General features: G+C 71.9%; 57 protein-coding genes and 1 tRNA gene (1 of these 58 running past the window's edge). 31 read left to right on the top strand and 27 right to left on the bottom strand.

The genetic code is table 11. The features are described 5' to 3' along the window. On the top strand, positions 1-1,340 hold the 3' portion of the coding sequence (locus OG774_RS06945) for a TrkH family potassium uptake protein (protein ID WP_328307940.1). It extends 19 nt beyond the left edge of the window; only the last 1,340 of its 1,359 coding nucleotides appear in the window; its start codon lies beyond the left edge, outside the window; it ends in the stop codon at positions 1,338-1,340. After that, the gene (locus OG774_RS06940; protein ID WP_328307937.1) at positions 1,333-1,995 is read left to right on the top strand and encodes a potassium channel family protein; all 663 of its coding nucleotides are present in this window, start codon (positions 1,333-1,335) and stop codon (positions 1,993-1,995) included. The genes OG774_RS06945 and OG774_RS06940 overlap by 8 nt, the downstream gene beginning before the upstream one ends. 46 nt (positions 1,996-2,041) lie before the next feature. Here the strand turns inward: OG774_RS06940 and OG774_RS06935 are convergent, their stop codons facing one another. After that, positions 2,042-3,310 (bottom strand): FAD-dependent monooxygenase, encoded by a 1,269-nt coding sequence (locus OG774_RS06935; RefSeq protein ID WP_328307935.1) that lies wholly within the window; start codon positions 3,308-3,310, stop codon positions 2,042-2,044. Positions 3,311-3,430: 120 nt separating this feature from the next. Further along, entirely contained in the window at positions 3,431-5,389 is a 1,959-nt protein-coding gene (locus OG774_RS06930) for a galactose oxidase-like domain-containing protein (RefSeq protein WP_328307933.1), read from the bottom strand. A 270-nt stretch (positions 5,390-5,659) separates the two neighbouring features. Here OG774_RS06930 and OG774_RS06925 point away from each other — a divergent pair, with 270 nt between their 5' ends. From OG774_RS06925 to OG774_RS06915, 3 genes are read left to right on the top strand one after another with little or no spacing between them, the layout of a single operon-like run. Further along, positions 5,660-6,169, top strand: coding sequence for a nitroreductase family deazaflavin-dependent oxidoreductase (locus OG774_RS06925; RefSeq protein WP_328307930.1), 510 nt, complete (start codon positions 5,660-5,662; stop codon positions 6,167-6,169). A 34-nt stretch (positions 6,170-6,203) separates the two neighbouring features. Then, the gene (locus tag OG774_RS06920; RefSeq protein WP_328307928.1) at positions 6,204-7,991 is read left to right on the top strand and encodes a BCCT family transporter; all 1,788 of its coding nucleotides are present in this window, start codon (positions 6,204-6,206) and stop codon (positions 7,989-7,991) included. A gap of 31 nt (positions 7,992-8,022) precedes the next feature. After that, positions 8,023-8,196: a hypothetical protein gene (locus tag OG774_RS06915; protein WP_328307926.1), complete on the top strand. Its 174-nt coding sequence runs from the start codon at positions 8,023-8,025 to the stop codon at positions 8,194-8,196. Between the two features lie 126 nt (positions 8,197-8,322). Here OG774_RS06915 and OG774_RS06910 read toward each other — a convergent pair whose 3' ends face one another. Next, positions 8,323-8,796: a MarR family winged helix-turn-helix transcriptional regulator gene (locus OG774_RS06910; RefSeq protein WP_328307924.1), complete on the bottom strand. Its 474-nt coding sequence runs from the start codon at positions 8,794-8,796 to the stop codon at positions 8,323-8,325. 66 nt (positions 8,797-8,862) lie between these two features. Here OG774_RS06910 and OG774_RS06905 point away from each other — a divergent pair, with 66 nt between their 5' ends. After that, complete coding sequence (locus OG774_RS06905) at positions 8,863-9,630, top strand: tryptophan-rich sensory protein (protein WP_328307921.1); 768 nt, start codon at positions 8,863-8,865, stop codon at positions 9,628-9,630. 660 nt (positions 9,631-10,290) lie between these two features. Here OG774_RS06905 and OG774_RS06900 read toward each other — a convergent pair. From OG774_RS06900 to OG774_RS06860, 9 genes are all read right to left on the bottom strand, one after another. After that, on the bottom strand, positions 10,291-11,163 hold the full coding sequence (locus tag OG774_RS06900; protein ID WP_328307919.1) for a YhjD/YihY/BrkB family envelope integrity protein: 873 nt from the start codon (positions 11,161-11,163) through the stop codon (positions 10,291-10,293). Between the two features lie 29 nt (positions 11,164-11,192). After that, on the bottom strand, positions 11,193-13,280 hold the full coding sequence (locus OG774_RS06895) for a transglycosylase domain-containing protein (protein ID WP_328307917.1): 2,088 nt from the start codon (positions 13,278-13,280) through the stop codon (positions 11,193-11,195). Between the two features lie 158 nt (positions 13,281-13,438). Then, the gene (locus tag OG774_RS06890) at positions 13,439-13,651 is read right to left on the bottom strand and encodes a hypothetical protein (protein WP_328307915.1); all 213 of its coding nucleotides are present in this window, start codon (positions 13,649-13,651) and stop codon (positions 13,439-13,441) included. After that, complete coding sequence (locus OG774_RS06885; RefSeq protein ID WP_328307913.1) at positions 13,648-15,021, bottom strand: sensor histidine kinase; 1,374 nt, start codon at positions 15,019-15,021, stop codon at positions 13,648-13,650. The genes OG774_RS06890 and OG774_RS06885 overlap by 4 nt, the downstream gene beginning before the upstream one ends. After that, positions 15,018-15,713, bottom strand: coding sequence for a response regulator transcription factor (locus OG774_RS06880; RefSeq protein ID WP_328307911.1), 696 nt, complete (start codon positions 15,711-15,713; stop codon positions 15,018-15,020). The genes OG774_RS06885 and OG774_RS06880 overlap by 4 nt, the downstream gene beginning before the upstream one ends. 99 nt (positions 15,714-15,812) lie before the next feature. Then, entirely contained in the window at positions 15,813-17,405 is a 1,593-nt protein-coding gene (locus OG774_RS06875) for an alanine/glycine:cation symporter family protein (RefSeq protein WP_328307909.1), read from the bottom strand. Positions 17,406-17,510: 105 nt separating this feature from the next. Continuing rightward, a complete protein-coding gene (locus OG774_RS06870) occupies positions 17,511-17,846 on the bottom strand; it encodes a hypothetical protein (protein ID WP_328307907.1) in 336 nt (111 codons plus the stop codon). A gap of 121 nt (positions 17,847-17,967) precedes the next feature. Next, positions 17,968-18,372, bottom strand: coding sequence for a hypothetical protein (locus tag OG774_RS06865; protein WP_328307905.1), 405 nt, complete (start codon positions 18,370-18,372; stop codon positions 17,968-17,970). Beyond that, positions 18,365-18,877: a hypothetical protein gene (locus OG774_RS06860; RefSeq protein WP_328307903.1), complete on the bottom strand. Its 513-nt coding sequence runs from the start codon at positions 18,875-18,877 to the stop codon at positions 18,365-18,367. The genes OG774_RS06865 and OG774_RS06860 overlap by 8 nt, the downstream gene beginning before the upstream one ends. Before the next feature lie 1,016 nt (positions 18,878-19,893). On the opposite strand from OG774_RS06860, the gene OG774_RS06855 reads away from it, so the two are divergent. Further along, positions 19,894-21,009 carry a nitric oxide synthase oxygenase gene (locus OG774_RS06855; protein WP_328307902.1) on the top strand — a complete coding sequence of 372 codons (1,116 nt, stop codon included), beginning with the start codon at positions 19,894-19,896 and terminating at the stop codon, positions 21,007-21,009. A 55-nt stretch (positions 21,010-21,064) separates the two neighbouring features. Here OG774_RS06855 and OG774_RS06850 read toward each other — a convergent pair whose 3' ends face one another. From OG774_RS06850 to OG774_RS06835, 4 genes are all read right to left on the bottom strand, one after another. Beyond that, the gene (locus tag OG774_RS06850) at positions 21,065-22,006 is read right to left on the bottom strand and encodes a hypothetical protein (protein ID WP_328307900.1); all 942 of its coding nucleotides are present in this window, start codon (positions 22,004-22,006) and stop codon (positions 21,065-21,067) included. Further along, on the bottom strand, positions 22,003-22,578 hold the full coding sequence (locus OG774_RS06845; RefSeq protein ID WP_328307898.1) for an RNA polymerase sigma factor: 576 nt from the start codon (positions 22,576-22,578) through the stop codon (positions 22,003-22,005). Before OG774_RS06845 ends, OG774_RS06850 begins: the two co-directional genes overlap by 4 nt. A 496-nt stretch (positions 22,579-23,074) precedes the next feature. Then, entirely contained in the window at positions 23,075-23,329 is a 255-nt protein-coding gene (locus OG774_RS06840; protein ID WP_328307896.1) for a hypothetical protein, read from the bottom strand. Further along, positions 23,326-23,826, bottom strand: coding sequence for a hypothetical protein (locus OG774_RS06835; RefSeq protein WP_328307893.1), 501 nt, complete (start codon positions 23,824-23,826; stop codon positions 23,326-23,328). The genes OG774_RS06840 and OG774_RS06835 overlap by 4 nt, the downstream gene beginning before the upstream one ends. 166 nt (positions 23,827-23,992) lie before the next feature. Here OG774_RS06835 and OG774_RS06830 point away from each other — a divergent pair, with 166 nt between their 5' ends. After that, a complete protein-coding gene (locus OG774_RS06830; RefSeq protein WP_328307891.1) occupies positions 23,993-24,235 on the top strand; it encodes a hypothetical protein in 243 nt (80 codons plus the stop codon). 269 nt (positions 24,236-24,504) lie between these two features. After that, positions 24,505-26,403 carry a S9 family peptidase gene (locus OG774_RS06825; RefSeq protein WP_328307889.1) on the top strand — a complete coding sequence of 633 codons (1,899 nt, stop codon included), beginning with the start codon at positions 24,505-24,507 and terminating at the stop codon, positions 26,401-26,403. Between the two features lie 1,117 nt (positions 26,404-27,520). Here OG774_RS06825 and OG774_RS06820 read toward each other — a convergent pair. Continuing rightward, positions 27,521-28,261, bottom strand: a complete 741-nt coding sequence (locus OG774_RS06820) for a GAF and ANTAR domain-containing protein (RefSeq protein WP_328307887.1) — start codon at positions 28,259-28,261, stop codon at positions 27,521-27,523. Positions 28,262-28,814: 553 nt separating this feature from the next. Then, the gene (locus tag OG774_RS06815; protein WP_328307885.1) at positions 28,815-29,564 is read right to left on the bottom strand and encodes a GntR family transcriptional regulator; all 750 of its coding nucleotides are present in this window, start codon (positions 29,562-29,564) and stop codon (positions 28,815-28,817) included. A 149-nt stretch (positions 29,565-29,713) separates the two neighbouring features. On the opposite strand from OG774_RS06815, the gene iolC reads away from it, so the two are divergent. The 11 genes from iolC (at position 29,714) to OG774_RS06760 (ending at position 41,894) form a co-directional block, all read left to right on the top strand. Further along, a complete protein-coding gene (gene iolC, locus OG774_RS06810; protein WP_328307883.1) occupies positions 29,714-30,679 on the top strand; it encodes a 5-dehydro-2-deoxygluconokinase in 966 nt (321 codons plus the stop codon). After that, positions 30,676-31,569: a Cgl0159 family (beta/alpha)8-fold protein gene (locus tag OG774_RS06805; protein WP_328307881.1), complete on the top strand. Its 894-nt coding sequence runs from the start codon at positions 30,676-30,678 to the stop codon at positions 31,567-31,569. Before iolC ends, OG774_RS06805 begins: the two co-directional genes overlap by 4 nt. Continuing rightward, the gene (iolB, locus tag OG774_RS06800) at positions 31,566-32,459 is read left to right on the top strand and encodes a 5-deoxy-glucuronate isomerase (protein WP_328307879.1); all 894 of its coding nucleotides are present in this window, start codon (positions 31,566-31,568) and stop codon (positions 32,457-32,459) included. Before OG774_RS06805 ends, iolB begins: the two co-directional genes overlap by 4 nt. Further along, positions 32,456-34,360 (top strand): 3D-(3,5/4)-trihydroxycyclohexane-1,2-dione acylhydrolase (decyclizing), encoded by a 1,905-nt coding sequence (gene iolD / locus OG774_RS06795; RefSeq protein ID WP_328307877.1) that lies wholly within the window; start codon positions 32,456-32,458, stop codon positions 34,358-34,360. The genes iolB and iolD overlap by 4 nt, the downstream gene beginning before the upstream one ends. Then, positions 34,357-35,289: a sugar phosphate isomerase/epimerase family protein gene (locus tag OG774_RS06790; protein WP_328307875.1), complete on the top strand. Its 933-nt coding sequence runs from the start codon at positions 34,357-34,359 to the stop codon at positions 35,287-35,289. The genes iolD and OG774_RS06790 overlap by 4 nt, the downstream gene beginning before the upstream one ends. A 9-nt stretch (positions 35,290-35,298) precedes the next feature. Further along, positions 35,299-36,318, top strand: coding sequence for a Gfo/Idh/MocA family protein (locus OG774_RS06785; RefSeq protein WP_328307873.1), 1,020 nt, complete (start codon positions 35,299-35,301; stop codon positions 36,316-36,318). Continuing rightward, complete coding sequence (locus tag OG774_RS06780; RefSeq protein WP_328307871.1) at positions 36,315-37,217, top strand: sugar phosphate isomerase/epimerase family protein; 903 nt, start codon at positions 36,315-36,317, stop codon at positions 37,215-37,217. Before OG774_RS06785 ends, OG774_RS06780 begins: the two co-directional genes overlap by 4 nt. Continuing rightward, on the top strand, positions 37,217-38,722 hold the full coding sequence (locus tag OG774_RS06775) for a CoA-acylating methylmalonate-semialdehyde dehydrogenase (RefSeq protein WP_328307869.1): 1,506 nt from the start codon (positions 37,217-37,219) through the stop codon (positions 38,720-38,722). The genes OG774_RS06780 and OG774_RS06775 overlap by 1 nt, the downstream gene beginning before the upstream one ends. A 299-nt stretch (positions 38,723-39,021) precedes the next feature. Beyond that, positions 39,022-40,446 carry a sugar porter family MFS transporter gene (locus OG774_RS06770; RefSeq protein ID WP_328310834.1) on the top strand — a complete coding sequence of 475 codons (1,425 nt, stop codon included), beginning with the start codon at positions 39,022-39,024 and terminating at the stop codon, positions 40,444-40,446. Positions 40,447-40,479: 33 nt separating this feature from the next. Continuing rightward, positions 40,480-40,839 (top strand): universal stress protein, encoded by a 360-nt coding sequence (locus OG774_RS06765; protein ID WP_328307866.1) that lies wholly within the window; start codon positions 40,480-40,482, stop codon positions 40,837-40,839. Between the two features lie 68 nt (positions 40,840-40,907). Beyond that, on the top strand, positions 40,908-41,894 hold the full coding sequence (locus tag OG774_RS06760; RefSeq protein WP_328307864.1) for a sugar phosphate isomerase/epimerase family protein: 987 nt from the start codon (positions 40,908-40,910) through the stop codon (positions 41,892-41,894). Positions 41,895-42,015: 121 nt separating this feature from the next. Here OG774_RS06760 and OG774_RS06755 read toward each other — a convergent pair whose 3' ends face one another. After that, positions 42,016-42,237, bottom strand: a complete 222-nt coding sequence (locus OG774_RS06755; RefSeq protein ID WP_328307862.1) for a hypothetical protein — start codon at positions 42,235-42,237, stop codon at positions 42,016-42,018. Positions 42,238-42,583: 346 nt separating this feature from the next. Between OG774_RS06755 and OG774_RS06750 the strand changes: the two genes are divergently transcribed. Genes OG774_RS06750 through OG774_RS06730 form a run of 5 tightly spaced genes read left to right on the top strand, consistent with a single transcriptional unit; the run spans position 42,584 to position 46,011 of the window. Then, positions 42,584-43,474 carry a family 43 glycosylhydrolase gene (locus OG774_RS06750; RefSeq protein WP_328307860.1) on the top strand — a complete coding sequence of 297 codons (891 nt, stop codon included), beginning with the start codon at positions 42,584-42,586 and terminating at the stop codon, positions 43,472-43,474. Between the two features lie 28 nt (positions 43,475-43,502). Next, positions 43,503-44,348 carry an alkaline phosphatase PhoX gene (locus OG774_RS06745; RefSeq protein ID WP_328307858.1) on the top strand — a complete coding sequence of 282 codons (846 nt, stop codon included), beginning with the start codon at positions 43,503-43,505 and terminating at the stop codon, positions 44,346-44,348. After that, positions 44,231-44,806 (top strand): alkaline phosphatase PhoX, encoded by a 576-nt coding sequence (locus tag OG774_RS06740; RefSeq protein ID WP_328310832.1) that lies wholly within the window; start codon positions 44,231-44,233, stop codon positions 44,804-44,806. The genes OG774_RS06745 and OG774_RS06740 overlap by 118 nt, the downstream gene beginning before the upstream one ends. Positions 44,807-44,839: 33 nt before the next feature. Continuing rightward, positions 44,840-45,130, top strand: a complete 291-nt coding sequence (locus OG774_RS06735) for a transposase (protein WP_328304505.1) — start codon at positions 44,840-44,842, stop codon at positions 45,128-45,130. Positions 45,131-45,138: 8 nt separating this feature from the next. After that, positions 45,139-46,011, top strand: a complete 873-nt coding sequence (locus OG774_RS06730) for an IS3 family transposase (protein ID WP_328310830.1) — start codon at positions 45,139-45,141, stop codon at positions 46,009-46,011. A 191-nt stretch (positions 46,012-46,202) separates the two neighbouring features. Here OG774_RS06730 and OG774_RS06725 read toward each other — a convergent pair whose 3' ends face one another. Then, positions 46,203-46,568 carry a hypothetical protein gene (locus OG774_RS06725; RefSeq protein ID WP_328307856.1) on the bottom strand — a complete coding sequence of 122 codons (366 nt, stop codon included), beginning with the start codon at positions 46,566-46,568 and terminating at the stop codon, positions 46,203-46,205. Positions 46,569-46,901: 333 nt separating this feature from the next. Continuing rightward, positions 46,902-47,381: a hypothetical protein gene (locus OG774_RS06720; RefSeq protein WP_328307854.1), complete on the bottom strand. Its 480-nt coding sequence runs from the start codon at positions 47,379-47,381 to the stop codon at positions 46,902-46,904. A gap of 354 nt (positions 47,382-47,735) precedes the next feature. Here OG774_RS06720 and OG774_RS06715 point away from each other — a divergent pair, with 354 nt between their 5' ends. From OG774_RS06715 to OG774_RS06705, 3 genes are all read left to right on the top strand, one after another. Continuing rightward, positions 47,736-48,002: a hypothetical protein gene (locus OG774_RS06715; protein ID WP_328307852.1), complete on the top strand. Its 267-nt coding sequence runs from the start codon at positions 47,736-47,738 to the stop codon at positions 48,000-48,002. Between the two features lie 71 nt (positions 48,003-48,073). Next, on the top strand, positions 48,074-48,316 hold the full coding sequence (locus OG774_RS06710) for a hypothetical protein (RefSeq protein ID WP_328307850.1): 243 nt from the start codon (positions 48,074-48,076) through the stop codon (positions 48,314-48,316). 331 nt (positions 48,317-48,647) lie between these two features. Beyond that, entirely contained in the window at positions 48,648-49,094 is a 447-nt protein-coding gene (locus OG774_RS06705; protein ID WP_328310828.1) for a PaaI family thioesterase, read from the top strand. Here the strand turns inward: OG774_RS06705 and OG774_RS06700 are convergent. The 3 genes from OG774_RS06700 to OG774_RS06690 all read right to left on the bottom strand — a co-directional run bounded on the left by OG774_RS06700 (position 49,072) and on the right by OG774_RS06690 (position 53,026). Then, positions 49,072-49,938: a hypothetical protein gene (locus tag OG774_RS06700; protein ID WP_328307848.1), complete on the bottom strand. Its 867-nt coding sequence runs from the start codon at positions 49,936-49,938 to the stop codon at positions 49,072-49,074. The two genes, OG774_RS06705 and OG774_RS06700, sit on opposite strands and share 23 nt — an antisense overlap. Positions 49,939-49,943: 5 nt before the next feature. Beyond that, the gene (locus OG774_RS06695; protein WP_328307846.1) at positions 49,944-51,056 is read right to left on the bottom strand and encodes a glycosyltransferase; all 1,113 of its coding nucleotides are present in this window, start codon (positions 51,054-51,056) and stop codon (positions 49,944-49,946) included. Positions 51,057-52,219: 1,163 nt separating this feature from the next. Continuing rightward, positions 52,220-53,026, bottom strand: coding sequence for an adenosine deaminase family protein (locus OG774_RS06690; RefSeq protein WP_328307844.1), 807 nt, complete (start codon positions 53,024-53,026; stop codon positions 52,220-52,222). A 514-nt stretch (positions 53,027-53,540) separates the two neighbouring features. Here OG774_RS06690 and OG774_RS06685 point away from each other — a divergent pair. After that, a complete protein-coding gene (locus OG774_RS06685; RefSeq protein WP_328307842.1) occupies positions 53,541-53,762 on the top strand; it encodes a hypothetical protein in 222 nt (73 codons plus the stop codon). 73 nt (positions 53,763-53,835) lie between these two features. Then, positions 53,836-54,393, top strand: a complete 558-nt coding sequence (locus OG774_RS06680) for a GrpB family protein (RefSeq protein WP_328307840.1) — start codon at positions 53,836-53,838, stop codon at positions 54,391-54,393. Positions 54,394-54,607: 214 nt separating this feature from the next. Here OG774_RS06680 and OG774_RS06675 read toward each other — a convergent pair whose 3' ends face one another. From OG774_RS06675 to OG774_RS06665, 3 genes are all read right to left on the bottom strand, one after another. After that, positions 54,608-54,985: a hypothetical protein gene (locus tag OG774_RS06675; protein ID WP_328307838.1), complete on the bottom strand. Its 378-nt coding sequence runs from the start codon at positions 54,983-54,985 to the stop codon at positions 54,608-54,610. A 275-nt stretch (positions 54,986-55,260) separates the two neighbouring features. Then, positions 55,261-55,497, bottom strand: coding sequence for a hypothetical protein (locus OG774_RS06670; protein WP_328307836.1), 237 nt, complete (start codon positions 55,495-55,497; stop codon positions 55,261-55,263). A 22-nt stretch (positions 55,498-55,519) separates the two neighbouring features. Next, a tRNA-Leu gene (locus OG774_RS06665) sits at positions 55,520-55,593 on the bottom strand. A 200-nt stretch (positions 55,594-55,793) separates the two neighbouring features. On the opposite strand from OG774_RS06665, the gene OG774_RS06660 reads away from it, so the two are divergent. Beyond that, positions 55,794-56,438, top strand: coding sequence for an ANTAR domain-containing response regulator (locus tag OG774_RS06660; RefSeq protein ID WP_328307834.1), 645 nt, complete (start codon positions 55,794-55,796; stop codon positions 56,436-56,438). The last annotated feature ends 145 nt before the right edge of the window (positions 56,439-56,583 follow it).

The raw sequence follows: 56,583 nt of genomic DNA, 5'->3' as shown, positions 1-56,583 counted from the left end.
GCCCCGGAGGTCATCGCCCGCGTGCGGGCAATCCGGGCCAGGTCATCGCCGGAGCGTTCGCCGCGGGCATCGCGATCGGCACCGGGCTGCTTCTCCTCCCGGCGTCGTCGGCCGACGGGCGTAGTGCGAGCGTCCTCGACAGCGTGTTCACCGCGACGTCGGCGGTGTGCGTGACCGGGCTGGTCACGGTGGACACCGGCACGGCGTGGTCGACGCCGGGCCACGTGGTGATCCTCGCCCTGATGCAGGTCGGCGGGCTGGGGATCATGACCGTGGCGTCGCTGCTGGTGGTGCTGGTGTCCCGGCGTCTGGGCCTGCGGGCCCGGTTGGTGGCGCAGGCCCAGTCCGGCAACCTCGACCTCACCGACGTCCGTCGGGTCCTGCGCAACGTCGTGCTCTTCAGCCTCGCCGGGGAGGCCGTGACGGCGGTGGCGTTGGCCCTGCGGCTCGCGACGGCCTACGGCGTGGCGCCGGCGACGGCGATGTGGGAGAGCGTGTTCCACGCGGTGTCGGCGTTCAACAACGCGGGGTTCGTGCTGTGGTCCGACGGGATGATCGGGTTCGCCGGCGATCCGTGGATGCTGCTCCCGGTGGCCCTCGCCGTCATCGTCGGGGGCCTCGGCTTCCCGGTGATCTTCGAGCTGGTCCGCGCGTGGCGGCCCCGGTCGTGGTCGGTGACGACCCGCATCACCATCGTCACCTCAGCGGTGCTGCTGATCGTCGGGACGGTGCTGCTGATCGTGCTCGAGTACGGCAACCCGGCGACGCTGGGCCCGATGGGCGTGGCCGGGAAGGTGCTGGTCGGGTTCTTCTCCGCGGTCATGCCGCGCAGCGGCGGGTTCAACGCCGTCGACATCGGGGCGATGACCCCCGAGAGCTGGCTGGCCACCGACGTCCTCATGTTCATCGGCGGCGGCAGCGGCAGCACCGCCGGGGGCATCAAGGTCACGACGTTCGGGCTGCTGGCGGCCGTCCTGTGGGCGGAGATGAGCGGGGAACGCGACGTGGACGTCGGCCGTCGCCGGATCCCGATCGCCAACCAGCGCCAGGCACTGGCCGTCGCCCTGCTCGGTATCGGACTCGCGATGGTCTCCACGTTCGTCGTGCTCGGGGTGAGCGACGAGGATCTCGACCGCGTGCTCTTCGAGGTCCTCTCCGCGCTGGGTACGGTCGGGCTCTCGACGGGGATCACCGCGGAGCTCCCGGCGGCCGGACAGGTGGTGCTCGTCGTGCTGATGTTCGTGGGCCGGCTGGGGCCGCTCGCGCTGGCGTCGGCGCTGGCCCTGCGCGAGCGTCCCCGGCACTACGAGCGGCCCGAGGAGAGGACGATCATTGGCTGACACGCACCACGAGCCGGTGGTGGTCATCGGGCTGGGCCGCTTCGGCAGCGCGATCGCGCTGGAGCTCGAGCGACAGGGCACCGAGGTGCTCGCGATCGACAGCATCAACCGCACGGTGCAGAACCTCTCCTCCCAGCTCACCCACGCGGTGACCGCCGACTGCACCGACCTGGAGGCGTTGCAGCAGCTGGGCGTCGGCGACTTCCACCGGGCCGTGGTCGCCATCGGGGACCACCTGGAGGACAGCATCCTGGTGACCTCGCTGCTGGTCGACCTCGGGATCGCCGACATCTGGGCCAAGGCCACGAGCACCCACCACGGACGGATCCTCGAACGGATCGGGGCGCACCACGTCGTGTTCCCCGAGCAGGACATGGGCCAGCGGGTGGCCCACCTGGTCTCGGGCAACGTGCTCGACTACATGAAGATCGATGCCGACTTCGCCCTCGCCAAGCTCCGTCCGCCCCGGGAGATCCTCGACGTCCCACTGAGCGAGACCGAGATCCGCAGCAAGCACGGCGTCACCGTCGTCGCGGTCAAGAAGGACGAGGGCTCCTTCACCTACGCGACGAACGAGACCGTCGTCTCGCGCGACGACGTCATCCTCGCCGTCGGCCACAAGGACGACATCGAGCACCTCGTCGAGGGTCCCTAGCGGCTCGGCACGCCGTCCACGAGACGACGCTGCGGGACGGCCTTCTTCAGGGTGCCAACGCGGGGTAGTGGCGGAGTTCGATCGACTCGTGGAGTCCGAGACCACCGCTGCCGAGGGCGACGAGCCGGCGGCCCAGGGCCGTCGGCAGGTGGGTGAGGAGTGAGGTCCCGGCGGTGAGCATCCACGCGCCGGCTCGCGTACCCGGGACGAGGCGCCGGGCCATCGTCGTCGCGAACTCGCGGCTGCGGTGGACGTAGTCGCGCATCGCCGCTTCGTAGGCGGGGTACGCGATCGCGGGATCGCCTCCGGCTGCGGCGAGCTCGCCCGCGAGGGTGTAGGCGCCGACCACGGCGAGGCTGGTGCTACCTCCGACGGCGGGGCCGGGGCAGTAGCCGGCGTCACCGACGAGGGCGACCCGACCCCGGGTCCAGTGGTCCATGGCGAGCTGGGTGATCGCGTCGAAATAGAAGGCCGGTGCCCGATCGACCTCGTCGAGCAGGCGGGGCACCTCGCCGTCGAGGTCGCCGAAGGCCTCCCGCAGCAGCTGCTTCTGGCGCGGGACGTCGCGGTGGTCGTAGGCGAGCTCGGCGTCGGGCCGGAACAGGAAGAACGCGCGGGCATCGGTCATGTGGCGCGCGCTGTACAGCCCGACCATGCGGTTCACGCCGAGCAGGGTGGTCATGTGGCCGTCGAGGTGCTGGTGGTCCGGGATGGACGCGACCGCGATGTAGCCGCCCAACCAGTGCGAGTACTCGGTCTCGGAGCCGAACACGAGCCCCCGCACCCCGGAATGCAGCCCGTCGGCGCCGATCACGACGTCGAACCGACGCTCCGGTGCCCGCTCGAACGTGGCGACACCGTCGTCGGAGAGCCCGGTGATCCGGTCGTCGAACACGTACTCGACGTCCGCCCGGGTGGCGTCGTAGAGGATCGCGCCGAGGTCGTCGCGCATGATCTCGACATGGCGATCGGAGAGCGCGCCCATCAGCCGCGTCATGTCGATCGTGACCTCGCGGCGCGCGTGCTCGCGCCGGACGGTCATGCGTTCGGTGCCGGTGGCGTGGTCCTGGACCGCCTCGAGCACGCCCATCCGCTCGATGACGTCCATGGCGGGGGTGAACAGGTCGACCGCGTGCCCGCCGGTCCGGCGCCGCGGCGGTGACTGCTCCACGACGGTGACGTGGTGGCCCGCGCGGTGCAGCCAGTAGGCGGTCACCGGCCCCGCCACGCTCGCCCCGGAGATCAGGACGTCCGATGGGGCACGCCGCCCGGCGGCGGGTCCGAGGGACGTGGGTCCGGTCGCGTCGGTGCCCATCGGGCCACCTCCCGGTCGCAGTCAGCACGCTGTCGCCGCCGACCAGGCTTCCCGGCACACCACGGCTCATTGTGCTCCGGTCCGGCGGGGAAGTCAGCGCCCAGAAGTCAGGGGGTCGCGTCATTCCGATCGGTCGGCGTCGTCCCCTCCGACCCGGAGGATGCGCCCGGTGGAGGGGACTCCGCGGTCGTCGACGAGGAAGAGCATGTAGAAGCCTTCCGGGACCGTCTGGATCGACGCCGGGACGTCCACCTCGATGCCGCGTCCGGCCCGACGCAGGTCGAGCGCGATCGAGCGTTGGTCGACGCTGGTCACGTGGGTCGAGCTCGCGAGCCGGACCAGTCGGGCGCGGTCGATGCGCTCGGGTTCGGGGGTGGTGACGGCGAGGGTGTCGCCGCGTTCGGCGGAGTCCGGCGCCTCGCCGATCTCGGGCCGTGGCCCCTGGAAGAGGTAGGGCGGTGAGTAGATCTCGAGGCGTTGCTCGAAGGTGCCCGGCACGGTGTTGTTCTCGTCGTCGAACAGCGGGTCCGAGCCGGCCGTGAGCACGCGGCCGTCGGGGAGCAGGAGCCCCTCGGTGTGGTAGTTCCGGCCCACTTCCGGATCCGCGGCGACGGAGAGGGTCCCGCCGTCGGGGCCCGGGCGGTAGAGGCGTGCGAGCAGGTGGTCCGAGGCGCCCTTGCCGCGGTAGTCCCCGGAGCCGTTGCTGATGAGCATCGAGTCGTCGGGCAGCGTGACGAGGTTCGGGTAGCGGGTGGGCGCGGCCAGCTCCGGGCCCGGCGTGAAACGCGGCGCCGGGTCGTCGAGGTCGACGAGGTCGATGCGGGCGGTGGAGCGGGGGCTCTCGCCGACGCCGCCTCCGCCCACCACCGCCATCCGCTGCTCCTGCACGGGCCCGACCCACGCGGCCCCGGAGGTCTCGAGCAGGTCCGGGTCGCGCAGGCCCGGGACGGGGGCGAAGGCGTTGTCGTCGAGGTCCCACAGCCCGGGCACGCGGCCCTCGCCGGCCGGGCCGTAGCCGGCGGTGGTGCCGGTGTAGAACATCTGGTCGGGCGCCCCGGTGGTGAACAGCCCGGGGTAGGTCGGGAAGTAGTGCGTGAGGTCCTTGCGCTCGGTCCAGGTGTTCGTGGCCGGGTCGAAGATCTCGGTCTGGCCGTTGAGGACCTCACCGACGCCGTTGAGACCGGAGGTGGCCATGACGCGGCCGTCGACCATCGGGGTCAGGGTCGGGTACCAGCGGGCGAACTCCATGTCGCCGACCCGCGTCCAGGTCTCGGTGACCGGATCGAACGTGAACGCCTTGTCCGTGCCCTGGTAGTCCTGCTTGTCCAGGGTCATCGGCGCGCCGAGGCCGTAGAGGTTGCGGCCCTGCTCGGGAGGCAGCCCCGCGATGGCGTACTGGTCGCGGTTCGGGTTGATCGCTCCGGGTCCCGGCGCCACGGCCTCCACGAAGGCGGTGACCTCGCTCGCGGTGACGGTCGCGCCCGCGTCGGTGGTCGTCTTGGTGGCCGGCGGGACGAGGACGTCGCGGGCGCTGCGGTAGCGCTGCCCGTCGGGGGAGACGAACTCGGTGCCGGCGGGCACCGGGCGGGCGACGTCCGGGTTCTCGTTCTTGACCCGCATCGCGCCGGCGGCGTGGGTGACCGCGCCGGAGAGCTTCTCGTAGCGGGCGGTGCCGCCGGCGACGAGCAGCCGACCGTCGGGGAGCAGGGTCTGACCGCCGCAGAACATGTCGTCGGGGACCGGGATCATGCGCGTCGAGCCGTCGCGGGGGTCGTAGAGCAGGCTCTTGAGGGCCTTGGTGGCGAACAGGTCCTCCTTGTTGCCCGAGCCCGCGATCAGCAGCACCTTCCCGCTCGGGAGCAGGGCGGCGTGGATGGCGTTGACGCGATCCGCGGGAGGAACGTCGACGACGTCCCACCGTCCGTGCCGCTGCATGTACGGCTGGCTGTTGACCAACCGGTCGTGGCGCCACTGCGCGACGTAGGAGAAGGCGGGCGGCAGGTTCACCCCGAGCAGCACCGCCGCGGCGAGCACACCCAGCAGCACCGACGGGACGCGACGACGCGCGGAGCGCGGCACGCCTAGGACCTCCCCACGACCTCGCCGGGGCGGTCGGTGTCGCGGTGGTCGTTCATCCTCGAGCTCTCCTCGTGACGGGTGACAACGGAGGGGACGGTGCGCCGACCGCCCCCTCGCCGGCCGCGCACCGTCCCCTCGTGTTCAACGAATCCGACCCCTGTGCCGTGAGTGCTCACCGCCTTGCGATCGCCTGACGACACCCCGCCGCGGATGGCGAGGCGGGCGATCCGGGGGTGCACTCGTTCCCGGACAACGAGCGAGGAGGAGCGCATGCCGACTGCCGGCCCGGCACAGCGAGGGCTGTCCCGCGCCCTCGTCCGGGCGCCGATCCTCGCCTACCGCTGCGGCCTCGGGGCGCTGCTCGGACGTCGCTTGGTGTTGCTGACCCATGTCGGGCGCACGACCGGACGTCCGCGTCACGTGGTGCTCGAGGTCGTCGGACGCGGCGAGGCCCCGGGCTCCTACCTGGTCGCGTCGGGCTACGGCGCGAGGGCCCAGTGGTTCCGCAACGTCCTCGCCCATCCCGAGGTGAGTTACCAGATCGGCCGGCGCCGCCGTGACGGGTGGGCCTACCCGCTGCCGTCCGCGGAGTCCGGCCGCCGCCTCGCCGACTACGCCCGGCACCACCCCCGGACGGCGACCGCGCTGATGGCGATGGTGGGCCACGACATCGACGGCTCGCCCGCCGCCTACGAGCGCCTCGGTGCCGACGCCGAGCACGGCGTGCCCCTCGTCCTGCTCAGCCCCCCACCGGCGCCGCCCGGCGCCGGCGACCCGTGACCGGCTTCCCGCGGCCGGAGGAGGGATCCCCTCGTTGATCCGCTATCTCCGCGAGCACACCAGCCCGCCGGTGTTCGTCTCCTCGGCGCTGATCGCGCTCGCCCTCGTGCTCTGGGGAGTCCTGTCGGCGGCCTCGCTGTCGACGGCGGCGAGTGCCGTCAACTCGTTCATCGTCACGAACTTCGGCTGGCTCTACATCTTCAGCGCCAGCGCCTTCCTGATCTTCGTCATCGTGCTGATGACCTCGCGCTACGGCCGTATCCGGCTCGGTCCGGCGGACTCGAAGCCCGAGTACGGCACCATGTCGTGGTTCGCGATGCTGTTCACCGCGGGCATGGGGATCGGGCTCGTCTACTACGCGGTGAGCGAGCCGGTCAGCTACTTCCAGGAGCCTCCTGTCGGCGTCGGGGGGACCCCCGAGGCCGCCCAGAACGCGATGTTCCTGCCGTTCTTCCACTGGGGTCTGCACCCGTGGGCGATCTACATCGCGCTGGGCCTGGCGCTGGGCTACTTCGCGTTCCGCAAGGGCCTCCCTCTGCGCCCCGCGTCCGCGCTGTACCCGCTGCTGGGGGACCGGATCAACCGGTGGCCGGGTTTCCTCGTCGACGTGCTCGCGGTGTTCGGGACCCTGTTCGGCCTGGCGACGTCGCTGGGGCTGGGGGCCCAGCAGGTCGGCGCCGGGCTGGAGACCCTGTTCGGCATCTCGAACACCACGCCCCTGCAGATCACGTTGATCCTGGGCATCACCGCGATCGCGGTGGTCTCGGTGATGCTCGGGATCGACAAGGGCATCCGGAACCTGTCGCTGATCAACCTGTGGCTCGCGTTCGCGCTGATGGTGTTCGTGTTCGCCTTCGGGCCCACCCGCGACCTGCTCAACACGACGGTCAGCAACGTCGGCAACTACCTGCAGAACCTCCCGGCCCAGAGCTTCCAGACCTACCCCGGCAACCCGGCCGCCCAGGAGTGGCAGGCCAGTTGGACGCTGTTCTACTGGGGCTGGTGGATCTCCTGGTCGCCGTTCGTCGGCATGTTCCTGGCCCGGATCTCCTACGGGCGCACGATCCGCTCGTTCATCGCCGGAGCGCTGTTCGCCCCGGTCGGAGCCTCGATGGTGTGGCTGACCATCTTCGGGGAGAGCGCGCTGAACCTGCTGGAGCAGGACCCGGCCAACCCCCTGGCCGAAGCGTCGACCGACACCGGCATGTTCGTGCTGCTCCAACAGCTCCCGGTCGGGGCCATCGCCTCGGTGCTCGCGTCGGCGGTCGCGATCATCGTCGTGGTGCTCTTCTTCGCGACGTCGTCGGACTCCGGGTCGCTCGTGGTCGACATCCTCACCAACGGCGGCGACCCGAACCCACGCTGGCAGCAGCGCCTGTTCTGGGCGGTGATGGAGGGCGTCATCGCCGCGGTCCTCCTCGCTGCGGGCGCCGCGAGCGGGGCGGACGCCCTCAGCGCCCTGCAGACCGCCTCGATCCTGGCCGGCCTGCCGTTCTGCCTCGTACTCATCGCCATGTGCGTCGGCTTCGTCAAGGCGCTGTCGACCGAGCGGTTCGTCGTCCGGATGCGCACCGAGGCCTCCCCGATGCCGGGCCTGCGGTCGGCGGCGCGGCCCGCAGGTTCGGTGCTGACCGCGGCGGGCGACGGCAACGGCAAGCACGCCCAGGACGACCGCTCGGATCTCGAGGAGCCGGCCGAGGGCTCGGGACTCGACGAGGACGAGGAGCTCGACCCCTCTCTCGGCGAGACCACCGTCGCCGAGGTCTCCCAGGTACCGGTGTCGGCCGGGAGCCGGTCGACCACGGTGAACGACACCGAGTAGCCCGCACGACACGACCACTCGAGGAGGAGTGATGAGTCAGGAGAACGAACGGGCGGCCCAGCGCGCCCACCGCAACGTCGGGCTGCCCGACGAGGAGTACGACGACACGGGCCGCCCGGCTGCCGCCCGTGCGCGTGACGCGGACCCGTCCCCGTCGACCGGGCCCGGCGAGCCGGAGCGGCGGGACGAGCCGGAGGACGGCTGAGCCTCGAGCGGCTGCGCCGACTCCGCCGACCCCGGGCAGCGGGTGTGCGGTGTCGGCGCGGCCGAGCTCGGTGGTGACGGGCGTTCGAGCAGGGTGGGCCGCTCGGTCAACGCATCACGCCGGTGGTCACCCGGACCGTCTGCGGTGACGTGCTGCCAGCGCCCGGATGAACGTCGTGATCGCCTCTTGCTCCGAGGCGCTGTGGGCCCGAGCGAGTTCCTCGACCTCCGAAGCCCGCTTGTCCAGCTCGTGGAGCACCCGCCGGTGCGACGCCTCGGAGACGGCAAGGACGCGCCGTCGACGGTCCCGTCCGTGAGGGTGACGGACCACGTGGCCGGCGTCCACCAGGCGGTCCACCAGCGCCGTCGCCGAGCCCGAGGACATCCCCAGCACACGGCCCAGTTCTGCGGGACCGAGCTCGTGCGGACGCAGCAGAACGTGCTTGACGGCCAGGTAGTCCCCGGGCGTGACCCCGAGGACTGCGCTCATGGCGACGTCGGCTTCCGCGATCGCCACAGCGAGGTCGTGCACGGCCCAGGCGAGCTGATCCGCCCGCGGGCCCGCGGACGTGGTCGGACGGTCCGTCGGTTGCGGGGGCACGACGCGCATCCTACGGTCGCTCGATATCAGAGCCGCTCTGTATCCGAGCGATAGTGGGGTGTGACGGTGCGGGAGAGGAATCGAGCAGGGCTGCTCCGGGCCGCGACGGCGCTGGCGCTGGCGACGGCGCAGCCGTTGTCGACCCGGGCGGCGCGGTGGACCGGCCGGGGGAGGACGGAGGTCGAACAGGCAACGGCCACCGAGGGACCGGTCACTCCGGCCGGGTGGGCCTTCGTGATCTGGGCGCCGCTGTTCGCCGGAAGCCTCGCCTACGCCGCGACGGACCTCCGCCGGGAACGCGCGGGCGAGGAGACCTCGGGTGCCGCCGGGTGGTGGGCGAACGCCGCGTTGGCCGGGAACGTCGCCTGGAGTCTGAACGCGCAGTTCCGGCGCCTCGACGAGGTCAGCGTCGCTCTGATCCTCGGTTCGGCGTCGGCGGCGACCACCTCGGTGGCCCTCGCCGAACGGGACCCGAGGGCAGGAGCGGGGCGCGCCACGGCCCGCTACATCGGCCCGCTGGCCGGGTGGCTGTGCGTCGCTGCTTTCGCGAACATCGAGACCACCCGCAACCTCCGTCGCGGGCGTCCCGAGGATCGACAGGCCACCCGGAGCGCGGTCGCGCTCGTTGCGGCAGCCGCGACGGTCGGGGGCGCCGCCGCGGCGGTGGTCCGCGGTCACCGCGGGTTCGCGCTCGCCGCGTGCTGGGGCCTGACCGGTATCGCGGTGAAGGCGCTCCGACACGGACAGGCCCCGGTCGCGACCGCGGCCGGTGTGGGCGGTGTCGCCCTCGCGACCAGCAGTGCCGTCGCGCGATCGGTTGCCGCACGACGGTGAGGGAGGGGGTGCGTCGTCATCTCTCCGCCGTGCCGACACCCGGACACTGCTCACGAGCATCGGCGGCTCGGCGAGGAGCCGTGGCGCCGTCGGACCGGCCGCACCGGTCGGTCCGAGGCCGTGTCGACGTCAGGCGCCGGTGGCCCTCCCCGACGGGCGGAGCGTCGGGGGCTGGGCACGACCACCCGTCGTCGGGCACGTCGCCGAGGAGATCGCGCAGATTGCCGAGCAGCAGGCTCATCGCCGGGCGTCCTCGTCGTCGGGGAATCCGTTCCGACCGACATCACCACGGACGAGGTGAACCTCGCCGCAGAGATCCCTTGCGGCGGGCTGACGGTCGACCGATGTCGGTCCCGCACCGCGTCGCAAGCGGACAGAAAGATTGTCGGCGACGGCCTCCCGGGCACTCGATGCGCGACCGGTTGAGGACTCGGCCGGGGTGCGGGCATCGAGCACGGACGCGGTGCGGCCCGGAGGCACACCGAGCGGTCCACGGCCCGCCGCCGACATCGCGAGTGCCCTTCTGGCGATCATCGCCCTGTTCGTCGGCGGACTGGCCGGGAGCTCCACGTGGCAGAGGCCCCTCGCCGCGGGACGTCGTCGCTCCTGCCGCCCGACGAGGCGGCGGGGAGCGACGTGTCCCCGGGCCGGGACGAGGGCTCAGGTCGGGGCGCGCCGCGAGGCGGCCGCCCCGTCGCCCGGTTCGCGCAGCTCGCGGACGATCTCGGCGGCGATGTAGAGCGACAGCGTGAGCAGGTAGAGCCAGACGAGCAGGATCAGCCCGCCGCCCAGGGCGCCGAGGCCCGAGGTGAGCCGGCCGACGACCGAGACGTAGAGCGGGAAGAGGGCGCTGGCGGCGAGCCAGCCGCCGACGGCGACGAGCGCGCCGATCGCCGTGACCCGCCAGGTCCGCCGCCCCGGACCCATTCCGGTCCGCAGCACCAGCACCGCCCACCCCAACAGGGCGGCGATGACGGCCGGCCAGCGCAGGAGACGCCACAGAAGGTGCCCGGCGGGGACGTCGAGCACCAGCAGCGGGTCCTGCACCGCGGCCGCCGTCACGGTGGCTCCGCCGAGCAGGAGCAGGACGGCCAGCGCGGCCGCGGCGCGCCAGGACCGGGGCGGACGCCCGGCGATCGTGGCCAGCGCGTACAGCACCGAGCGGAGGGCCCGGACCAGCAGGATCAGCGCCGCGAGGGAGCCGACGGTGAGCAGTCCGGTGGTGCTCGTCGCGAGCAGGGTGGCGGCGGCGTCGGCGGCGGCGCTCCCGCGGGTCGTGAGCACCACCCGCAGCAGACGGGTCATCCCGTCCGCCGCGGCCGCGTCGGCTCCCGCTCCGAGCGCCGGCCCGCCCGCGCGCAGGATCGCGACGACAGTCAGCAGGGCGGGGAAGACCGCCAGCGCGGTGAAGAACGCCGACTCGCCCGCGAGCGCCGGGACCCGATGGGCCGAGGCCGAGGCCAGGAGGCTCCGCAGCCGTGTGCGCGGCGGGCGTGTGCGCGGCGGGCGTCCGCGCCGGAGGAAGGCCCTCACATCCGTGTCTCCCCCTCGAGGTCGGTGCCCTAATCCTCCGCGCCGTCGGACGCGTCGACGCCGCCGGCCCCGGCGTCGGTCCCGCCGCGGTGCAGCGGGGACATGAGGTCGAACCACGTCCCGGCCGGGACGGATCCCCCGGTGAGGTCCCCGTCGGAGCACGTCCGGACCGGGTCGACGCACACGGGCGCGGGGGCCCCGGTCGAGAAGGTCATGACCGCCCCGGCGTAGCGGTCGGTGGCCCCGACGTAGGCCGCCGACGTCGATCGCTGCGTGGTCCCCGTCTTGCCGATCATCGGGCGGTCCCAGTCCGCGTCGTCGGCGGCGCCGGATGCGGTCCCGTCGACGCTGCCTTCCGACAACGCGGTCTGCAGGTCGCCGGCCACCTCGCCGGACACCGCGCGCTCGCACGGAGGGAGGGGCGGGGTGACGTCACGGCCGTTGCGGTCGGTCACGCGGGTGACCACCGAGGTGGGGCACCACACGCCGCCGGCGGTGATGGTGGCGGCGACGTTCGCGAGGTCCAGCGGGCTGGTGGGATCAGGCCCGAGGGTGAACGACGCCTGCTCGGCCTCGCGCACGCGGTCGGCCAGCGGTCGCCCGTCGGGACCGGGTGCGGCGAGTGTCGTGCGCATCCCGAGACGGCGTGCCACGTCGACGATCGGGTCGACCGAGCCGAGGCGGTCGGTGAGTGCGACGAAGGGGGTGTTGGGTGATTCGGCGAGCGCTCGGCGCAGCGTGAGCTCGTCGTCGTGCGAGCCCTGGTTCTCGACGCTGTAGTCGTCGCCGGCGTCGTCGAAGACGCGGGAGGTGTAGCGCCCGGGGACGTCGAGCTCGGTGCCGGGCTCCACCAGGCCCCGTTCCAGGGCGGCGGCCACCGTGAAGATCTTGTAGATCGATCCGGCGCCGCGCAGGGGAGCGGTGGTCAGCGGCACCGCCGTCTCGCCGGCGTCGCCGTCGTTGCCGTACGCGCGGTTCGCGGCCAGCGCGAGCACCGGCCGGCGGTCGGTCTCCGGCGCCACGACCGCCGCGACGTCGGCCACCTCCCGGTCGTCGACCGCGTCGTCCGTGGCCTCGCGCGCTTCCGCGGCGACACGGGGATCGAGCGTCGTGCGCACCGTGAAACCGCCGGTGGCGAGCCTGGAGGGGTCGAGTCCGGCGGCGGCGAGGCGCTCGACGACCTCTCGGCAGAAGAAGCCCGTGCCCGGTCGGGCTCCGACGCACCCCTCGGCCGGCAGCGAGGGGTCAGGTCGCACCCCGAGCGGGGCGGCGCGTGCCGCGGCGGCCCGGGCGGGCGTGAGTGCACCGACCTCGGTCATCGCGGTGAGGACCTGGTCGCGGCGGTCGCGGGCCGCCTCGGGGTGGTCGAGAGGGTCGTAGCCGCCGGGGGAGCGCACCATCCCGGCCAACAAGGCCGCCTGGGGCACGGTGAGCGTCGCGGCGCTCGTCCCGAACCAGGTGCGCGCCGCGGCCTCGACGCCGTAGGCGCCACGCCCGAAGTAGACGAGGTCGAGGTAGCGGGTGAGGATCTCGTCCTTCGTGAGCCGGTCGGAGATCCGGTGGGCGAGACGGACCTCGGTGAGCTTGCGTCCGACGGTGTCCGCTGTGGCGGCCCGACGTTCCTCCGGGGTGTCGGCCAGGGCGTAGAGGCGCTGGTTCTTGACGTACTGCATCGTGATGGTGGACGCGCCCTGGCCCTCGAGCGGCGCTCCCGACACGGCGTTGGTCACGACCGCGCGGGCCACCCCCCGTGGGTCGACGCCGTCGTGGGCGAAGAAGCGCCGGTCCTCGATCGCGACGATCGCCGCTCGCATCGTGTCGGCGATGCGCTCGGCACCGACCGGCAGGCGGAACCGGCGGTACAGCAGGGCGATCGGGGCCCCGGCCGCGTCCGTCACGACCGTGGCCGCGTCGGCACCGTCGTCGACGACACCGGTGGACGTGGCGTCCACGCCGGACGACGCCCGCGCGAGGAGCGTTCCGGCGCCGATGGCGACCGGTGCCATCAGCACGGCGACCAGCAGGCCCGCCAGGGCCACGGCCGCGGCGCCCCGGAGGAGCAGGACGGGCCGGTCGACGGCGGGACGGTCGTGCTCCTCGCCGCCGTGTCTCGCCATCCCTCCACGTGATCACGTCCTGCTCCCCGAGGTGACCCTGACCTGCTGACGATCGCCTGACGATGCCTGACACCGTGGTCCGTCCCCGCGGGCAGAGGCCGACTTCGAGAGGGCTCCCTCGTGGTGAGCCCTCGGTACGGGCTCCTGCCTGAGCCGGCTCAGGGTGGCGGCGCGACGGTGCTCGTCGGCTGCGGAGTCGGGCCGGGCGTCGTCGGCGGGGGGTCGACGCGGGGTTCCTGGGTGACCGAGGGCGGCAGCACCACCGGGGTCGTGGCGGGCAGGGGTTCCGGCGCGTTCTGGGGCTCGACCCCGCAACCGACGGCCGTAGCCGCGCAGAGCGCCACCAGGAGGGCGACGGTGCGGCGCCTCATGAGGGCACCTCGCGCAGGGCGACCACGAAGCGCGCCCCGCCACCGGGGCGGTCCTCGACCCAGACTCGGCCACCGTGACCCCGGACGTGCTGGGCGACCAGCGCGAGCCCGAGGCCGGTGCCGCCGGTGTCCGAGCCGTCGCGGCCGGTACGGGGTCCGCGGGTGAAGCGCTCGAAGACGCGGTCCCGCTGCTCGACGGCGACCCCCGGCCCGGCGTCGTCCACCTCGATCACGGCGTGTCCGTCGCGCCGCCGGACACCGAGGCGCACCAGACCGCCGCCGTGGTGGCGCGCGTTCTCGCACAGGTTCGCCACGACCCGGTCGAGGCGGCGCCGGTCGGCGGACACCAGCGGCGCGGGCCGCTCGACCTCGAGGACTCCGCCCTCGACCAGGGTGGCGGGCACGTTCTCGACGACCACCGACAGGTCCACCGGCTCCACGTCGTGGCCGTCGGGGGCCTGGATCCCGCGGGAGATCTCCAGCAGGTCCTCGACCATGCGGTGGAAGCGCCGGACGTCGGCGGTCAGGAGGTCCACGGCGCGTCGCGCGGTGTCGGGCATGTCGTCGCGGCGGCGGCGCAGGACCTCGCCCGCGTTGATCATCGTGGTCAGGGGGGTGCGGAGCTCGTGGCTGACGTCGCCCGCGAACCGCGCGTCCCGGTGCACCCGCTCGGCGAGGGCGTCGGCGGTGGCGTTGAAGCGTGTCGCGATCGGAGCGAGGTCGGCCTCGTGCCGGTCGGGGAGCCGAGCCGTGAGATCGCCCTCGGCCATCCGGCCCGCCGCGTCGGTGAGCTCGGTGAGCGGCAGCAGGGCCCGCCGGGCGGTCCACCACCCCAGCAGGACACCGAGCAGTCCCGCCAGGATCGTCCCCGCGACGAGGACGGCGGAGACGAACCGCAGTGTCTGGTCGAGCTCGGTGAGCGGCGCGAGCCGGACGAGCAGGTCACCGGCGGGGGTGACCGGAAGGGCGATCGCCAGCACCGGCGCACCGTCCACGACCAGACGCTGACGCGCCGGGGCCCCCGCGAGCAGGGCGACGGGCACGTCGTCCACCTCGACCTGACGCCCGGCGGTGGTCCACGCTCCGCCGGTCCGCAGGAGCACGCTGGTCCCGGTCTCCCCGGTCAGTCCGACGAGCAGGGTGGGCAGGTCGTCCGAGCCCCGCCGGAGGCTGTCGGCGACGAGCCGGGCGTCGACGACGGCCTGGCTCGTCGCCCCGCGCTCGCGCTGCTCGAGCATGTAGCTCGACGCCAGCTGCCACGTGGCGATCGACAACAGTCCGGCGATCGCGGTGGTGACGAGTCCGAAGGCCAGGGCGACGCGCCAGCGCAGTGACACCGAGCGCCAACGCCGGGCCAGCCGGTCGCTCACGGCCCGGCGCGATACCCGGAGCCGCGCACGGTGAGCACCACCTCCGGGTCGTCGGGATCGGGCTCGATCTTGCGCCGCAACCGCCGTACGTGGACGTCGAGCAGACGGGTGTCACCGAAGTAGTCGTAGCCCCACACCCGCTGCAGCAGCTGCTCCCGGGTCACCACGTTCCCGCCTGCCGAGGCCAGCTCCATCAGGAGCCGGAACTCCGTCCGTGTCAGGTGCAGCGGGGTCTCGCCGCGCGCCACCACCTCGCGACCGGGATCGATGATGAGGTCCCCGAGGTGCAACCGGCCCGCCTTGTCCTCCTCGGGTGGCCCACCCGACGTGGGACGGCGCCGTCGCAGCAGAGCGCGGATGCGCGCGGCGAGCTCTCCGGCGACCAGCGGTTTGGTGACGTAGTCGTCGGCGCCCGCCTCGAGGCCGGCGATGACGTCGGCGGTGTCGGAGCGCGCGGTGGCGATGATGATCGGCAGGTCACCGCGCGAGCGCAGCGTCGAGCACACCTCGATCCCGTCGATGCCGGGCAGCATGAGGTCGAGGAGCACGATGTCGAGGTCGGGGTCGACCAGCTCGAGCGCCTCCTCCCCGGTGGCGGTCTCGACGACGTCGTAGCCCTCGTCGGCCAGGGCGAGCCCGAGGGCCTGGCGGACGCGCTCGTCGTCCTCGACCAGCAGGACGCGAGTTGCCATCACAGGTCCTCCCCGGGCAGACGGTGCGACGACGCTACCCGCCTGCTCGGGGTCGGACGTCCTGCTGGAGTGCCGGAGCGCGACGTCGTCAGACGATCGTCAGGTCCGCGTCGTCGCCCGACGCTCCGCGGGCGCCATCTCGACCACGTCGCCGTTGCGGCGAGCAGCGCGGAAGGCCTCGACCTCCTCCTTGACGACGGGGGCGAGGAGGTACAGGCCGGTGATGTTGAACAGCGCGAGCAGGAACAGGACGGCGTCGGCGAAGTCCAGGACCGCACCGAGGGTGAGGACCGACCCGACGACGACGAACAGGCAGAAGACCACCTGGTAGACCCGCTCGGAGACGGCGGTGCGGCCGAAGAGGTAGGTCCAGGCCTTCTGCCCGTAGTACCCCCACGTGATCATGGTGGAGATCGCGAACAGGGCGACCGCCAGGGTGAGGACGTACGGGAACCACGGCAGCACGGTCTCGAAGGCCGACGACGTCACCGTGACCCCGGCCGGATCCTCTCCGGCGAGGGCGGCAGCCTGGGCGTCACGCCAGTACGGGGTGTCGGCGACGACGATCGTGAGCGCGGTCATCGTGCAGATCACCACGGTGTCGACGAAGGGCTCGAGCATGGCGACGTAGCCCTCGGTGGCGGGGTGGCGGGTCTTGACCGCGGAGTGGGCGATCGGCGCGGAGCCCAGCCCGGCCTCGTTGGAGAAGGCGGCGCGCTGGAAGCCGACGACGAGCGCACCGATGACACCACCGGCGACGCCGGCGCCGGTGAACGCGCCCGCGAAGATCGCGCCGATGGCGGCCGGCACCAGCGGGAGGTTCACCAGGAGCACGGTGAGGCAGGCGAGGACGTAGATGATCGCCATCGCCGGTACCAGGCGGCTGGTCACGCGCCCCACCGAGCGGGCCCCGCCGAAGATCACCACGCCGACGACGAGGGCGAGCAGGATCCCGAAGATCAGGGCTGCACCGTCGCCGCCGAGCAGGCCGCTCTCGCCGCCGGTGACCTCGGTGAGCTGGGCGAACGTCTGGTTGGCCTGGAACATGTTGCCGCCGGCCACCCCGAAGAACAGGATGAAGATCGCGGCGAGGACCGCGAGGACCTTGCCGAGGTTGCGGCCGAACACCGAGGGGAACCGCTCCGCGATCCCGCGGCGCAGGTAGTGCATCGGGCCGCCCGAGACGGTGCCGTCCTCGTGGTACTCCCGGTAGCGCACCCCGAGCGTGCACTCGACGAACTTGGTGCACATCCCCAGCAAGCCGGCGCAGATCATCCAGAACGTCGCCCCCGCGCCGCCGATGGTCACCGCCACACCGACGCCCGCGATGTTCCCGAGACCGACGGTGCCCGACACCGCCGAGGTCAGGGCCTGGAAGTGCGGGATCTCGCCCGGCTCGTCGTCGCCGGTGTAGCGGCCCCGGGTGATCCCGATGGCGAGGCGGAAGTTGCGGAACTGGGGCGCCCGGAAATACACGGTGAAGATCAGCGCCGCCAGGATGAGCCACCCGACGATCCAGGGGAACGAGACGCCGAACAGCGGGATCTCGGCGAAGACGAGCGCGGACAGGCCGTCGGAGAGCGGCGTGAACACCGCATCGATGGCGTCCTCGACCGCGGCGAGGGTGCCGCCGGAGGCGCCGCCCGAGGCGAGGAGGTCGACCGCGCCGACCGCGGATGCTGTGACGGACATGGGGCCCAGCTCAGGCGAGGCACCTCACGGAACCAAGCCCCGTCGGGCTTTCGTCAGGCGAACGTCAGCGGCGGGGATCGAGTGCTGCCCCGAACGGCGGTGCGGTCAGTCCGAGCGCGTCGCCCGGTCGAGCGCGCGCATGGCCAGGGCCGTGTGGAAGGCGAACTCGTCGGATCGCAGGGTCGCGCGGTGCGCCTCGGCAGCGCGGTGGGAGGCGTCGAAGCGCGGGGCCGGGTCGTCCGCCAGGGCGACGAGCTCGCCGGCCAGCAGACCGGTCAGGACCCGGACGTCCTCGATCATCGCCCGGCGGCGAACCGCCAACGACGCCCCGGAGGCGGGCGTCACGTCGCCTCCCAGGTGGTCACGGGCCAGGAGGGCCCCCATGGCGGCTTCGCTCGCCGAGACCCCGGTCTCCGGGCAGACGATGGCCGAGAAGTCCATCCGAGCGCCCCTCCGTCCGAGATCGTCCGGTCGTCGTGACCATGGAATCCCGCGCCCTCGCGAGGTGGAAGGACGCGCAGCTTGCGATGTCCTGTCGAGGTTCCGGAGCCGGCGCGGGGTGCTAGACGCCGAGGACGGTCACGCGATCCGAGCGCCAGCGGTCCGACCCCGGCGGCAGCTCCCGCAACCCGTGGCACACGTACTCGCCACTGCGCTCGTCCCCGCCGAGCTCTCGGACCTCCAGCGCGCCGCGGATCACCCACGATCGATCCGGACGGAGCACGACGGACGAGTTCCCGTCGTCGAACGTCACGGTGTCCAGGTCCCCGATCCGATCGATCACGAGTGCCTGGCATTCGTTCCGGGCGGTCGAGCTGCGCGGGACGGGGTCGTCGTCGTAGAGCGGGGTCACGCGGAAGGCCCCACTGAGCACGAACCCGAGCACCACGAGCAGTCCGAGAACGGCGGCACCGAGCATGGCGTCGAACACGCGGGACCGGGGCCGCTTCGTGACAGGCTCAGCCACCGAGAGCCCGCTCCAGGTCGAGCAGGTCGGCGAACGCGTCCATCTGACCCGCTTCTCCGGAGTGCTCCGGGCAGGCGGTCCGAACGGTCGCCGCGGCCTCCCGCAGCATCCGCTGCCCGGCCTCCGAGGTGCCGGCCGCGCCGTAGGTCGTGCGGGTGGCGCTCAGCGCGTCCTGCCCGTCGTCGAGAGCCTGACAGACGGCCGGGGACGACGAGAACCCGCCGGCCACCAGCCCGGCGACCACGCCTGCGACGACCATGACGGCGAGGATCACCCACAGCCGGAGCCGCCACCGCGCCGGCGCCGGTCCCTCCGTCGGGAACGCCACCGACCCGGGGCGGTAGCCCGGCGGCACGCTGCCCGCTCCGGTGCGCGGGGTGGGCGGGCCGAACAGCGGGGAGTTGGGCGGGGCGTGACCCGGCCGGGATCGTCCGTGCCGCGACGGGGTCCGAGGTGTCAGGGAGTCATCGCGCCGCTGGGTCGTCAGCGGGATGTCCCTCGGCACCGGTGGGACCCCCGGCGACAGGTGGGACGACGTCCGACGGTTCCCGTCCTCGGTCCCGTCCTCGTCGTGGCGCTCGGGCCGGGGCGGTGGGTGTTCGTCGTGACGAGGGAAGGCCACCGACCCGGGACGGTAACCGGGCGGAGGACGGTGCGGATCGAACCGGGGAGCAGGATCGTTCACGGATGTCCTTCCGGGCTCAGGACTCACGAACGGAGTCAGCCCTGTCGGGGCTCGAGGAAGGTTCGCTCACCACGGACGGATCGTTAAGTCCTCAACCTTGCGTTCACCTGACGCTCGGGTCGGGTCCGAGATCGTCCGGAACGGTGGGTGGCGTGCGCCACACTCTCCTCGCGCCACCTACGAGTGGACCGACTCGGTCTTCCGTGGGGCGCTGACGGGCAGAAGGATCTTCATGCCTGGGGTACGTACGAGCCCCGCGCCGAATCGCACGGTGGCGGAAGTCGCATTGTCCAGAACTCCGCGCAGGCGGTCCTCGGCCGACCTGACCGGCGATCGAACCACCGAGTTGATGTTCAGAGCATCGAGAGACGCTCCGCTGAAATGACGGAACGGATTCGGTCGAAGGGAGAAAGCGCCCGGATGCGGGTGCCTGCGGGTCCATTTGCTCCCGCCGCCGAGCATTGAGCGCAACGTCCGAAGGGCATGTGCTCCCGGTTGGTGAGGAAACGCTCCGTTCCGTGGCCGGACGAATCTGCTCGACCACAGGAAGCCACCGAATCCGCGTCGTAGGAGTGACCATTTGGAGGTCCCCCGCACGGGATCGGCCACGCACGATGAAGCCCGCTGGCGCGAGGGGCGCGAGCGTCGGTTGAGGCCGTTGAGACGCATGGGGTGGTATGAGCGCAGAGGCTGTCTACGCTGATCCTGAAGACCTCGATTCCGGGCCCCTTCGGACGCTGGCGGTTGTCGGTTCCTCACTCGTACCGGGTCCCGGCGAGAGCATCGTCGAGGTCGAGTCCGGCGCCCTGCCGGTCGTCGAGGCGCCGGTGCCCGGCGTGGATCCCGAGGTGGCCGAGGAGTTCGTGCGGCTGTTCCACACCGAGAACCCCACGGCCGGTCCCGCCGAGCCGCGGGTCGCGGCGGTGCGCGAGGAGATCGCCCGTACCGGCACCTATGTGCACACCCACGCCGAGCTCGAGTTCGGCGCGCGGATCGCGTGGCGCAACTCGGCGCGGTGTATCGGGCGGCTGTACTGGCGCAGCCTGCACCTGCGCGACCGGCGGCACGTCACCGCGCCCGAGCAGGTCGCGGCCGAGTGCGTGGGGCACCTGCGTGAGGCGACCCGCCGGGGGCGGATCCGCTCGACGATCACGATCTTCGCCCCGGACGGTCCGGCGGGGCCCGGGCCGCGGGTGTGGAACGAGCAGCTCATCCGCTACGCCGGCTACCGCGCCGGGGGTCGGGTGCTCGGCGACCCGCGCTATGTGGGTTTCACCGACACCGCGCGGTCGCTGGGGTGGCTGCCGCCGAGCCCGATGGGGCGCTTCGACGTGCTGCCGCTGGTCGTCAGCGGCGGCGGTGAGCACGCGGCGGCGGGCCCGCAGTTCTTCGAGGTGCCCCGCGACGCGGTGCTGGAGGTGGCGCTGGCCCACGCCGAGCACCCGTGGTTCGCCGAGCTGGGGCTGCGCTGGCACGCCCTGCCCGTGATCAGCAACATGCGCCTGGACATCGGGGGCGTCTCCTACCCGGCGGCGCCGTTCAACGGCTGGTACATGGCCACCGAGATCAGCGCCCGCAACCTCGCCGACAGCGACCGCTACGACATGCTCGCCGAGGTGGCCGAGGCGATGGGCCTGGACACCTCCAGCGACCGCACCCTGTGGCGTGACCGGGCGGCGATCGAGCTGACCGCCGCGGTGCAGCACTCCTTCGACGAGGCCGGTGTCTCGCTCGCCGACCACCACGGCGAGTCGCGGCGCTTCCTGCGTTTCGTGGAGAAGGAGGAGGCCGCGGGCCGCCACTGCCCGGTCGACTGGAGCTGGATCGTCCCGCCGATCTCCGGCGGGCTCACCCCGGTGTTCCACCGGTACTACGACGAGCCCACCGACACCGGCCCGATGTTCCGCCTCGACGACCAGGCCGCCGCCCGCGGACAGGGCTGCCCGCACTGACATCACCCCGTCGGACCACCATCAGCGAGTGGCGCGGGGCGAGACTGCGGCTGCGCTACCCCTGGCCGTGCGAGGTCGAGCCGTCGTTCTCATTCGCGCGGTTCTGACCGGGTGGGGTCTCCGGCGGTCCGACGGCCCGGCCACTGGCCGGGCCGCTCCGGTCCGTGGCTCGTCCCGGGGGCGTGGCCGCCGGACCGACGCCGCGTCCTTCGTTGCTGTTGTTGCCGTTGCCGTTGCCGTTGCCGTTGCCGTTGGCGTTGGCGTTGCCGTTGCCGTTGTGTGCTCCGGCCGGCTCGGGGTCGTCCGGGCGAGATGCGCCCTCGTCGCGAGAGGCACCTGGGGGTGTGCTCGTCGCCGGGGCCGGTGAGTGCTCCCTCGATGTGGCTGGCGACGGCACGGCGTCCGGTGCGGCCGTCGCCGCGCAATAGTCGTCGACGTTGTCGGTACCGCCGGCCGCCGAGATCAGCGAGGTGAAGGCCGTGTCGGACGTGCGGTTCGTGGCGGTGCTCGCGCCCGCTGCCTGCCAGGCCCGGCAGGTCGCGATCCGGACGGGCTCGGTGAGCGGGTGCGGACCGGTCGTCCCCACTCCGCCCGGCACCGGGGCGGGGGCCGACGAGGGCGGCGGTGCGGCCGGGGGAGCGTCACGCAGCATCGTCGCCGCCGTCCCGACGGCGACGCCAGCGGACGCCAGAGCGAGCACGAGAGCGGCGACCAGCCGGGTCCCGGTACGCCACCAACCCGTTCTCCGGTGGCTGGTCGCCGGGGGGCCCAGCAGGTCGTCGGCGATGGTGACCTCGGGCGCGTCGTTGCGGTGGGCGGCGACGAACGCGCTGGTGGCGAGCGCTTCCCCGGCGATCTCCTCGCGATGGGCAGGTCCAGATGCGGCCGCGAGGAGCTCGTGGAGCGGTCCACTGCCCGTTCCGTCGAGCAGACCCTCTGACTCTGCTCGTGACGGACGCAGCCCGCGCGGGGGCCTGCGGCGACCCTCGGCGGTCATGGGTGGTCCTCCGCCCCGCCTGATACCCGGTCGATCTGCCGGGCGAGGGTCTTCAGGCCCCGGTGGGCTGCCACACGCACCGCGCCGGCTCGCTTGTTCAGCACGACGCCGGCAACCTCGGCGCTGAGCCCGACGACCGCTCGCAGCAGCACGGCCTCCGCCTGGTCCCGGGGCAACGAGGCGATGATCTCGACCGCCTGTGCGGTGGACAGAGCGGCGATCGCGGCCTCGGCGGTGTCGCCTGCGGCCGTCAGGTCCGCGAGCTCCGGTAGGACCTGCAGGCCTCGGGGCTCGGCCTGTCGCCGGTTGCGTGCCTTGATCAGGTCCAGTGCTCGGTGGCGGGTGATGCTCGCCGTCCATCCGCGGAACCCGTCGAGGTCACCGAAGAACGACGGCAGGTCGCGGGCGATCTGCAGCCACGCCTCGCCGGTGACGTCGTCGGCGTCCTGCCCGACCAGTGCCCACGCGTAGCGGAACAGCCGCGGCTGGAGCTCGCGGTAGAGGGCCACGAACCCCGCCGCGTCGCCGCCGATGGCCTTGCGCAGGGCGTCCTCGAGATCATCGGGTTCCACGCCACTCGCTCCGGGCCGTGGCTCGACGGAGTCGGTGTCATCGGCTCGCAGAACGGGCGGCGTGCGCGCTGGTCCGGTCACGACTCTGCACCGGCCCCGCCCGCCCGGCGCCGCTCCCCACCACGTCGACGCCGGGCGGGTCTGGAGCCCCGCAACAGGCCCGGACGCATCGCGCCCGAGCCCATCCGGGGAGGTCCCTTCGGGTGCCGGTGCCCCTGCCTGACCCGCAGCACCCCCGCACCGCGCGTGTGCTGACCGTTCACGACAGCACACCCCTTCCGGCCTGTCCCGCCCGCGCGGCCCCCCGACGAGCCGCGCGAACCCCCGATGAGTCACACGGACCCGATGTAGAGCCAGCGACACAGCACGCCGTGCCGTTACACCACCCGACGCGGGCATCGGGGTCCTGTCGATGACCATCGAAGGAAGGCCACGGGGGCGGAGGCGGTTCTCCCAGCAGGTCGGACACGGTGCTCAGCCGCACGGGATCGGAAGGCTATGGGCTCTCGGCGTGCGTGCCCGACAGGTCGCCCTCGGGGATCGAGAGATCGGCGGTCCTGGGGTCGTCGTCGGGGGAGGGCAAGGACCGGTCGCCGGACTGCGCCGCAGGGCTCGACCGAGCCACCGTCCCCGGGCGGGCGTCACCGGCCTCGGTGGGCGCGTGGCTGACCTCTGCGCTCGTGCCGCCCGCAGCGGGGGGTGGCCCCACGGCCCGGCAGGTGGCGTCGTAGATCGGCGTCTCGCCGCTCACGGGGTGGGCACCACCGCGCCGCCGAGCACCACGACCACGGTGATGCGGGGACCCTCGTCGTCGACGAGCCTCAACAGATAGCGGTAGCGGTCGTGGAGCATCGCGTGCCCTGCCGAGTCGTTGAAGGTCCACCGAATCCCGACCTCGACCAGTCGGGGAGCCGGCTTCGAGATCGTCTCGATCCGATGGGACAGCGACACCAACCCGCGACTCCGGTGCTCGGAAACGACGTGGCGGAAACCCTCGGCGATCGCATGGGCGGAATCGAGGGTCGTCGAGTCCCATTCCGTCACGAACAGCACCGGAGTGGCGTAGCAGCCGACGAGGGCCGGGAGGTCACCGCCGGCGAACGCTGCGGCGAACCGGTCGAAGAACGCACCGAGCTCGGCGCGCGTCGTCGCATCGACACATTTCGTGATCTCCGAGCCCTCGACCGGATGTCCTCGAGGGGGACCGTCTCGCTCGCCGGTCCGTCTGGCGGGCGACGCCCGGGTCATCGCCCCTGCTCCTGCCACTGTGCGGTCACGCGTACACAGCGACACCGCCGCCGCACGCTGTTACACCCCCACGACGACACCCCGGGAGAGACGCTCGCCTGGGCAGCAGGTAGGCCCACGCTCCTTCTGAGGCTGGTCACGGGGCAGCACGACGAGAGGAGAGGGCGTGTACACCACGGTCCGTCACAACCAGGACGACGCCAGCGACGTCGTCGAGCAGATTCGACAACACGGCGCGAGGCTGCAAGGGCTGATGAGCGGGATCGATGGCTTCGTCGATCGGCGAGCTCGGCCTGGTCGACGCTCTCCCGAACCCACCGACGATCATGCAGGGCGAGGTCGCCCTCCACGCAAGGTCGCGATCGATGTGGCGGGCGAAACTGTTGTGCTTCCCCCTCGCATCTCGTAGCCGAGCGCTCCGGGCGGCCGGGCGAGAACGAGCCCCGATCGCCGGACCCCAGCTCGAGTTCGTCTCTACCGTCGAAGAATCGACACACCACGACCGCTGACGCCGTGACTCTCGTCGACGGGGTGTCACCGGTGAAGACAGCCGGCGGCGCCCGTCGGAGGTGGACACGCTGGCGACGGTCGGTCATGCCGTCCGGCACGCTCCAGCGCTCATGTCCGGCATACAGCGATGCTTGAGGGTGCCGCAGGGGCATCGTTTCTCCTGGACCCGTGACCCGTTCTCCTGTGCGTCCCGAGCCCGTATCCGTCGCAGACCTGTTCGCCCCGCCCGAGTACGCCCGCCCCGCGATCTCCCCGGACGGACGGTGGCTCGCCTTCCTCGCGCCGTGGCGCAGCCGCCTCAACGTCTGGGTCCTGCGGCTCGGGGACGACGACCTCGATCTCTCTCGTGCGCGCCGCGTCACCGCCGACCACCGCACCGTCCTCGACCACCGCTGGACCGACGACCCCCGCTTCCTGCTCTACCTGCAGGACGACGACGGCGACGAGAACCACCACGTCTACCGGGTCGATCTGGAGGACCCGGACGCCGCGGCGGTCGACCTCACGCCCTACCCGGGGGCTCGTGTCTGGGAGCTCACCCAGGTCCCCGGGCTCACCGGCTCGATCGTGGTCAGCCTCAACCACCGCGCCCCGGGCCTGATCGATCTCTGCGAGATCAAGGTGGCCACCGGCGAGCTCACGGTGCTCGCCGACGGGATCGACGGGAGCTCGTGGTTCACGACGAGCGCGCGCGAGGTCTACGGCGTCACGGTCACCGAGAAGGGGTGGGAGCTGCGGCAACGCCGCCCCGACGGAGAACTGCGGCGGGTCGCGGAGTTCGCCGGCGACGACTTCCCGTACGGCCCGCTGACCCGGCCCGCGCCGGACGGGCGGAGTCTCTGGACCGGCACCTACGGCGACGGCGACCGGCTCCGCCCGGCCCGACTCGACCTCGCCACCGGCGAGCAGACCGAGATCGACCGCCACCCGACCCACGACCTCGACACGACCTCGGTGGTCGCCCCGCTGCTGCCCGCCCCGTTCATCACCGACGCGCGCACCGGCGAGCTCATCGGGGTGCGGTACTCCCGTGAGCGCCAGGTGATCCGACCGCTCACCGAGGCGTTCGCCGAGGTCCTCCGCGCCCTGGAGGGCCTGGCCGACGGCGATCTCGGCGGAGTGTCGTCGGACCGCTCCGGGCGGTACTGGGTGACGTCGTTCAACCACGACCGCGACCCCTCGTCGTGGCTCTACGACCACGTCACCGGCCGGGCCCGCCTGCTCTTCCGCCCACTTCGGCGGGTGGACCCCGACACGCTCGCACCGAACATGCCGGTGTCGATCACGGCACGCGACGGGCTCGAGCTCCCGTCGTACCTGTTCCTCCCGGTGGGCCAGGACCCGGAGGAGCACGCGGCGCCCCCGCTCGTCCTCATGCCGCACGGAGGGCCCTGGGCGCGCGACACCTGGGGATTCGACCTCTTCGCTCAGTACTTCGCGACCCGCGGGTACGCCGTGCTCAAGCCACAGTTCCGCGGGTCCACGGGCTTCGGCCGTGAGCACATGCAGGCAGCGATCGGCGAGTTCGCCGGCGCGATGCACGACGACCTGGTCGATGCCGTCGAATGGGCGGTCACCCACGGCCACGCCGACCCGGCCCGGGTCGCGATCTTCGGTGGTTCGTACGGCGGCTACGCGGCCCTGATCGGCGTCACCGTCACCCCGCACCTGTTCGCGGCCGCCGTCGACTATGTCGGGGTGTCGGACCTCGCGGCCACGATGCGCAGCTTTCCCGAGGCCGTGCGGCCTGGCCTGAGGCACAACTACCACCTCTACATCGGCGACCCCGACGTACCCGAGCAGGAGGCCGACATGCTCGCCCGGTCGCCGATCTCGCACCTCGACCGTGTCGTGACCCCGCTGATGATCTTCCAGGGCGCGAACGACGTCCGGGTGAAGAAGTCGGAGTCCGACAACGTCGTCGAGCGCCTGCGGACCCGGGGGGTCGAGGTGGCCTACCGCGTGTTCGACGACGAAGGCCACGCCTTCCTCAACCCCGAGAACCTCATGACGATGTTCCGGGAGGCGGGGGAGTTCCTGGCCGAGCACCTCGGGGGTCGGCCGTAGCCCGACCGAGCTCGCGCACGCGCCGGAGGACGTCGAGCTGGGCGGGGTCGAGCACGGCCAGGTCTCCGCCGCGAAGGGGCCCGGGAGCGCATCGAGGTCCTCGGTGACTGCGATCGAGCCGGGTGCCCGAGGGGCACCGGGGCCGGCCCATCCGGGCTCCTCGTAGGAGGTCTCGACCAGTAAAGGACGTCCAGCTGCGTCGAATGGAAACAGGTCAAGTCGCTGACCTGCACGAACAGTCGATTGCGAAGACCGTCCGCTCTCCCTCTCGGCGCTTGCGAGTGCATCCGACTGAGCACCAGTCGAATCTTCATGAGTACGTCATGGGCCGATCATGCTCGGCTCGACGAGTCACGGACGGTGACGACACCACCGGTGCTGGCTGCTCAACGGCCGACGGCGCCGCCCCGACCGCCGGCCAGAGACCAACGGCGTCTGGGTGGTGCCCGACGGGACAGCGGCTTGAAACTGCGGGTCGGGATCGTCGTCGTGTCGGCGAAGGCCGCCCGTCTCCCGCACCGCTGTCCGCCGAAGGAGCATGCGAGACGGCTGCCGAGGTTCTTGCGCAGGACCTCGGACGATCTTGGCCTACGCCGCTGCCTGCAGAACAGCCCCTCACGACTCCTATGATCGCGCTTCTGTTCCGTCGTGGTTCCGTGGTGCGCGCCCGCACCTTCACCGACGACCACAGTCAGAACTGCATCACCTGTGCTGCGGCACGCCCACGCCCAGGCGCTCCCGAAGCGAGGCCTCCGTCGATGAGTCGGTCTGCACGGGCTCGGCGCACTTCCTCGGCAGCGGAGCGTGCGGCGCGGCCTCGTCGTCGTACTCGGTCACGAGCTTGCCTGCGGCGACCGCGGAGTGCGCCTGTTCCAGGACTCTCGCAACGTCGATGGGCCTCTCGGTGGACATTGGTCTCCTCCGGCGTACGGGCTGCTGGTCGGACCAGACGTCGGCACCGTGGGTGAACCGCTGCGTGCATCGTGCCCGGACGGCCACGGTGCCGAAACGCGTAGCCGGCGTGCCGACGGTGTCAGCGTCAGCGGCGCCGACTCCATCAAGGAGCGTGGCCCTTCGGGCTCCCGCCCTCGCGTCTGACCCGCTTCGGATCAGCCGATCAGCGCGCTCTACCCGAAATGGGGCGGGCGCCGGTGTTGTCAGCGTTGTCGAGGAGCCACTGGGCGACGGCGGTGAGCTTCAGGTTGGTGTCCTGGGAGGACTTGACCAGCATCTGGAACGCACCCTCGTCGTCGACCTTGAAGCGCTCCCGCAGCAGTCCCTTGGCCTGCCCGATCTGGTCGCGGCTGTCGACCGCGCGCTGGAGGTGTACGGCGGTGTTCGCGCCGTAGAGGAGCACCGCGGCCTGGATACCGAACAGCCCGGCCAGGGTCTCGGCGTCCTCGTCGAAGGCATCCGGCCCGGTCGAGTACAGGTTCAGCGCCGCGCGCATGCCACCGTTGACCGAAAGCTGGGTCGACATCAACGACCGGTACCCGGCCTCGACGGCCAGCGGCGCGAACCTCGGCCAGCGCTCGGCATCCGCACCGGCGAAGTCGCGGGCCAGGACGGTGCCGCTCTCGGGCGGGTCCTCGATCGCGGTGATGCACGGGCCTTCGTACAACTCGCTCTGCTTGGCGTCGAGCTTGGCGATGGCGTCGCTGGTCGGGTGGCGGGTCTCGATGCGGCCGTGCTCGGTCATCGAGATGCTGCCGGCGTCCACCCCCGGAATGGTGACGACGGCGGAGGCGACGATCTGCTCGAGGGTCTGCTCGAGGTCGCGGATGCTGCGCTGCTGCGCCAGCCCGCGGGCGGCGCTGCGCAGGGCGACGACGAGGTCGTCGTGTTGCCCGGTGTTCATGGTGCTCCCCGTGGATGGAGGCGCGGTGAGCACGGGGCCGCGGGAGAGCGAGCGCGCTGGCCAGGCAGAGCCGAAGCGACATGCGCTGCGATCTGCCCTCCCCACCGGTCGGTGGAGGTCGGGGACGCACATGAAGAACGGGACTGTCGAAGACATCGTCGAAGAACCGACGCCCCGTGTCCGGATCGTGGCCGTGCGGTCGACCGCGCCATCACCGTACCGCGCACCGGGCTGGGCGACGGAGCAGCAGGAAAGCGTGCCTGGTCGCGCGTCCGGTCTTGGTCCGAACACGGCCCCGGCGACCGAGGAGAATCTCAAGCCGACGGGGCCGCCCCGGCCGGCTGCGCTGCTGAACCGGACCTGCGGCGTACGCGAGGCACACCGTTCGGTCCGGCTCCAGCCCAGAGGCCGGCACCCGTCACCCGGGTGTGGGGCGTCGCACCTGAGCCCCGGCCGGTGTTCAGTGTGACGTCCTGGCCGTCGAGATCGCAGACCCCTACGACCGTCGCCATCGCTGACGTCCCCGGACGGTCGGTGTCACTACCGCGCGTCGTCACACAACCAGCGAGGTCTGCACGGTGTACTGCGACGCGCGGTAGATGTGCTGGCCGAGCTCGATGAGTTGGCCGGTGTCGTCGTAGACGAGGCGCTGCATCGTCACGCAGGCAGCCGGCTCGGTCTCGCCGAGGAGCGCGGCCTCCTCTGTGGTGACGAGGCGGGCGCCGATGGTCTGGTGCGCGATGGCGAAGCCGACCCCCTGCGCACGCAGGGTGGCGTAGAGGCCGCGCTCGCGCAGGTCCTCGTCGTCGAGGCGGAACCGCGCAGGCAGGTAGTTCGACATGATCGCCAGCGGCTCGCCGTCGACCCGTCGCAGGCGGCGCAGGTAGGTGAGGGCCTCGTCGACCTCGACGAGGTCGTCGACGCCAAGCTCCGAGGCGGTGCCGGTGGCCCGCTCGAGGATCTCGGTGCCCGGCTCGTGTCCGGACGACGCGAGGTCATCGTGCAGGCTCGAGAACTTCACGTCACGCCGGATCGGCGGAGCGGCGACGACCTGGGTTCCCACGCCTCGCTTGCGCACGAGCAGGCCCTTGCGTACGAGCTCCTGGATGGCCTGGCGGGCCGTCGGACGGGCGAGCCCGAGCCGCGTGGTCATTGCCATCTCGTTCTCCAGCCGGTCACCCGGCCGCAGGCGCCCCTCGGTGATCGCCTGCTCCAGGGAGAGCGCGAGCTGGTGGTAGAGCGGCACCGGACTGGAGCGGTCGAGATCGATGGCGAGCTCGACGGCCCCGGACGCGACGGTCATGGTCCCGAGCATAGCGACTGAACCGACTGGTCTCTATGACTCTATGTCTGGACAAACTATTGACGTCGGCCCGTGTTGCTCCTTAACGTCCTCGTCATCGCCACGGCACATCGCCGCAGGCCCTCGAGACGGACGGACGAGGACAGCCCATGAGCACCGCCAGCATCGCGCCGGAGGTCCTGACGTTCGGGCGCAGCGGGGTGGACATCTACCCGCTGCAGACCGGCGTCGGGCTCGAGGACGTCGAGACCTTCGGCAAGTTCCTCGGGGGCACCACCGCGAACGTGGCCGTGGCCGCGAGCCGGCTCGGCCGGCGCGCCGCGATCATCACCGGGGTCGGCGACGACCCCTTCGGCCGCTACGTGCGCCGCGAGCTGCGCCGTCTCGGCGTCGACGACGCCCACGTCGTCACCGACCTGCACCACCTCACTCCCGTGACCTTCTGCGAGATCTTCCCGCCCGACGACTTCCCCCTGTGGTTCTACCGGCGCCCCACCGCCCCCGACCTGCAGGTCCGCACCGCCGACGTCGACCTGGACGTCGCCCGCGCCGCCGACCTGCTCTGGCTCTCGGTCACCGGCCTCTCCGAGGAGCCGAGCCGCCAGACGCACCACGACGTCCTGGACGCCCGGGACCGCCGCGGCCACGTCGTCCTCGACCTCGACTACCGCCCGATGTTCTGGGCCGACGCCGCGACCGCGACCTCCGAGGTCCAGAAGGTCCTCGGCCAGGTCTCCGTCGCCGTCGGCAACCGCGAGGAGTGCGAGGTCGCGGTCGGCGAGACCGACCCCGAACGCGCCGCCGACGCGCTGCTCGACGCCGGCGTGCAGATCGCCGTCGTCAAGCAGGGACCGCGGGGCGTGCTCGGCAAGACCCGCGACGGCGAGCGCGTCGAGGCGCCGCCGATCCCTGTGACCCCGCTCAACGGGCTGGGCGCCGGCGACAGCTTCGGCGGCTCGCTGGCCCACGGCCTGCTCGCCGGGTGGGACCTCGCGACGGTGCTGCACCGCGCCAACGCCGCCGGCGCGATCGTCGCCTCCCGCCTCGAGTGCTCGACCGCGATGCCCACCCCCGACGAGATCGACGTCCTGCTCGAGAAGGGCTCCCCGGCATGAGCTTCGCCGCCACCTACGACGACGTCCGCGCGATCCGCGCGACCGAACCGGAACGGGTCGCCAAGCTGCTCGCGGCCCGCCGCCGGCGGCCGTTCGTCCCCGCCGACGGACGTCTCATGATCGTCGCGGCGGACCACCCCGCCCGCGGTGCCCTGGCGGCCGGCGGTCGCGCCGACGCCATGGCCAGCCGTCCCGAGCTGCTCGACCGTCTGCGCGCCGCGCTCGCCCGCCCGGGCGTCGACGGCGTGCTCGCCACCTCCGACATCCTCGAGGACCTGCTGCTGCTCGGGGCCCTCGAGGACAAGGTCGTCGTGTCCTCGCTCAACCGCGGCGGACTCGCCGGCGCGGTCTTCGAGATGGACGACCGCATGACCGGCTACGACGTGCGCGGCACGGTCGAGGCCGGCTTCGACGCCGCCAAGATGCTCACCCGCATCGACTACGACGACCCGGGCACCGTCGAGACCCTGCAGGCCTGCGCCGACGCGGTCACCGAGCTCAACCGGGCCCAGACCGTCGCCATGGTCGAGCCCTTCATCTCCCGGCGAGTGGAGGGGAAGGTCGTCAACGACCTCTCGTCCGCGGCCGTGGTGCGCTCCATCCACATCACGCAGGGGCTCGGGGCGAGCAGCGCCTACACGTGGATGAAGCTGCCCGTGGTCGACGAGATGGAGCGCGTCATGGACGCGACCACCTTGCCAACCCTGCTGCTCGGCGGCGACCCCGCCTCCGCGCCCGAGGAGACCTACGCGTCCTGGCGCACCGCCCTGGCCCTGCCGAGCGTGCGCGGGCTCATCGTCGGCCGCACGCTGCTCTACCCGTCCGACGACGACGTCGCGGGCGCCGTCGACACCGCCGTGGCGATGGTCCGGCCGGGGGTGCGGGCATGAGCGCGCCCACCCGTGCCGAGCTGCACGTCCCCGCCGGCACCGCCGCCACGTCCGGGTACGACCTCGAGATCACCCCGGCCACCGCGGGCTGGACCTGGTCGAGCCTGCGGACGCTGACGCTCGCCGCGGGGGAGCGGCGCGAGGTCGTGACCGGCGACGAGGAGATGATCGTGGTCCCGCTGTCGGGCGGGGTGACCGTCGGCGACGGCACCACCGAGTACGTGCTCGCGGGCCGCCCCGACGTCTTCGCCGGCCCCACCGACGTCGCGTACCTCCCGAGCGGCACGACGGCCACGCTCCGGGCGGACGAGGGGCCCGTCCGGCTCGCGCTGACCGGCGCCCGCACCGAGGTCGTCCTGCCGTTCCGATACGTGCCGGCCGCCGACGTCCCCGTCGAGCTGCGCGGCGCCGGGCAGTGCAGCCGCCAGGTGCGCAACTTCGGTGCCGCCGGCGTGTTCGAGGCCGGCAACCTCATCGCCGTCGAGGTGATCACACCCGGCGGCAACTGGTCGAGCTACCCCGCCCACAAGCACGACGAGGCGACCGAGCACGAGTCGCAGCTCGAGGAGATCTACCACTACGAGATCGCGCCCGGCCCGCACGGCGAGCCCGGTCTCGGCTTCCACCGCACCAGCGCCTCGGACGCGGGCGACATCGACGTGCTCATCGAGGTCCGCGACCGGGACACGGTCCTCGTGCCCCACGGCTGGCACGGCCCATGCGCCGCCGCCCCCGGCCACGACATGTACTACCTCAACGTCATGGCCGGCCCGGGCGAGCGCGCCTGGAAGATCACCGACCACCCCGACCAGGCCTGGGTCCGCGCCACGTGGGCGGACCAGCCAGCCGATCCCCGTCTGACCGATCCCCGTCTGGCAGGCACCTCATGAGCGAGACCGTCCGTCTCACCGTCGCCCAGGCCCTCGTCCGCTTCCTCGGGGCCCAGTACTCCGAGCGCGACGGAATCGAGCAGAAGCTGTTCGCCGGCTGCTTCGGCATCTTCGGACACGGCAACGTGGCTGGCATCGGGCAGGCGCTGCTCGAGGCCGAGCTCGCCGAACCCGAGCTCCTGCCCTACGTCCTCGGCCGCAACGAGCAGGCCATGGTGCACTCCGCCGCGGCCTACACCCGCATGAAGGACCGTCTCCAGACCTGGGCCGTCTCGACGAGTGTCGGCCCCGGCGCCACCAACATGGTCACCGGCGCGGCGCTGGCGACGATCAACCGCCTGCCGGTGCTCCTGCTGCCCGCCGACACCTTCGCCGACCGCGCCGCGTCCCCGTTGCTCCAGGAGCTGGAGCTGCCGGACTCCGGTGACGTCACCGTCAACGACTGCTTCCGTCCGGTGTCGCGCTACTTCGACCGCGTGTGGCGCCCCGAGCAGTTGTCGTCGGCGATGCTCGCGGCGATGCGGGTGCTCACCGACCCGGCCGAGACCGGCGCGGTGACGGTCTGCCTCCCGCAGGACGTGCAGGCCCAGGCCCACGACTGGCCCGTGGAGCTCTTCGCGAAGCGGGTGTGGCACGTCGCCCGGCCCCTGCCCGAACGCGCCGCCGTGGCACGGGCCGCGGAGGCGATCCGCTCCGCGCGACGCCCGCTGGTCGTCGCCGGCGGCGGCGTCCACTACAGCGGTGCGACCGCCGCCCTCGCGGCCTTCTGCGAGGCCACCGGCATCCCCGTCGGCCAGAGCCAGGCCGGTAAGGGCACGCTGCTGTTCGACCACCCGCAGTGCCTCGGGGCGATCGGCTCCACGGGCACGACGGCGGCCAACGCGATCGCCCGCGACGCCGACGTGGTCATCGGGATCGGCACCCGGTACTCCGACTTCACCACCGCCAGCCGGACCGCGTTCCAGGCCGACGGCGTCCGGTTCGTCAACATCAACGTCGCCGGGCTCGACGCGGTGAAGCACTCCGGGATCGGGGTCGTCGCCGACGCCCGCGAAACCCTTGAGGCGCTGACCGCGTCCCTGGCCGACTTCCGCGTCGACGCCGACTACGAGGCCGAGTACCAGCGGCTCGACGCCGAGTGGGACGCGACGGTCTCCCGCGTGCACGCGGACGCCCCGTCGGGCGGCCTGCTCACCCAGAACGCCGTGATCGGGATGGTCAACGAGCTCACCGACCCGCGCGACGTCGTGGTCTGTGCGGCCGGTTCGATGCCCGGTGACCTGCACAAACTGTGGCGGACGCGGGACCCGAAGGGCTATCACGTCGAGTACGGCTACTCCTGCATGGGCTACGAGGTCGCCGGCGGCGTGGGCGTCGCGATGGCGTGTCCCGATCGCGACGTCCTCGTCATGGTCGGCGACGGCTCCTACCTGATGATGGCCACCGAGCTGGTGACCGCGGTCCAGGAGGGCGTCAAGGTGATCACCGTGCTCGTGCAGAACCACGGGTACGCCTCGATCGGCGCCCTGTCCGAGGAGCTCGGCTCGCAGCGCTTCGGCACCCGTTACCGCTACCGGTCCGGCTCCGGGCGCCTCGACGGCGACCGGCTGCCAGTCGACCTCGCCGCGAACGCGGAGTCGCTCGGTGTCCGGGTGCTGCGCGTGCGGACCGGCGACGAGTTCGCCGCGGCCCTGCGGGAGGCCAAGGCCGCCACCACCAGCGTCGTCGTCCACGTCGAGACCGACCCGCTGGTGCCCGCGCCCGACTCCCGCTCCTGGTGGGACGTCCCGGTCGCCGAGGTGTCGTCCCTCGACTCGACCCAGCGCGCCCGCAAGACCTACGACGACGCCAAGTCCACCCAGCAGACCTTCCTCCACCCCAGCGAAGAGGTGTCCTCGTGAGCTCGAGCTCGACCAGCAGGATCAGGGTCGGCAGTGCCCCCGACTCCTGGGGCGTCTGGTTCCCCAGCGACCCCGACCAGACCCCGGCCGACCGCTTCCTCGCCGAGGTCGCGGCCGCCGGCTACGACGTCATCGAGCTCGGCCCGTACGGCTACCTGCCGACCGACCCGACCGAGCTCGCCGACACCCTGCGGACCCACGGCCTGACCGTGTCCGCCGGCACCGTCTTCGAGCACCTGCACCGGCCCGAGTCCTTCGATCACGTCTGGGAGCAGGTCACCGAGGTCGCCTCGCTGACCCGGGCCGTCGGCGGCGAGCACCTCGTCGTCATCCCCGAGCCGTGGCGCGACCACAAGACCGGCGCGCCGCTCGAGTCGCCGACCCTCGACGCCGCCGGCTGGGACCGCCTCACCACGGGGATGGACGAGCTCGGCCGCCGGGTGCTCGAGGAGTACGGCCTGCGCGTGCAGTTCCACTCGCACGCCGACTCGCACGTCGGATACCAATCCGAGATCGAGCGGTTCGTCGAGTCGACCGACCCTCGCTACGTCAACCTCTGCCTGGACACCGGGCACGTCGCCTACTACCGCGGCGACAACGTCGCGATCATCCGCAAGTACCCCGAGCGCATCGGCTACCTGCACCTCAAGCAGGTCGACCCGGCCGTGATCGACCGCGTCGAGGCCGAGGACCTGCCGTTCCCGGACGCCGTCAAGGCCGGCGCCATGATCGAGCCGCCCTACGGCGTGCCGTCGATGCTCGAGGTGCTGCAGGCCGTCGAAGAGGCGGGACTCGACGTCTTCGCCATCGTCGAGCAGGACATGTACCCCTGCCCGCCCGACCAGCCGCTGCCGATCGCGCAGCGCACCCACACCTACCTCGGCTCCTGCGGCACCGGTTCGGTCCGCATCGGCACGCCGGCCCGATAGGAGGCCACCATGACCGGAGAACTGAAGGTCGCCGTCCTCGGCGTCGGCAAGATGGGCTCGTTCCACGTCGAGAGCCTGTCGCGGCGCACCCGGGGCGCCCGCGTCACCGTGATCAGCGACTTCTCGGACGAGCAGGCCCACCGCGTCGCCGACCCGATCGGTGCCCGGGTCGTCGCCGACCCGCTCGCGGCGATCGCCGCCGACGACGTCGACGCCGTCGTGATCGCCAGCCCCGGGACGGCGCACGAGGAACAGGTCCTGGCCTGCCTCGAGGCCGGCAAGCCCGTGCTGTGCGAGAAGCCGCTGACCACCGAGGCCACCACCGCGGCCGCCGTGTACCGCCGCGAGACCGAGCTCGGCCGCCGCCTGGTCCAGGTCGGTTTCATGCGCCGCTTCGACCACGAGTACGCCACGCTGCAGCAGATGATCGTCGGCGACGAGCTCGGCGCGCCGCTGATGCTGCACTGCACCCACCGCAACCCCGCGGTCCCGGAGTTCTTCGACTCCGAGTTCATGATCCGCGACTCGGTCGTCCACGAGGCCGACTCCGCGCGCTTCCTGCTCGGCGAGGAGATCACCGCGGTGAGCGTCGTCCGCGGCCGGCCGACGGGCGAGGCGCCCCCCGGTGTCTCCGACCCGATGCTCGTGCTGTTCGAGGCCGAGTCCGGGGCCCTGGTGACGATCGAGATCTTCGTTCGGACCGGGATCGCCTACGAGGTGCGCACCGAGGTCGTCGCCGAGCGCGGCTCGGCCCTGATCGGGCTGGACCAGAGCGTCGTCACCAAGCGGGTGGGAGGGACCTGGGGAGGCACCATCCCCCCGGACTTCGTCGCCCGCTTCGGGCAGGCCTACGACGACCAGATGCAGCGCTGGGTGGACGCCGCGAGCCAGGGCATCACCACGGGCGGCGACGCCGTCGACGGCCCGGGCAGTTGGGACGGCTACGCGGCCGCGGCGATCTGCGAGGCCGGCGTGGCAGCCGTGGTCAAGGGCGAGCGCATCGAGACCGCGATGGAGGCACGAGCATGAGGCTCGCCCTCGACGCCCAGATGTTCCACCGCACCCACGCGGTGACCGACCTGCCCGACGCCGTCGCGCGCGCCGGCTACCAGTGGATGGAGCTCTCCCCGAAGGAGGACTTCATCCCCTTCTTCCAGTACCCGCGGGTCGGCTCGGCGACGGTCGCGACGCTGCGACGTCGCGCCGCCGACGCCGGGGTCGGCATCTCCTCGGTGCTGCCGGTCCTTCGCTGGTCGGGGCCGTCGGAGGACGGCCGGCAGGCCGCGGTTCGCGCGTGGCGTCGCGCGATCCAGATCGCCGTCGACCTCGGCGTCGACACGATGAACACCGAGTTCAACGGCCGTCCGGAGGGCGCCGAGCACGCCGAGGCGCTGTTCCTGCGCTCGTTCGAGGAGCTGGCGCCGGACTTCGAGCGCGAGGGCATCCGCCTCGTGCTCGAGCCGCACCCCGACGACTTCATCGAGGACGGGCACGCCGCGGTGGACATGGTCGCGGGGCTCGACCGGGACTGGGTCTCGTTCCTCTACTGCACCCCCCACACGTTCCACCAGGGCAACGACCCCGCAGGGATCATCGCCCGCGCCGGCGCCCGGGTGACCAACGTGCACCTCGCCGACACCCTCGACCACACCGCCTCGGGCGGCCTGCGCTACATCGTCAACCCGCCCGGTTCCACCGCGCGCGTGCACCAGCACGCCCCGATGGGCGCCGGCGAGGTCGACTTCGACGCCGTGTTCGCCGCCCTGGCCGCGGCGGGCTTCGACGGCACGCTCACCCACTGCGTCTTCGGCTGGGAGGAGCGCGCGTCCGAGATCGTCACGGCCGACCGCGCCACCGTCACCGACCTCGTCGCCAAGCACTTCGGCTCGGACACCGTCCTCGAGCCCGCACCCGGGAGGAACCCCTGATGACCGAGACACTCCACCACTGGGCAGGGGGTGCCGTCCTCAAGTCGGCCTCCGACCGGTTCGGCGACGTCACCGACCCGGCGACCGGCCAGGTGACCCGCCAGGTCGCGTTCGCCTCCGAGGACGAGGTGGCGGCGATCATCGACGCCGCCGTCCGGGCCTTCCCGCTCTGGCGCGACACCTCGCTGACCAAACGCACCCAGATCCTGTTCCGGTTCCGGGAGCTGCTCAACGCCCGGGCCGACGAGCTGGCCGCGCTCATCACCGCCGAGCACGGCAAGGTGCTCTCCGACGCCGCCGGCGAGGTCGCCCGCGGTCAGGAGGTCGTCGAGTTCGCCTGCGGCATCCCGCACCTGCTCAAGGGCTCGGCCACCGAGAACGCCTCGACGGGCATCGACGTCTCCTCGATCCGCCAGCCCCTCGGGGTCGTGGGGATCATCAGCCCGTTCAACTTCCCGGCGATGGTGCCGATGTGGTTCTTCCCCCTCGCGATCGCCGCTGGCAACACCGTGGTGCTCAAGCCCTCGGAGAAGGTGCCCTCGGCCGCGTTGTGGATGGCTGAGCTGTGGCGCGAGGCGGGGCTGCCCGACGGGGTGTTCAACGTGCTCAACGGCGACAAGGTCGCGGTGGACGGGCTGCTGACCCACCCCGAGGTCCGCTCGATCAGCTTCGTGGGCTCCACGCCGATCGCGCGCTACGTCTACGAGACCGGCACCGCCCACGGCAAGCGCGTGCAGGCCCTCGGCGGGGCGAAGAACCACGCCGTCGTGCTGCCCGACGCCGACCTCGACATGGCCGCCGACCAGGCCGTCAACGCCGGCTTCGGTTCGGCGGGGGAGCGGTGCATGGCGATCTCCGCGGTGGTCGCGGTGGGTGCGGCCGGCGACCCGCTTGTGGAGAAGATCCGAGAGCGCGCCGAGGGCCTGCGCACTGGCGACGGGCGTCGCGGAGCAGACATGGGGCCGCTGGTGACCCGCGCCGCGCAGGAGCGGGTGTCGGGCTACATCGACGCTGGCGAGGCCGCCGGGGCGACGCTGGTCGTCGACGGCCGCCTGGTGCAGCCGGACGCCGACGGGGAGGGATTCTTCGTCGGGCCGACGCTTTTCGACCACGTCACGACCGACATGTCGATCTACACCGACGAGATCTTCGGGCCGGTGCTGTCGGTGGTCCGCGTGGAGACCTACGACGAGGCCGTCGCGCTGATCAACGCGAACCCTTACGGCAACGGCACCGCCATCTTCACCAACGACGGCGGCGCGGCCCGCCGTTTCCAGAACGAGGTGCAGGTGGGGATGATCGGCGTCAACGTGCCGGTCCCGGTCCCGATGGCCTACTACAGCTTCGGCGGCTGGAAGAACTCGTTGTTCGGCGACACCCACGCCCACGGCACCGAAGGAGTGCACTTCTTCACCCGCAGCAAGGTCGTCACCGCGCGCTGGATCGACCCGGCGCGCCGTGGCGAATCGGGCGGGCTGGATCTCGGATTCCCGCGAAACGGCTGATCTCACACGTCGACAATTCTCTACAGCAATTCCGGCGACCCGGATCGCGTCCCTGCGGTCCGGGTCGTTGTGCTGCCCATTTGCCGTTGTTCTCCCTGGCCAGGCGTGTTTCTGCGCCGATTCCCCGAATCTCGAAGAATTGCGCGGGACAGCATTGACTTGGATCACACGAACGGTCATCGTCGACGAGTCCGCACGCGCAGGATTTTGCGCCCGGCCCGACGAGGAAATCGTGGGTCGCCGTCAGCGCCACCGCCGGGCGGCTTTCCCACGAGGCTTTCACGCTCAACGAGGAGTCCATCATGACCACCTACAACGAGGAGAGGCCGGACGCGCCGGCCCTGCCACCGGATGTCCCGGGGCCGCACTCGAGGCGGCTCGGCATCATCGCTGTCGTGGCCACCTTCGGTGGCCTGCTGTTCGGCTACGACACCGGGGTGATCAACGGCGCTCTCGAGCCGATGACCACCGACCTGGGGCTGACGGCCTTCACCGAGGGCGTCGTCGTCAGCATCCTCATCTTCGGCGCGGCCATCGGCGCCATCGTCGGCGGTGCGCTCTCCGACCGGTTCGGACGCCGGCACAACATCCTGATGCTGGCCATCGTCTTCGGCGTCGCGACCATCGGCTGCGTGCTGGCGCCGAGCTGGCCCGTGCTCGCCTTCTTCCGCTTCGTCCTCGGCCTCGCCGTCGGCGGGGCGTCGGCCACGGTGCCGGTCTACCTGGCCGAGGTCGCGCCAGTCGAGCGCCGCGGGAGCATCGTCACCCGCAACGAGGTCATGATCGTCAGTGGTCAGTTCGCCGCGTTCGTCATCAACGCGCTGATCTTCAACATCTGGGGCGAGAACCCCGGCGTCTGGCGCGTCATGCTCGTCGTCGCCGTGCTCCCGGCCATCGCCCTGTTCATCGGCATGCTGCGGATGCCCGAGAGCCCCCGCTGGCTGGTCTCGAAGGGGCGTGAGGACGAGGCGCTGGCGGTCCTCCAGCAGGTGCGTGCGCCCGATCGGGCTCGGGCCGAGATGGCCGAGGTCCACCAGCTCGCCGAGGAGGAGCGCGCCTCCAAGACCGCCGGAGCCACCGACCTCGGCGTCCGCTGGATCCGTCGGCTCATCCTCATCGGCGCCGGGCTGGGCATGTTCCAGCAGTTCACCGGCATCAACTCGATCATGTACTACGGCACCCAGCTGCTGGGCGACGCCGGGTTCTCCGACAGCGCCGCGATCATCGCCAACACGGCCAACGGCCTCTTCAGCGTCCTGGGCATCACCGTCGGCCTGCTCATCATGAACAAGGTCAACCGGCGAACGCTGCTGCTCGGCGGGTTCGCGCTGACGACCTTCTTCCACCTGCTCGTGGGGCTGTCGGCGTACCTGCTGCCCGACGGCACCGCCAAGGCGTGGTTCATCCTCGTCTTCGTCGTGCTCTTCGTGTTCTGCATGCAGGGCACCATCGGCCCGCTCGTGTGGCTCTTGCTCTCGGAGATCTTCCCCCTCAAGATCCGCAGCCTGGCGATCGGCATCAGCGTCCTGGTGCTGTGGCTGTCCAACGCCGTGGTCTCCCTCGGCTTCCCCGTGGTCGTCGAGGAACTGGGCATCGCGTCGACGTTCTTCATCTTCGTCGGCCTCGGCCTGCTCGCCCTGGTCTTCGTGTACCGCCTGGTGCCCGAGACCCGCGGCCACTCGCTCGAGCAGCTCGAGGAGCAGTTCCGCCGGCAGTACTCCTGATCCCGCACCCCCAACCCACGGAAGGAGAATCCCGTGACCGTCCTCGTCGCCGTCCCCGAAGGGCGGGAGGGTCCGCAGGCCCTCTACGCCGGAGCCGCCGAAGCACGACTGCTCGACACCGACCTCGTCGTCCTCAACATGACCCTGCACGCCCTCGACGTCTCGGGCCTGCCCGAGGACCTCAAGGTGACCTACCTCGAGCGCAGTGGACCGGAGGACCGCGACCCCGCCGAGGCCGTCCTCGACGAAATCGCGGACCGGCCCGACGTCCAGCGGCTGGTCATCGGGATGCGGCGCCGCTCGCCGGTGGGCAAGGCGCTTCTGGGCAGTGTCGCCCAGCGCCTGCTGCTCGACAGCCCCGTCCCCGTGCTCGCCGTCAAGGCCGCGGACTGACCACCCGGCTCGGCGGGTGTGCACGGCCGCACCCGCCGAGCAGACCAGCACCCTCTCGAGGAGCATCGATGAAGCTCGGTGTCTACACCGCGATCCTGCACGACCGTCCGCTGCCCGAGGCCCTCGCGACCATCCGGGGGCTCGGCCTCACCGGCGCCGAGGTCAATGCCGGCGGCTTCCTGCCCCCGGTGCACCTCCCGATCGACGAGGTCCTGAGCAGTGACACGGCGGTCGAGGACCACCTCGGGGTGTACGCCGACGCGGGTGTCGAGCTGACCGGGCTGAATTGCAATGGCAACCCGCTGCACCCCGACCCACGCATCGGCCCGGTCCACGCCGCCGACCTCCGTCGCACCATCGCGGCAGCGGGACGGCTCGGCTTGCGGCGTGTGGTGGCCATGTCCGGCCTCCCGGCGGCCGAGGCCGGGGGCACCGTCCCGGCGTGGAACCCCATGCCGTTCGAGTCCACGTACCTACGTGCCCGTGACCGGCAGTGGGCCGAGGTCGGCGTGCCGTTCTGGCGTGAGATCGACGCCCTGGCCCGCGATCACGACGTGCGGGTCTGCCTCGAGATGCACCAGTTCAACCTCGTGTTCAACCCCGCCACCCTGGAACGGCTGGTGGAGCAGACCGCCGCGACCCACCTCGGCGCGGAGATGGACCCGAGCCACCTGTTCTGGCAGGGCATCGACCCGGTCGCCGCGATCGAGCACCTGGGCCCGCTGGTGTTCCACGCCGCCGCCAAGGACACCCGCATCAACCCCGCCGCGCTCGTCCACGGCGTGCTCGATGACCGCCACCGCGAAGTCACCGAGGACCCGATCCGGCTCGGCGGCGACGCCACCCTCGCCGCCTGGCCCGAGAACGCCGCCTGGGACTTCGTCGCCCTCGGCAAGGGGCACGACCAGGACTTCTGGACGCGGTTCCTGCGCGCATTGGCGAAGATCGATCCCGAGATGGCCGTCAACATCGAGCACGAGGACGTCGAGCTCGACCAACTCGACGGGCTACGGGTCGCGGCGGAAGTGCTCACCCGCGCCGCCGCCGGGGTCTGAACGGGGACACCGCCGTGCTCCAGAGGGGAACTCCCCGAGGAGGTTCACCGCACGTTCTCTTGGCGGATGACTACGGCGCGCTCCTCCAGTGGGTCTCGCAGGGCTGTGGGCACCTCAGGCTTCAGGAGGAGTGCCCTGGGTGTGGGGTGCGGAACGGCGGGGCGGGGCGGTCCCGGAGCTCATCGTCGAGCGTGTCGCCGCCCGGCTCCTCCTCGGGGAAGACGTCGGGCTCGACTCCCTCCCCGTACCCCGGCGACCTTCGTGGAGCGCCCTCGCCCAGGTCGGCCGCGGGAACGTCGTCGGGGTCGGGAGCGCCCGGGACGATGAAGGGCTCGTCGGTCATGTCCCGGAGCGTGCCCGGCCCAGTTGACCAGAACGTGAACGCCGCGACGGGCGGTCCCAGTTCCGCGCGACGCCGCGCGGCGTGGCGTTCCACAGCGATCAGCACATCGACGTCGGCACCAGGCAGGTCACCGGCACACTCCGGTCCCGCCAGGCGCGGCCATGGTCGCTCGCCGGCGGGCGGCACTCGCCTCTACGTGGACAGCCGCTACTCCGGCACCTCACGACCCTGCTCACCGCAACATGACCGGCACGCCTTCGGAGAGGCCCCCGCCCCTTGACCGAACACGGCCCTGCGCCTGGGGTACGGCACAGGTTGCTGCGCCCGTCACCTACGGTGCGTGGGCATGCGTTGCGACGTGATCACGCACGGCAACCCGATCATCACGGAGACCTTCACCTCGGACCCGACGGTGCTCGTGCACGACGGCACCACATATCTCTACACCGGGCACGACGAGGCAGGGCCCGGCGCTGAGCGGTTCGTGATGCGCGACTGGCTGTGCTTCTCGTCCACCGACCTGCTGTCGTGGACACCGCACGGCCCGCTGCTGCGCGTCGAGGACTTCGCCTGGGCCCGCGACGGCGCCAAGGCGTCGTGCGTGGTCGAGCGGCACGGGAAGTTCTGGTGGTACCTCGCGATGAACCACGCGACGGTACCCGGCGGGGCCATCGGGGTGGCCGTGGCCGATCACCCGACGGGCCCGTTCCGGGACGCGATCGGCGCCACGCTCGTCACCAACGACGTCCCCGACGACGACGGTCGCGACCACACCAACGACCCGTTCGTCCTCGTGCACGACGACCGGGCGTACCTGTACTGGGGCAAGCACCGGTGCTTCTGGGCCCCGCTGGACGACTCGATGACCGCCCTCGCCGGGCCGGTCACCGAGATCGAGCTGCCGGCGTTCGAGGAGGGCGTCCACGTCCACCACCGCAACGGCTGGTTCTACCTGTCCTTCGGCCACCTGTACCCCCAGCGCGTGGCCTACGCCCGCAGCCGCTCGCCGGAGGGCCCGTGGACGGTGGAGGGCCTGGTCAACGAGGTGCCCGGCAACTGCGCGACCAACCGGGTGGCCATCGTGGAGTTCGGCGGCGAGTGGTTCTGCTTCTACCACGACGGCACGGCGCCGGGCGGGGACGCCCGGCGGCGGTCGGTGTGCGTCGACCGCCTCCACCACGACGCCGACGGACGCATCGCGCGGGTCCACATGACGACCGAGGGCCTGCGGGGCTGATCGCCGTAGCTTCCTGTCCCGTTCCGCGGTGCTCGCCGGCGGTGTCGCCCTGATCGGCAGCGCGGAGGGCCTGCTCACCGCGCCCAACGCGGGCGCCGCGCCGGGACCGGGTGGTCCGGGGTACGGCCCGGTCATGCCCGACCCGGCCGGGCGGCTGGCGCTGCCGCAGGGCTTCCGGTACGTCGTCGTCTCCGAGGCCGGCGTGACCCGTCTGGACTCGGGGGAGCCCAGCCCCACCAACAGCGACGGCATGGGCGCCTTCCCCTCGCGGGGCAACGGCACGGTGCTCGTGCAGAACCACGAGCTACGCGGTGCCCACGCCGCGGCCGGCCCGCTGGTCGTGCCGACGCCGCCCGAGTTCACCTACGACCCGCAGGCGCCCGGCGGCACCACGACGATCACGGTCGACCGCGAGGGCCGCCGGCAGGGCGAGTACGTGTCGCTGGCAGGGACCTCGACCAACTGTGCCGGCGGGGTCACGCCGTGGCGGACCTGGCTGTCGTGTGAGGAGACCGAGGACCTCGCAGGGGTCAACGGCTACACCTTGGACCACGGGTACGTGTTCGAGGTGGACCCCGAGGACCGCAACGCCAACCGGAACCCGCAGCCGATCAAGGCCCTCGGGTGGTCCGCGCACGAGGCCGTCGCCGTGGACCCGGGAAACGCCACGATGTACCTCACCGAAGACGCTGCGACGCCCACGGCCTGCTCTGCCGCTGGACCCCGCCCCGTGGGTTCCGCGGCGGCAAGGGCGCCCTGCGCCGGCTCGGACCCGCCGACGGCGCGTTCGAGGCCATGCGGTGCACCGACCAGGCGGGGACACCGATCGATGACCTGTCGCGGGTGGTCGAGGTCGGCACGACCTACCGGGTGAGCTGGACCGCTGTGCCGGACCGGGACGCGCGAGCGGTCCCGACCCGCCTCCAGGTCGCTCCGCCGCAGGTCACCCGCGGGCGCAAGCTCGAGGGCTGCTGGTGGGGCGACGGCGGCGCCTACGTCGTGACGAGCTTCGCCCGCGCCGAGAGCCCGGTGCCGCACGACGGCCAGGTCTGGTTCCACGACCCGCGTCGCTCCACGCTCACCCTCAAGCTCCGATTCGGGGACAACCCCAGCCCCGATCAGGACGGCCCGAACTACGACGGGCCGGACAACATCACCGTGTCCCCCTGGGGCGGGGTCATCCTCGCCGAGGACGGGCGAGGGCGTGCAGCACCTGGTCGGCGCCACCCCCGACGCCAGACCTACCCGATCGCCCGCAACGAACTGAACACCAACGAGACGGCCGGCCCGGTCTACTTGAGGTTGGCCCCTGGCACCGGACACGTCATCTGAGGTGGACCCGGTCCGCCAGGGAGGATGTCGTTCGTGCCCGCACCTCACCCGCCGGAGTTCCGGCGTCGCGCCGTCGAGCTGGCTCGTCTGGGCGAGCAGCCGGTCGCCGCGATCGCCAAGGACCTCGGAATCTCTGAGTCGTGTCTGCGGAACTGGATGGCCCAGGCCGACGCCGATGACGGCAACCACACCGATCGGTTGACCAGCAACGAGCGCGTCGAGCTCGCCGAGTTGCGCAAGAAGTCCAAGCGCCTCGAGGTCGAGAACGAGATTCTCAAGCGTGCTGCGGCGTATTTCGCGCGGGAGAACGTCCTCCCAAAGTAGTCTTCCCGCTGGTCCGTGAACTCGCCGACGACGGTTTCGACGTCGCGGTGACCTGTCGGGTGCTCGATGTTCGTCGTCAGGGCTACTACGAATGGCTCGCGGGGGCGAAGTCTGTCCGCGCGCAGGAGAACGAGTTGCTGCTCAAGCACATCGAAAAGATCCACGAGGAGTCCCGCGGCACCTACGGCTGGCCGCGCGTGCACGCCGAGCTGACCCTCGGGCTCGGCCTGGCGGTCAACCACAAGCGGGTCGCCCGGCTGATGCGCGAGGCCGGCATCCAGGGCCTCTACCGGCGCCGACGCCACGGCTGCACCGTCCGCGACCCCGCCGCTGACCCCTACTCCGACCTGGTCGAGCGGCGCTTCAGCGTTGAGGCACCGGATCAGCTGTGGCTCACCGACATCACCGAACACGGCACCGAAGAAGGCAAGCTGTACTGCGCGGCGGTCCTCGATGCCTACTCGCGAAGAATCATCGGCTGGTCCATCGATGACAACATGCGCACCGCACTGGTCACCGACGCCCTCGGCATGGCCATCACACGCCGGCGTCCCGAGAACGGCTCCACGATCATGCATTCCGACCACGGCTCGCAATTCACCTCGTGGGCGTTCGGGCAACGCCTGCAAGCCGCCGGACTACTCGGATCGATGGGCTCGATCGGTGACTGCTACGACAACTCGATGATGGAGTCCTTCTGGGGCACCATGCAACTCGAGCTACTCGACTCACGGACCTGGAAGACCCGCGCCCAACTTGCCAACGCTATATTCGAATGGATAGAGTGCTGGTACAACCCCAAACGGCGCCATTCCAGTATCGGAATGCTCAGCCCACTGGAGTACGAAGCCCACCACACCGGCCCCGATCAAGATCACTGACCCCACACCGTCGGTGTCCGGTGCCAGGGGCCAACCTCAACTCCCGCGACAAGCGCATCCTGTTCGCCAACCTCTACGAACCCGACATCTGCTACGCCATCACCGGGCCCTGGTGCAACCAACGGTGAACCGCACCGCTGACGTCACGGCCCGCACCGAGTTGGACCTCGATCCCCGCGGGTTGCGGGGGATCAGGTCGACGGCGGGTTCCAGCGGCGGAGGGCCTCGTAGGCCAGTCCGCCCGCGAGCAGGGCCGGCGGCTCGATGATCCCGGCCACGAGCAGGGCCCCCGCGCCCAGGTAGGCGGGCGTCCGGCCCGGCAGCAGCCGCTTGGTGACCCGGATCGACGCCGTGGCGACGTCACCGAGCTGGGCCACGACGTCACCCGCGGCGCGCCCGGACGAGGAGGGGGCGCTGCGTGCAGGGACGTTCTCGCCGGGGCCGGTCGGCCGCTTCGTCGGCGACGGGGAGGCAGCACTGGGCGGCGGGTCGTCGGGACGCACCGTCGGGACGACCGTCGTGCTCGTGCTCTTGTCGTCGGGCTTGTTCTTGGCCATCTCGAAACCGTACGCCCGAGATCAGGGCCCGATGTCTCCTCGCGCCGGCACCTGGCCCGGGTGCAGGGGTGCTCACCGGCGGGTGGCTGCGCGTCCTGGGGCCGTTCTTGTGCTGTTCGGCGAACACGAGGTCGAGAGGGTCGGCGGTGAGGGCGATGGTCGTGCCGGCCTGGGTCAACAGCGCGGAGAGAGTGGTGGCCAGCCCGGCGACGGTCACCCGGTCGTCCTCGGTCGGCTCGCCGTCGCTACCGCCCGCGGCGAGCCAGTCCACGAAGCCTCGCTCGGACCCGGCGGCCAGGTAGGCGGTGGCGCGGCGGAAGAGCTTGGGCAGGATCAGCGCGCCGTCTGGTCCGATCGAGGCCTGGTCGGTGAGGGTGAACCCGGCCGAGCGGTCGGCGGCCGCGCGCGGCGTCGCGAGCGGTGCGTTCCAAGGTCGGTGAACGTCATCCGGACCGTCGGCGGGGTGCTGTCGTAGACGGTGATGTAGGCGGCTCCGGAGCGCGCCAGCGAGCCGTTGACCGAGCGGGCCAGCAGGTCGGTGGTGACGGGGACGGTGTCGCCGTCCATCCGGGGCGAGGGGTCCGCGGACAGCAACAACGCCACCGGTCGCCCGTTCGTCTCGACGAGCGCCGCGACCGCCACGGCCGGCACCCGGGCCGGGCTGGCTCCGGTGACGGTGTCGTCGGGGCCGTAGGTGACGTCGGTGAAGCCGGCCAGGCGGACCAGCTGGTCGCGGGCGGGAAGGGCCAGGGGCTGGGCCTCGCCCTGGAAGGCCTTCTCGGGGGCGTCGATGCCGTCCAGGCGCAGCTGCACGCTGCCCGTCGTCGGAGTCCGGTTCGACCCGATCGCCGTCCTGCAGCCGGCGCAGCGTGGAGGGCCGTGACGGGATGAAGCGCACCGAATCGCCGTCCGGGCCGTACCCGGTGATGACCAGCTCGCCAGTGATCCACAGGTACGGGGCGTCCACGTCGATGACGCATGCCCTCCTGGCGAGGAGGGCCAGGGCGACAGCCGTCCCTGGGCGCGCGAACAGTGGATGAACACGAGCGGGACCGACGGCGTGCGGCCATCGCGCGTCCGCCTCGAGCGAGAACATCGGATGACGGTCCGGACAACCTCAGGCCGGGTCTCGGTCCGATGCGCCGCGTCCCCACCAGGGTGGGGTGCGTGGTCCACGTCGAGCGCGTCGAGTACCCGCGCGAGGGTCGCGTCGTCGTGTCCCTGGCCGGACCGGGTGCGCGTGCTCCCGGCGTCACCGCGCCGGGTGGACGTCGGGTCGTCGAGCCCGCGGTGGCGGATCGCCTCGAGCAGGTCCTCGAGGCGGTGGTCCTCCACGCCCGAGCGAGCGGGACCACGCTGCGCCTCGAACTCGACGACCTCGTCGCGCGCGCCCGGCGGGACACGACCTCGCAAGGGAGCCGACGCGCACCATGACGCCGCGCCGCGACGGTGGCGATGCTCACGGGGTCGGGGCGGCCGAGCGGTTGATCGCTTAACTTCCAGGCATGCTTCACGTGTCGCTGACCTACCGTGGCCGGCGGGCGGTCGGGGCCTTCGTCGAGGAGGCCGACCTCGAGCTCATCGGCCGGCTCCGGGCGCTGGGTCGCGACGGTGCGGTCCCCGCCCTGGACGCCCGCGCGCGGCCGATCGTCGTGCGGGTCGAGCGCCTCGTCGTGGACCCCGACGTGCTGGGCTACGGCGCCGAGCCGCTCGGGGAGGGGCAGCTTGGGACTCTCCTCGCGGGCTGAGGGCTCGCGACTGCCGGGCATTGTCCGAAGTCCGAGCAAATCACGCGCGACCTGCTGGCCCGCCTCACCGCCGCGATGACCCGCAGAGCCAGCTGTGGGTGAGGTTCCCCGGGATGCCTGGACCTACTTCGTGGCTCTCCTCCACCGCGCGGGGCCACGATCGCGGTGCTCCTTCTGCTCACTGACCTCGGGCTAGGGCTACGCCTTGCCGGCAGGTGAGCCCGGCCTGGACCCGGGGGAGTCCGGCTGCTGTGTACAGAACTCTCGAAGCGTTCACCGCGGTGTGGCTGCCGGCGTCACCCCACACGGTCCAACCCTCGGGGACGTGTCGATGCTGTTGGAGCGGGCCGAGCAGGCCCTGGACGTGGCGCTGCCCCGGGCGCTCCAGGTCGAGTTCATGGAACCCGATGACCCGGGCGCCGGGGTCCGGTTCGTCGTGAACGGTCTGGCGGTGACTCCGTTCGCGACGCTGCACGGTGCCGCGCTGGGCGCGGTCGTCGAGCTCGCCGGATTCCTGGCCGTGCTGCCAACCCTCGACCTCAACGAGCACGCTGTGACGTGCCATATCGCCACGCAGTACCTGCGCGCCGCCCACGCCGGCGACCGGGTGGAGGTCTACGCCCAGCTGGATCGGCGCAGTCGGGCGATGGGCTTCGTGACCGTCACTGCGTTCACCCTCGGCCCGTCAGACGCCGCGGATCACCACGCGACGGGACGTCATCCCCAGATCGCGGCCAGCCAGATCACCAAGGCGATCATGCGCTCCTCGATGACCTGAGCCCGGCGGGCGCGGGGGAGTCGGTGAGCAGGAGCGTGCCGGTGATCGACGCGCCCAGACCGAGCAGGACGCCGACCAGGGTCGGCGGGTCCAGGGAGACGTGCTCGCCGAACCAGACCGCGCCGGTGGCGGTGGCGACGACGGGGTCGGCCAGGAGGATGAGCGTCATCGGGGGTCCGGCGTGGTGAGCGCGGGCGAGGGCGTGCTGGCTCAGCACGAAGGCGGTCGGCCCGACGATCACCAGGGTGACAGCGGCGAGGATCAGCGTCGGGTCGCCGAGGGCGCCGCCGAGGTCGGCTGGGAGCGCGCGCGCGAGCACGGCGAGAAGTGCGGCGGCCAGGCCGTAGCCCGCCCCGCAGGCCAAGGCCAGGCCCGGTGCCCCGGCCGCCCCTGGGTGGCGCTGCGTCCACCACAGTCCGAGGACCACGAGCACTGCCACCGCGGCCACCGGCGCTCCGACCGGGATCTGCGAGTGCGGTCCTCCTGGGTCGGTCGTGGTCGCCGAGTTGAGCAGGACGGCCAGGGAGCCCGTCCCGGCCACGGCGAGCCCCATACCCAGCACGGTGGCGGGAGGTGGCACGCGGCGGACCAGCAGCGTCTCGCCGATGGCTGCCCAGGCGACCGCTCCGGCCAACAGGGCCTGCACCATCCCGAGCGGACCGTTGCTCAGGGCCGCCGCCTGCAGGGCCACCGCCAGCACGGACGCACCCGTCCCGGCCAGCCACCACCGGCTCCTGAGCAGGCGGCGGTCGGCGCCGCCCAGCTCGTGCGCGGCGCGCTGCTGGGCGACGACGGCGACACCGGCGGCGACGGCCGACACGACGGCCGATGCGACGGCCAGCATCGCGTTCAGCCGGCCGCGACGTCGGCTGCGTCCCCAAGGCCATCGACACCGGCGTATCGCGCGACGATCGCCGACGCGTCGGCGTCGTCGATCCACCACATGCCCGCACGGGGGCGCCTCTGGCGGAGGGACGCCCGCTCCCGGTGGCCCTGCTCGACGGCTGCGGCCAGCTCGACAGGGCTGCTCGGCCACGCAGCGAGCCCGGCCCCAGCGAGGACTGCGGCGTTCGCTCGACCGTGGCCAGGGATGGGTCGGTAGGTCACGACCGGCAGACCCGCCACCAGCGCCTCGGTGCACGACAGGCCGCCCGCGTTGTGCACCAGGACATCTGCGGCGGCCATGAGATCGGGGACGTCGTCGCGCCAGCCCAGGGCCACGACACGTTCCAGGCCTGCGAGCCGCCCCCGGAGCCTCGTGTTGCGTCCGCAGGCGACCACACTCCAGGCCCGCGGGTGGTACTCGAGTGCCCTCACCGCGTGCTCGACCTCACCCATCCCCAGCGATCCCGACGCCAGCAGAGCAAGTGGTACCTGGGACGGCACTCCCAGCTCGCCACGGACCCGTTCTCTTGTCGCCCGCGGTTTCGGCCGGCTGAAGCGGGGTGCGCACAGAGGGCCGACGGCGCGCATGGCCACGCCGTAACGCCGACCGTGGACGACGGTCGCCTCGGTGACCGTGAGGTGCTCGTCGAGACCCGGATGGCACCAGGTGCGGTGGGCCGCGGGGTCGGTGAGAAAACTCAGCGCCGGCACACCGAGTCGCCCATCGGCGCGCAGCGCGCCCAGGGTCCGGCCCGCCAGCGGGTAGGTCGCCACCACCGCATCCACGTCCCGCGCCGCGGCAAGGGCGCCGGGCTCGGCGGCCCGGCACAGGCGCTCGGCGAGCCGGCTCGCCGCCCGGTTCGGGTGCTCGAGGTCAAGGAAAATCTTGTCGAAGAGCGCCGGCGTGTAGCGCACCGAGGGTGCGTACAGCTCGCGGAGCAGCTGCCTCCCCCACGCGGGGACCAGCGAGGTCCAGTCCAGCACCTGGGCGGACACCCCACGTCGTCCGAGGCGGCGCACCAGTTCTCGCGCCGCACCGTCGTGACCTACGCCGATCGAAGCGCTGAGCACCAGCACACGGGGGCGCGGTGCGAGGTGGGCGACTCGTGTCATCGCGGCGAGGACGCTCCCTGGTCCTGGGGTCACACGGGCACTCGCCACTCCACCGCGCTCGTGAGGGCAGGCGATGAACGCCGAGTGAGCAACCCCGGCAGATCAGATGACCAGCGCGGCGCCGATACGCAGCTGAGCGCACCGGCGTGCTGGACACCGCTACCTCCGGGACACGCGCCAGTTGGACCACCAGGTCCAGCATGGGTGGCAGCGCACTGGAGGAGGCTGTGGGACCGGTGTGCTCCCGACCAGCTCGAGGGCGTCGTGACGGGCCCTCCGCTGCTGGAAGCCGAGACCGCCAGAGCGGCCGCAGTGCGCGAGGTCGGCGAGGAGACCGGGGTGACGGTCACGGTGACCGGGCTGGCCGGTGTGTTCAGCGACCCGGAGCACGTCGTCGTCTACCCCGCGACCGGGCAGGCCCGCCAGCAGCACGTCACCCTGGTCCAGCCGATGAGGGTCTCGACCTCCGCAACCGCTGCCGCCGCCGGGCCTGGCAGGCGCGGCGAGGGTGGCGGGAGCCCGCCTCGGGGCCTCCTTCGGAGGCGCGAACCCTGTCCTGCCGACGGGTTCGGACGGGGCAAGCGCCGGTTCGTCGACCACCGCCGCCCACGGCCAGTCGTTTGCGCTCGCGGCCTGCACGCGGCCTGGAGCGGGCGCCCCGATGAGGGTGGACCGGCCCCGACCAACCTCTGCCCCTGTCGCCGAGCTCGTCGCTCGTACGGTGTTTCGCGGTGCCCAGACCCAGGGATGGGCCCCTGGCCGCCAGAGATGCCGACGCATCGGAGCACCGTCGCCGGCGACCCGTCAATCGCCATGAGCCGCGGAGCCCGCGGGGTCGACATGAGTGATCGTCGGCGGTTGGCTGTCGTGGTCGACGCTGGACTGGCGGGCCATCAACGCGCCCATGTCCATGTACTCAGCCACGGTGAGCAGCCCCTGGGTGGTGGCGTTGGGGCGTGCGCTAGCGCCGACCGGGCGCAGCAGCGGCCTGGTTCGCCCGCCCCTGCCACGAAGGCGCCGCAGGACAACGTCGGCGGCGCCGTCGGGTCTGGCTTCCCGCGATGGAAGGACGAACACGGCGCGCAGCGTTACCCGGCGCCCTCCGGCAGCTTGGCTGCAAGTCGCTATCAACTCCCCGGATGGAGCTCGAGCCAGTCGTCGATCCCGGCGACTCCCGCTGCCACGACCACCGCCGGTGCAGCGCTCGCCGTCAGGGACGCCCGGGCGAGCGTGGCGATCTCGTTGTCGGTGAGTCCGAGGGCCTCGCGGGCTATGCGGTACTCGTCGGCGAGGTCGGTGCTGAACACCAGTGTGTTGTCGGCGTTGAGCGAGCAGCTCACCCCCGAGCGGACGAGTCCCGGCAGCGGGTGCTCGGCGAGCCTTGCGACCACGCCGAGAGCAACGTTCGAGGTCGGACACAGGTCCAGGCAGACACCCCGGTCGGCCAGTTCCGCCACCAGCGCAGGGTCCTCGGCGGCCCGCACGCCGTGCATGAGCCGGTTGGGGCGCAGGACCGTGAGCACCTCCCGGATCGAGTCCGGCCCGCGCAGCTCCCCGGAGTGGGGCACGACCTGCAGGCCCGCGTCCCGGGCGATCTGCGCGGCACGAGCGAACGGCGCGCACGACGCCCGCTCGTCCCCGGCCAGCCCGAGCCCGACCACGCCTCGGCCCGCCCACGTGGCAGCGAGTCCGGCGAGAGCGCCGGGCTGCTCGGCGTCACGGCTGCGGTCGATGCCTATCACGACCCCGGCCTGTCCGTCGGCGACGGCGACCGCGTCGCAGACGAGCTCCATCGTGGCCTCATCCGAACCGGTCAGACGGCGGTGGAACCCTGAGGCGGAGACGCTCACCTCGGTCCAGACCGCTCCGTCGGCGGCGGAGTCCTCGACGAGTTCGACGACCAGCCGGTGGAGGTCCTCCGGGCCCCGCAGCACGGCCTTGGTCGCTGCGCATCTTGGTCGCTGCGTAGGTGGTGGCGAACTGGTCCCACGTCGAGAAGCGAGGCGGGAAGGCCGTCGTCCCGCCGAGCTCGATGAACGTCGAGCCCCGGATCGAACCCGTCAAGTGCACGTGCAGGTGCGCTTTGGGCAAGCGGCGCAGGTCGCGATGCTCCACGGCACCCCGTCCTACCACTCCCTGGGCAGGCCTCGAGGTGGCTCGCTCCGCCTCCTGTCATCGGCCCGGCGGGGCCGCTCCACCCGCCACCACCGTCAGCTCGGCGAGCAAGGCCGGCCCCACCTCGGGCGAGGGCCGCTCACTGCTGTGCCAGGCAGGCCGCGCTCGACAAGATCGCCGGCACCACAGTGGCCCTCTACCGACCGCCGACGCCGACCAGCGTCGTGCGACGGGGGCGAGCCGAGGGCGTGCCCCGAGGCCGGTGCGTTCCCGGGGGCTGTTCAGGCCTCGGTATGTAACCTCGGTCACAAGGATCAGAAGGGAGTTGCTCCGATGACCACCGCCAGGGAACGGGTTCACAACGACCCCGACGACCCCGACGACGAGGTGCCGCCGATCCCCGCTCAGCGGGTCCCACGCGTCGCGGAGCGGGAGGTCCCCGAACTTCCCGAGAACGAGCCGCCGCCCGTGCCCGAGGACGAGACGGTCGAGCCGCCGGAGCCGTCGGCGCCGCCGGTAGACACATGGCCGGAGAACGAGGACCAGGGGTCCTGAGCGGCCGTCTACTTCTGGCCACAAGGGTCCTGAATCTTAGTTCCGTCAGCGTCGCATGCTTCGTTCGGCGGCGATGGAAGGAGCCGAGGAATTGGGCGGCAGCTTCCCGGAGTGGGCGGTCGAACCGGTGCGGCTGGTCGAGCACGATCCGGCGTGGGCGCGGCGAGCGGAGGGCTTCGCCGGCGAGGTGCGCGAGCTGTTCGGACGGTATCTGATCGGCGATGTGGTCCATGTCGGGTCGACGGCGATTCCGGGTCTGCCGGCGAAGCCGATCATCGATCTGCAGTCGGTGGCCGCGGATCCGGTGAAGGCGGTGACCGCTGCGGGAGTGGCAGCAGAGGCAGCGAGCTGGATGCTGGTGCCTCGCGAGCTCGATCAACAGCCGTGGCGCTGGCTGTTCGTGCGCGTGGATTCCCAGGGCTGCTCGCGGCTGGCTCATCTGCATCTGATGCCGCCCGGGCAGGCGCGCTGGGACGAGCAGCTGCACTTCCGTGATCAGTTGCGCTTGAGTGCTGAGCTGCGGGCGGAGTATGCAGCGCTCAAACAACGGTTGGCCGTCGACCACCACGATGATCGGGAGGCCTATACCGCGGCCAAGAGCGCGTTCGTGCGTCGAGTGACGGCGGGTTAGTCGTTCTCGCTGCGGTCCTTGATCAGGAGTTCGCGCCGGGCGGGGGTGTGGTAGGAGTCGTCGCACCACGACCCCGCGGTCTGGAGGCGCTTGCTCGTCAGGGCGACTGCTGAACACTGGGCGCGACAGGTACGACGGGGAGAGGTTTGGTCGACGCTGTCGGCCTCCACTGCAGGACTGTGCGGACCGGCTCGGTGTGTATGACGCCGGCCGGCTACCCCGTGGGGGTGCCGTAGCGGAGGAGGTTGTTGTCGGGGTCGATGTGGGCGCCCTCGCGGGTGCCGTACTCGGTGTCGACCGGCGCCTTGTCGCGCCCGCCGTGGTTGATCGCGGCCCAGCGCGCGTGTAGTGCGTCGGCGTCGTCGACGGTCAGGTAGGCGCAGGCTGCGGTGCGGGCGGGGTCGTGGCCAGCCATGACGCTCACGTGGATCGCGATGTCGTCGAGTTGGGCGAACGCGTAGCTCTCGTCGTAGGTGTCGACGTCGAAACCGAGGGCGCGGTAGTGGCTCGTCCAGCGCACAAGGTCGGTCGTGGCGAACACGGGCGCGACCGCGCGCAGCCCTGTGGCCGTCGGGACCGTGGGATCGCTCATGACGGGCGACCCTTTGCGACGACGACCTCGTCGCACAACCGCCGGAGAGCTCTTCGAGCGGTTCGTCGCCTCCTCAACGTGAAAATCGCCCGCCCCGTCGGCACGACTGACCAGCAGGGCGGCGTGTTGCTGGTCCCGGAAATCACCGCTGATTTGCTGGCCGGAGTTGCCGGCGAACCGGAGGCGCACGTGAGTGGCTGCTCAGTACACCGCTGCTCAGTACCGGTGCGAGGCGAACCACCTCGACGACCTGAGCATCGGCGGAGCAGTCAAGATCATCGGCGTGGCGGTGGCAACGCTGCGGCCGGGAGTTCAGGTCGACCAGCAGGGCCGCGGTACTCGACCAGGGTCGTGTCCTCGCGCTTGCGGGCGACCTTGGCGAGGTAGAGCTCGGCGGCCCCGGCAAAGGTCGAGCGCGGCGACAGGGCGCCGGCCGTGCTTCGCTGGCGCTCCTGGATCGCCTTGTTCGACCAGTAGAGGACGACTAGCTCTGACCGATGGAACCAGGTCAAGACGCTGACCTGCAACGATGTGTGCCCCCGGTGGGACTCGAACCCACACCGGACGGATTTTGAGTCCGCTGCCTCTGCCGATTGGGCTACGGGGGCGTGTTACGGCATCCACAGGAGAAAAGCGTCACCGTCGGTGGGTCACCGTAGTGGAGGTATCGTCCCTGAATCGAAACGGCCTGCCCGAACCGGTCGTCACGGCCCTGTGCCGGACCGGCGGGCGGGACCGCCGCCCGGGGTCGACGCAGCGTCGCGCGTGCTGGGGTGGCGCGACGACGCGCATCGAGAGGGAGCCGCACATGAGCCAGTCGGCCGACATCGTCACCGAGACCGACATCGAGGCCGCCGCCGCTCCGGAGGCCGAGGCCGCGCCCGCCGGGCTGCGGGTGGTCGTCGCCGAGGACGAGGCGCTCATCCGTCTCGACCTCGTGGAGATGCTGCGCGAGGAGGGGTACGACGTCGTCGGCGAGGCCGGCGACGGCGAGGAGGCCGTGCGCCTCGCCCGCGAGCTCCGCCCGAACCTGATCATGATGGACATCAAGATGCCCGGCACCGACGGGCTCGAGGCCGCGCGGACGATCGCCGGCGAGCGCCTCGCCCCGGTCGTCATGCTCACGGCGTTCAGCCAGCGCGAGCTCGTCGAGTCCGCCCGCGACGCCGGTGCGATGGCCTACCTGGTCAAGCCGTTCTCCAAGACCGACGTGGTCCCGGCGATCGAGCTCGCGGCGTCCCGGTACGCCGAGGTCGCCGCGCTCGAGGCCGAGGTCGCGGGTCTCACCGACCGTCTCGAGACCCGCAAGGCCGTCGAGCGCGCCAAGGGCCTGCTGATGGCCAAGAAGAAGATGACCGAGCCCGACGCCTTCCGCTGGATCCAGCGCACGGCGATGGACCGGCGCACCACCATGCGGGCGGTCGCCGACGCCGTCGTCGAGACCTTCGGCTGACGTCACCGAGCGTGAGTGCGACCTGTGGGTGACCAGCCGTCACCTGCTCGGGTCGCGACGCGCTGATCAGCACGGATCGGGTGTGACGGTCCCCGTCGCGGTCGTGGCCCGGCTGTGACCTACCGTGGACTCCCGCCACGCATCG

The organism is Actinomycetospora sp. NBC_00405 (assembly GCF_036044095.1).
Lineage (GTDB): Bacteria > Actinomycetota > Actinomycetes > Mycobacteriales > Pseudonocardiaceae > Actinomycetospora > Actinomycetospora callitridis.
Note: the sequence above shows the minus strand (reverse complement) of the source record. Positions and strands in the feature narration are given on the sequence as shown.

Excerpts from the sequence above, each read along its gene's own strand:
- OG774_RS06710 (WP_328307850.1), top strand. The coding sequence starts at position 48,074 with ATGCTTCACGTGTCGCTGACCTACCGTGGCCGGCGGGCGGTCGGGGCC.
- OG774_RS06815 (WP_328307885.1), bottom strand. The coding sequence starts at position 29,564 with ATGACCGTCGCGTCCGGGGCCGTCGAGCTCGCCATCGATCTCGACCGC.
- OG774_RS06895 (WP_328307917.1), bottom strand. The coding sequence starts at position 13,280 with ATGGCGAGACACGGCGGCGAGGAGCACGACCGTCCCGCCGTCGACCGG.
- OG774_RS06685 (WP_328307842.1), top strand. The coding sequence starts at position 53,541 with ATGACCACCGCCAGGGAACGGGTTCACAACGACCCCGACGACCCCGAC.
- OG774_RS06820 (WP_328307887.1), bottom strand. The coding sequence starts at position 28,261 with ATGAACACCGGGCAACACGACGACCTCGTCGTCGCCCTGCGCAGCGCC.
- OG774_RS06870 (WP_328307907.1), bottom strand. The coding sequence starts at position 17,846 with ATGGACTTCTCGGCCATCGTCTGCCCGGAGACCGGGGTCTCGGCGAGC.
- OG774_RS06835 (WP_328307893.1), bottom strand. The coding sequence starts at position 23,826 with ATGACCCGGGCGTCGCCCGCCAGACGGACCGGCGAGCGAGACGGTCCC.
- iolC (WP_328307883.1), top strand. The coding sequence starts at position 29,714 with ATGAGCACCGCCAGCATCGCGCCGGAGGTCCTGACGTTCGGGCGCAGC.
- OG774_RS06780 (WP_328307871.1), top strand. The coding sequence starts at position 36,315 with ATGAGGCTCGCCCTCGACGCCCAGATGTTCCACCGCACCCACGCGGTG.
- OG774_RS06700 (WP_328307848.1), bottom strand. The coding sequence starts at position 49,938 with ATGCTGGCCGTCGCATCGGCCGTCGTGTCGGCCGTCGCCGCCGGTGTC.
- OG774_RS06725 (WP_328307856.1), bottom strand. The coding sequence starts at position 46,568 with ATGGCCAAGAACAAGCCCGACGACAAGAGCACGAGCACGACGGTCGTC.
- OG774_RS06935 (WP_328307935.1), bottom strand. The coding sequence starts at position 3,310 with ATGGGCACCGACGCGACCGGACCCACGTCCCTCGGACCCGCCGCCGGG.
- OG774_RS06680 (WP_328307840.1), top strand. The coding sequence starts at position 53,836 with ATGGAAGGAGCCGAGGAATTGGGCGGCAGCTTCCCGGAGTGGGCGGTC.
- OG774_RS06850 (WP_328307900.1), bottom strand. The coding sequence starts at position 22,006 with ATGACCGCCGAGGGTCGCCGCAGGCCCCCGCGCGGGCTGCGTCCGTCA.
- OG774_RS06875 (WP_328307909.1), bottom strand. The coding sequence starts at position 17,405 with ATGTCCGTCACAGCATCCGCGGTCGGCGCGGTCGACCTCCTCGCCTCG.
- OG774_RS06880 (WP_328307911.1), bottom strand. The coding sequence starts at position 15,713 with ATGGCAACTCGCGTCCTGCTGGTCGAGGACGACGAGCGCGTCCGCCAG.
- OG774_RS06675 (WP_328307838.1), bottom strand. The coding sequence starts at position 54,985 with ATGAGCGATCCCACGGTCCCGACGGCCACAGGGCTGCGCGCGGTCGCG.
- OG774_RS06890 (WP_328307915.1), bottom strand. The coding sequence starts at position 13,651 with ATGAGGCGCCGCACCGTCGCCCTCCTGGTGGCGCTCTGCGCGGCTACG.
- OG774_RS06760 (WP_328307864.1), top strand. The coding sequence starts at position 40,908 with ATGAAGCTCGGTGTCTACACCGCGATCCTGCACGACCGTCCGCTGCCC.
- OG774_RS06925 (WP_328307930.1), top strand. The coding sequence starts at position 5,660 with ATGCCGACTGCCGGCCCGGCACAGCGAGGGCTGTCCCGCGCCCTCGTC.
- OG774_RS06785 (WP_328307873.1), top strand. The coding sequence starts at position 35,299 with ATGACCGGAGAACTGAAGGTCGCCGTCCTCGGCGTCGGCAAGATGGGC.
- OG774_RS06705 (WP_328310828.1), top strand. The coding sequence starts at position 48,648 with ATGCTGTTGGAGCGGGCCGAGCAGGCCCTGGACGTGGCGCTGCCCCGG.
- iolB (WP_328307879.1), top strand. The coding sequence starts at position 31,566 with ATGAGCGCGCCCACCCGTGCCGAGCTGCACGTCCCCGCCGGCACCGCC.
- OG774_RS06660 (WP_328307834.1), top strand. The coding sequence starts at position 55,794 with ATGAGCCAGTCGGCCGACATCGTCACCGAGACCGACATCGAGGCCGCC.
- OG774_RS06755 (WP_328307862.1), bottom strand. The coding sequence starts at position 42,237 with ATGACCGACGAGCCCTTCATCGTCCCGGGCGCTCCCGACCCCGACGAC.
- OG774_RS06915 (WP_328307926.1), top strand. The coding sequence starts at position 8,023 with ATGAGTCAGGAGAACGAACGGGCGGCCCAGCGCGCCCACCGCAACGTC.
- OG774_RS06805 (WP_328307881.1), top strand. The coding sequence starts at position 30,676 with ATGAGCTTCGCCGCCACCTACGACGACGTCCGCGCGATCCGCGCGACC.
- OG774_RS06750 (WP_328307860.1), top strand. The coding sequence starts at position 42,584 with ATGCGTTGCGACGTGATCACGCACGGCAACCCGATCATCACGGAGACC.
- iolD (WP_328307877.1), top strand. The coding sequence starts at position 32,456 with ATGAGCGAGACCGTCCGTCTCACCGTCGCCCAGGCCCTCGTCCGCTTC.
- OG774_RS06775 (WP_328307869.1), top strand. The coding sequence starts at position 37,217 with ATGACCGAGACACTCCACCACTGGGCAGGGGGTGCCGTCCTCAAGTCG.